The organism is Bradyrhizobium sp. SRL28 (assembly GCF_018596315.1).
Lineage (GTDB): Bacteria > Pseudomonadota > Alphaproteobacteria > Rhizobiales > Xanthobacteraceae > Bradyrhizobium.
The window spans coordinates 1-49498 of the sequence record NZ_JAHEAG010000041.1 but is presented as its reverse complement, the minus strand read 5'-3'; the positions used below and the strand labels follow the sequence as shown (position 1 = coordinate 49498).

Annotated in this window: 49 protein-coding genes, 1 tRNA gene and 2 pseudogenes; 32 read left to right on the top strand and 20 right to left on the bottom strand. The window is 59.3% G+C overall.

Annotated elements, in window-relative coordinates; genetic code table 11:
- Nucleotides 1–137: 137 nt before the first annotated feature.
- The 3 genes from KIP88_RS38520 to KIP88_RS38510 all read right to left on the bottom strand — a co-directional run bounded on the left by KIP88_RS38520 (nt 138) and on the right by KIP88_RS38510 (nt 1375).
- The gene (locus KIP88_RS38520; protein ID WP_308163736.1) at nt 138–365 is read right to left on the bottom strand and encodes a hypothetical protein; all 228 of its coding nucleotides are present in this window, start codon (nt 363–365) and stop codon (nt 138–140) included.
- Nucleotides 362–628 (bottom strand): hypothetical protein, encoded by a 267-nt coding sequence (locus KIP88_RS38515; RefSeq protein ID WP_214493395.1) that lies wholly within the window; start codon nt 626–628, stop codon nt 362–364. Before KIP88_RS38515 ends, KIP88_RS38520 begins: the two co-directional genes overlap by 4 nt.
- Nucleotides 629–868: 240 nt before the next feature.
- The gene (locus KIP88_RS38510) at nt 869–1375 is read right to left on the bottom strand and encodes a ferritin-like domain-containing protein (protein ID WP_214493394.1); all 507 of its coding nucleotides are present in this window, start codon (nt 1373–1375) and stop codon (nt 869–871) included.
- Nucleotides 1376–1766: 391 nt separating this feature from the next.
- Here KIP88_RS38510 and KIP88_RS38505 point away from each other — a divergent pair, with 391 nt between their 5' ends.
- Nucleotides 1767–2084: a hypothetical protein gene (locus KIP88_RS38505; protein ID WP_214493393.1), complete on the top strand. Its 318-nt coding sequence runs from the start codon at nt 1767–1769 to the stop codon at nt 2082–2084.
- Between the two features lie 12 nt (nt 2085–2096).
- Nucleotides 2097–2717, top strand: coding sequence for a hypothetical protein (locus KIP88_RS38500; protein WP_214493392.1), 621 nt, complete (start codon nt 2097–2099; stop codon nt 2715–2717).
- A 388-nt stretch (nt 2718–3105) separates the two neighbouring features.
- Here KIP88_RS38500 and panE read toward each other — a convergent pair whose 3' ends face one another.
- Nucleotides 3106–4041 carry a 2-dehydropantoate 2-reductase gene (gene panE / locus KIP88_RS38495; protein WP_214493391.1) on the bottom strand — a complete coding sequence of 312 codons (936 nt, stop codon included), beginning with the start codon at nt 4039–4041 and terminating at the stop codon, nt 3106–3108.
- A gap of 994 nt (nt 4042–5035) precedes the next feature.
- Between panE and KIP88_RS38490 the strand changes: the two genes are divergently transcribed.
- From KIP88_RS38490 to KIP88_RS38470, 5 genes are all read left to right on the top strand, one after another.
- Nucleotides 5036–6037: a TRAP transporter substrate-binding protein gene (locus tag KIP88_RS38490; RefSeq protein ID WP_214493390.1), complete on the top strand. Its 1002-nt coding sequence runs from the start codon at nt 5036–5038 to the stop codon at nt 6035–6037.
- Nucleotides 6038–6276: 239 nt separating this feature from the next.
- Nucleotides 6277–6852: a TRAP transporter small permease gene (locus KIP88_RS38485; RefSeq protein WP_214493389.1), complete on the top strand. Its 576-nt coding sequence runs from the start codon at nt 6277–6279 to the stop codon at nt 6850–6852.
- Nucleotides 6849–8174 (top strand): TRAP transporter large permease, encoded by a 1326-nt coding sequence (locus tag KIP88_RS38480; RefSeq protein ID WP_214493388.1) that lies wholly within the window; start codon nt 6849–6851, stop codon nt 8172–8174. Before KIP88_RS38485 ends, KIP88_RS38480 begins: the two co-directional genes overlap by 4 nt.
- Before the next feature lie 121 nt (nt 8175–8295).
- A complete protein-coding gene (locus KIP88_RS38475) occupies nt 8296–8883 on the top strand; it encodes a Spy/CpxP family protein refolding chaperone (RefSeq protein ID WP_214493387.1) in 588 nt (195 codons plus the stop codon).
- Nucleotides 8884–9058: 175 nt separating this feature from the next.
- Nucleotides 9059–9134 (top strand) — tRNA-Lys (locus tag KIP88_RS38470).
- Nucleotides 9135–9472: 338 nt separating this feature from the next.
- Here KIP88_RS38470 and KIP88_RS38465 read toward each other — a convergent pair.
- The 3 genes from KIP88_RS38465 to KIP88_RS38455 form a co-directional block, all read right to left on the bottom strand.
- On the bottom strand, nt 9473–10999 hold the full coding sequence (locus KIP88_RS38465; protein WP_214493386.1) for a hypothetical protein: 1527 nt from the start codon (nt 10997–10999) through the stop codon (nt 9473–9475).
- A gap of 61 nt (nt 11000–11060) precedes the next feature.
- On the bottom strand, nt 11061–11315 hold the full coding sequence (locus KIP88_RS38460; RefSeq protein WP_214493385.1) for a hypothetical protein: 255 nt from the start codon (nt 11313–11315) through the stop codon (nt 11061–11063).
- 398 nt (nt 11316–11713) lie between these two features.
- Nucleotides 11714–11917: a hypothetical protein gene (locus KIP88_RS38455; protein WP_214493384.1), complete on the bottom strand. Its 204-nt coding sequence runs from the start codon at nt 11915–11917 to the stop codon at nt 11714–11716.
- Between the two features lie 905 nt (nt 11918–12822).
- Between KIP88_RS38455 and KIP88_RS38450 the strand changes: the two genes are divergently transcribed.
- The 7 genes from KIP88_RS38450 to KIP88_RS38420 all read left to right on the top strand — a co-directional run bounded on the left by KIP88_RS38450 (nt 12823) and on the right by KIP88_RS38420 (nt 17672).
- Nucleotides 12823–13089, top strand: coding sequence for a hypothetical protein (locus KIP88_RS38450; RefSeq protein WP_214493383.1), 267 nt, complete (start codon nt 12823–12825; stop codon nt 13087–13089).
- Nucleotides 13086–13343, top strand: coding sequence for a hypothetical protein (locus KIP88_RS38445; RefSeq protein ID WP_214493382.1), 258 nt, complete (start codon nt 13086–13088; stop codon nt 13341–13343). The genes KIP88_RS38450 and KIP88_RS38445 overlap by 4 nt, the downstream gene beginning before the upstream one ends.
- Nucleotides 13344–13890: 547 nt before the next feature.
- Nucleotides 13891–14784: a non-homologous end-joining DNA ligase gene (gene ligD / locus KIP88_RS38440; RefSeq protein WP_308163735.1), complete on the top strand. Its 894-nt coding sequence runs from the start codon at nt 13891–13893 to the stop codon at nt 14782–14784.
- 57 nt (nt 14785–14841) lie between these two features.
- Nucleotides 14842–15477: a recombinase family protein gene (locus KIP88_RS38435; protein WP_214493381.1), complete on the top strand. Its 636-nt coding sequence runs from the start codon at nt 14842–14844 to the stop codon at nt 15475–15477.
- Nucleotides 15474–15611 (top strand): hypothetical protein, encoded by a 138-nt coding sequence (locus tag KIP88_RS38430; protein WP_214493380.1) that lies wholly within the window; start codon nt 15474–15476, stop codon nt 15609–15611. The genes KIP88_RS38435 and KIP88_RS38430 overlap by 4 nt, the downstream gene beginning before the upstream one ends.
- Before the next feature lie 35 nt (nt 15612–15646).
- Nucleotides 15647–16804: a lipocalin-like domain-containing protein gene (locus KIP88_RS48300; protein ID WP_308163734.1), complete on the top strand. Its 1158-nt coding sequence runs from the start codon at nt 15647–15649 to the stop codon at nt 16802–16804.
- A gap of 652 nt (nt 16805–17456) precedes the next feature.
- Nucleotides 17457–17672: a hypothetical protein gene (locus KIP88_RS38420; protein WP_214493378.1), complete on the top strand. Its 216-nt coding sequence runs from the start codon at nt 17457–17459 to the stop codon at nt 17670–17672.
- 360 nt (nt 17673–18032) lie between these two features.
- On the opposite strand, the pseudogene KIP88_RS38415 reads toward KIP88_RS38420, so the two are convergent.
- The 3 genes and pseudogenes from KIP88_RS38415 to KIP88_RS38405 form a co-directional block, all read right to left on the bottom strand.
- A pseudogene (locus tag KIP88_RS38415) lies at nt 18033–18763 on the bottom strand (hypothetical protein).
- Nucleotides 18760–19650, bottom strand: a complete 891-nt coding sequence (locus KIP88_RS38410; protein ID WP_214493376.1) for a hypothetical protein — start codon at nt 19648–19650, stop codon at nt 18760–18762. The pseudogene KIP88_RS38415 and the gene KIP88_RS38410 overlap by 4 nt, the downstream one beginning before the upstream one ends.
- A gap of 338 nt (nt 19651–19988) precedes the next feature.
- Entirely contained in the window at nt 19989–20780 is a 792-nt protein-coding gene (locus KIP88_RS38405; RefSeq protein WP_214493375.1) for a trypsin-like serine protease, read from the bottom strand.
- Between the two features lie 404 nt (nt 20781–21184).
- Here KIP88_RS38405 and KIP88_RS38400 point away from each other — a divergent pair, with 404 nt between their 5' ends.
- From KIP88_RS38400 to KIP88_RS38390, 3 genes are all read left to right on the top strand, one after another.
- A complete protein-coding gene (locus KIP88_RS38400) occupies nt 21185–21562 on the top strand; it encodes a DUF3597 domain-containing protein (RefSeq protein WP_214493399.1) in 378 nt (125 codons plus the stop codon).
- A gap of 81 nt (nt 21563–21643) precedes the next feature.
- Nucleotides 21644–22141 carry a hypothetical protein gene (locus tag KIP88_RS38395; RefSeq protein ID WP_214493374.1) on the top strand — a complete coding sequence of 166 codons (498 nt, stop codon included), beginning with the start codon at nt 21644–21646 and terminating at the stop codon, nt 22139–22141.
- Between the two features lie 254 nt (nt 22142–22395).
- Nucleotides 22396–22896, top strand: a complete 501-nt coding sequence (locus KIP88_RS38390; RefSeq protein ID WP_214493373.1) for a hypothetical protein — start codon at nt 22396–22398, stop codon at nt 22894–22896.
- 161 nt (nt 22897–23057) lie between these two features.
- Here KIP88_RS38390 and KIP88_RS38385 read toward each other — a convergent pair whose 3' ends face one another.
- On the bottom strand, nt 23058–23213 hold the full coding sequence (locus KIP88_RS38385; RefSeq protein WP_214493372.1) for a hypothetical protein: 156 nt from the start codon (nt 23211–23213) through the stop codon (nt 23058–23060).
- Between the two features lie 5 nt (nt 23214–23218).
- Complete coding sequence (locus KIP88_RS38380) at nt 23219–23443, bottom strand: hypothetical protein (protein ID WP_214493371.1); 225 nt, start codon at nt 23441–23443, stop codon at nt 23219–23221.
- 422 nt (nt 23444–23865) lie between these two features.
- Between KIP88_RS38380 and KIP88_RS38375 the strand changes: the two genes are divergently transcribed.
- On the top strand, nt 23866–24207 hold the full coding sequence (locus KIP88_RS38375) for a hypothetical protein (RefSeq protein WP_214493370.1): 342 nt from the start codon (nt 23866–23868) through the stop codon (nt 24205–24207).
- A 679-nt stretch (nt 24208–24886) separates the two neighbouring features.
- Here the strand turns inward: KIP88_RS38375 and KIP88_RS38370 are convergent.
- Nucleotides 24887–25354 carry a response regulator gene (locus KIP88_RS38370; protein ID WP_214493369.1) on the bottom strand — a complete coding sequence of 156 codons (468 nt, stop codon included), beginning with the start codon at nt 25352–25354 and terminating at the stop codon, nt 24887–24889.
- Nucleotides 25355–25941: 587 nt separating this feature from the next.
- On the opposite strand from KIP88_RS38370, the gene lpxD reads away from it, so the two are divergent.
- The 4 genes from lpxD (at nt 25942) to KIP88_RS38350 (ending at nt 30062) form a co-directional block, all read left to right on the top strand.
- Nucleotides 25942–26952, top strand: coding sequence for a UDP-3-O-(3-hydroxymyristoyl)glucosamine N-acyltransferase (lpxD, locus tag KIP88_RS38365; RefSeq protein ID WP_214493398.1), 1011 nt, complete (start codon nt 25942–25944; stop codon nt 26950–26952).
- Nucleotides 26953–27813: 861 nt separating this feature from the next.
- Complete coding sequence (locus KIP88_RS38360) at nt 27814–28326, top strand: DUF962 domain-containing protein (RefSeq protein ID WP_214493368.1); 513 nt, start codon at nt 27814–27816, stop codon at nt 28324–28326.
- Nucleotides 28327–28359: 33 nt separating this feature from the next.
- Entirely contained in the window at nt 28360–29409 is a 1050-nt protein-coding gene (locus KIP88_RS38355; protein WP_214493367.1) for an NAD-dependent epimerase/dehydratase family protein, read from the top strand.
- 26 nt (nt 29410–29435) lie between these two features.
- Entirely contained in the window at nt 29436–30062 is a 627-nt protein-coding gene (locus tag KIP88_RS38350; protein WP_214493397.1) for an isoprenylcysteine carboxylmethyltransferase family protein, read from the top strand.
- Nucleotides 30063–30083: 21 nt separating this feature from the next.
- On the opposite strand, the gene KIP88_RS38345 is transcribed toward KIP88_RS38350, so the two are convergent.
- Together KIP88_RS38345 and KIP88_RS38340 are read right to left on the bottom strand one after the other, a co-directional pair.
- On the bottom strand, nt 30084–31022 hold the full coding sequence (locus tag KIP88_RS38345; protein ID WP_214493366.1) for an alpha/beta fold hydrolase: 939 nt from the start codon (nt 31020–31022) through the stop codon (nt 30084–30086).
- A gap of 159 nt (nt 31023–31181) precedes the next feature.
- Complete coding sequence (locus KIP88_RS38340) at nt 31182–31913, bottom strand: hypothetical protein (RefSeq protein ID WP_249791337.1); 732 nt, start codon at nt 31911–31913, stop codon at nt 31182–31184.
- Nucleotides 31914–32258: 345 nt separating this feature from the next.
- Here KIP88_RS38340 and KIP88_RS38335 point away from each other — a divergent pair, with 345 nt between their 5' ends.
- The 4 genes from KIP88_RS38335 to KIP88_RS38320 all read left to right on the top strand — a co-directional run bounded on the left by KIP88_RS38335 (nt 32259) and on the right by KIP88_RS38320 (nt 34776).
- Nucleotides 32259–32426: a hypothetical protein gene (locus KIP88_RS38335; RefSeq protein WP_214493365.1), complete on the top strand. Its 168-nt coding sequence runs from the start codon at nt 32259–32261 to the stop codon at nt 32424–32426.
- Nucleotides 32427–33000: 574 nt separating this feature from the next.
- Nucleotides 33001–33216, top strand: a complete 216-nt coding sequence (locus KIP88_RS38330) for a hypothetical protein (protein WP_308163733.1) — start codon at nt 33001–33003, stop codon at nt 33214–33216.
- A gap of 313 nt (nt 33217–33529) precedes the next feature.
- Entirely contained in the window at nt 33530–34405 is an 876-nt protein-coding gene (gene ligD, locus KIP88_RS38325; protein ID WP_214493363.1) for a non-homologous end-joining DNA ligase, read from the top strand.
- 185 nt (nt 34406–34590) lie between these two features.
- The gene (locus KIP88_RS38320; protein WP_214493362.1) at nt 34591–34776 is read left to right on the top strand and encodes a hypothetical protein; all 186 of its coding nucleotides are present in this window, start codon (nt 34591–34593) and stop codon (nt 34774–34776) included.
- Between the two features lie 254 nt (nt 34777–35030).
- Here KIP88_RS38320 and KIP88_RS38315 read toward each other — a convergent pair whose 3' ends face one another.
- Nucleotides 35031–35378, bottom strand: a complete 348-nt coding sequence (locus tag KIP88_RS38315) for a response regulator (RefSeq protein ID WP_214493361.1) — start codon at nt 35376–35378, stop codon at nt 35031–35033.
- Nucleotides 35379–36217: 839 nt separating this feature from the next.
- Between KIP88_RS38315 and KIP88_RS48630 the strand changes: the two genes are divergently transcribed.
- Both KIP88_RS48630 and KIP88_RS38305 read left to right on the top strand, forming a co-directional pair.
- Entirely contained in the window at nt 36218–36622 is a 405-nt protein-coding gene (locus KIP88_RS48630; protein WP_374226559.1) for a nuclear transport factor 2 family protein, read from the top strand.
- Nucleotides 36582–36761, top strand: a complete 180-nt coding sequence (locus KIP88_RS38305; protein ID WP_214493359.1) for a hypothetical protein — start codon at nt 36582–36584, stop codon at nt 36759–36761. The genes KIP88_RS48630 and KIP88_RS38305 overlap by 41 nt, the downstream gene beginning before the upstream one ends.
- 435 nt (nt 36762–37196) lie before the next feature.
- On the opposite strand, the gene KIP88_RS38300 is transcribed toward KIP88_RS38305, so the two are convergent.
- A complete protein-coding gene (locus tag KIP88_RS38300) occupies nt 37197–37379 on the bottom strand; it encodes a hypothetical protein (protein WP_214493358.1) in 183 nt (60 codons plus the stop codon).
- Between the two features lie 695 nt (nt 37380–38074).
- Nucleotides 38075–38464, bottom strand: coding sequence for a helix-turn-helix domain-containing protein (locus tag KIP88_RS38295; protein ID WP_214493357.1), 390 nt, complete (start codon nt 38462–38464; stop codon nt 38075–38077).
- Nucleotides 38465–40162: 1698 nt separating this feature from the next.
- On the opposite strand from KIP88_RS38295, the gene KIP88_RS38290 reads away from it, so the two are divergent.
- Nucleotides 40163–40495 carry a hypothetical protein gene (locus KIP88_RS38290; protein ID WP_214493356.1) on the top strand — a complete coding sequence of 111 codons (333 nt, stop codon included), beginning with the start codon at nt 40163–40165 and terminating at the stop codon, nt 40493–40495.
- A 426-nt stretch (nt 40496–40921) separates the two neighbouring features.
- Nucleotides 40922–41056 (top strand): annotated as a pseudogene (gene rocD / locus KIP88_RS38285) (ornithine--oxo-acid transaminase); the annotation flags it as partial.
- A 734-nt stretch (nt 41057–41790) separates the two neighbouring features.
- Here rocD and KIP88_RS38280 read toward each other — a convergent pair.
- Entirely contained in the window at nt 41791–42759 is a 969-nt protein-coding gene (locus KIP88_RS38280) for a tripartite tricarboxylate transporter substrate binding protein (protein WP_214493355.1), read from the bottom strand.
- Nucleotides 42760–43023: 264 nt separating this feature from the next.
- On the bottom strand, nt 43024–43824 hold the full coding sequence (locus tag KIP88_RS38275; RefSeq protein ID WP_214493354.1) for a transporter substrate-binding domain-containing protein: 801 nt from the start codon (nt 43822–43824) through the stop codon (nt 43024–43026).
- Between the two features lie 593 nt (nt 43825–44417).
- On the opposite strand from KIP88_RS38275, the gene KIP88_RS38270 reads away from it, so the two are divergent.
- Together KIP88_RS38270 and KIP88_RS38265 are read left to right on the top strand one after the other, a co-directional pair.
- On the top strand, nt 44418–45542 hold the full coding sequence (locus tag KIP88_RS38270; protein WP_214493396.1) for an OpgC domain-containing protein: 1125 nt from the start codon (nt 44418–44420) through the stop codon (nt 45540–45542).
- Nucleotides 45543–45999: 457 nt separating this feature from the next.
- Nucleotides 46000–49140: an AAA family ATPase gene (locus KIP88_RS38265; RefSeq protein ID WP_214493353.1), complete on the top strand. Its 3141-nt coding sequence runs from the start codon at nt 46000–46002 to the stop codon at nt 49138–49140.
- The last annotated feature ends 358 nt before the right edge of the window (nt 49141–49498 follow it).

The following is a 49498-nucleotide window of genomic DNA, read 5'->3' as shown; positions in this document are numbered from 1 at the left end:
GGGGTGGCTGCGATGCTGCCGATCCCTGTCCGCTGGGCGCGTCGGCCTACGAAGCTCTTACCGACCTTCGGTGGCGCGCACTGAGCAAACGCGCTCGTCGCAAAGAGTAGCGACAAGTGCAATCAACGGCATCATCTTCATTTCTTTTTCGCCTTGGGCTTGGCTTTCGTGGGCGGTGTCGCTGCGGCCTCTCGTGCGAGCCGCTCGGCTTTCAGACGCTCGCGGTTCTTCGAGAATGCTGCCTGGTCAATCTCATGCTCGCTCATTGCCGTTTTGGCGTCTGCTTCGCGGAACGCCCTATGCGCCTCACGCTCGGCCCGGGTGATCTGCTTCGGTGGTTGATTTCCGCCAGGGGTCTTCATCATTTTCGTGCCTTTGGCCGATCGACGCGCGCCTCTCTGAACTCTTCCGGTCCCCTCAGCAGCCGGCTTTTGCGGCTAGCCCGATCGTCGGCGCTCGCAGCACCGTCGCCCAGGTTGTCGATTACGTTGGCAGCCAATTCCTTGGCTCGCGTTGCATTTACCTGTGTTGGCTTTACCCTGGCCGCCAGCCCAAGTTCTACAAGCCGGCAGATAGCGTCCGAACGGGTAACGTCATTGGCGGTCGCCCAAGCTTCAACCTCAGCCATCAGCGTTGCGGGCATCCGCGCTGTTGCAAAGGATCCCGTTCGGTAGGGGAACTACCGCGCGCTCTTTTCGATGTTACTGTTTTCATTTGAACATCACGCGCGGAGCCGGGATTTGTTCCTCGTGTCCGGGGGCGTAACCTGGCGGCAATTCCACGTGCCGAGCCTCGCGCCGACATTGAAGCCTGCCGGAGGCGCGCTTAATGACGCCGCCACATTCGGTCGGGGCGGCGCGCCCGGCAATTATGCTGCTTGGTCTTTTTCAGCGTCCAGATTAATGACGGACTTCGCAAGTTTGGTCAGAGCGGCGTCGGTCGCACGTTCCTCGTCAAGGGTCTGTTGGAGCAACTTTACCGACTTGTTGTAACCGAGTTCTTCGGCCCAGGTGCGAAGCGTGCCGTAACGGGTCATTTCGTAGTGTTCAACGGCCTGCGCTGCGGCGAGCAGCCCCGCGTCGTGGGCGGGCATGCCCTTGTACTCGTCCATAATCTCCTGGCCTTCCTTGGCGATGCCCACGATGGCGTCACACGTCTTGCTTTGAGGTTTCTTGTCAATTTCGGCAAACACCTGCTCTAAACGGTCGATCTGGCCTTCGGTCTCGCCGAGGTGTTTCTCGAAAGCAGCTTTGAGTCCGGCATGCTGCGCGGCTTTCGCCATTTTCGGCAGGCTCGCGAGAATCTTCTTTTCGGCGAAATAAACGTCCTTGAGCGTGTCGTGAAACAGGTCTTCGAGCTTCTTCATCTTTGCCATCATAGTCTCCGCGGTGAGGGGATTGCATGGGGCAATCTCCCGCGTCTGGTTAAGTTCCTATTCAAGCTCCAGTTGACACAAGGCATCGTGACACCGACGCCCGTCGTCGGAACGTGTTGGGATTCTACTAATCGCGTAGGAATGCAGCGGCCGGGCACAAGCCGTTTGCCTCATTACCGTGCCCTGAACCAGGGGCGCCCCTCCGCGATCGACGCAGGACACAACACTTCGTTGAGAGCGTCGAATAGCATTCGCGGTCTCCCGAACCGCGGTCAACGAGTCCACGGGCGGGCGAATTATTCGGCGATGAGCAATCCGCTCGCCACAGCGGTTTAGGAACTAAAGCTGCAACGGGAGATTACGCTCGCTCCTGAAGCTCTGGAGATAAACTATGAAACGATCACTTCTCTTCATTTGTATTGGATTATTGGTGGCTACCACGGCGTCGGCGCAAAATCCGCCCTCGCAGTCGGGACCGAACAACAACGCGGTCAACAGCCCCGGTCAAAACAATTCCAACGCTCCTGTCGCGGGTCGCAACAGTTTCACTGAAGGACAAGCCAAGTCGAAGATCGAGGATGCCGGCTACACCAACGTCACCGAATTGAAAAAGGACGACAATGGTGTCTGGCGCGGCAAGGCCAGCAAGAGCGGGTCCGCCACTGCGGTAACCGTCGATTTTCAAGGCAACGTCAATACTGCCAAGTAAGGAAGGTTTAGCATGACCGTTACAATTTCTCGTCTTTACGACAACCACAACGACGCTCAGCAGGCTGTTCGGCGCCTCGAATCCGCTGGCGTGCCGCACGCGGACATCAGCTTAGTCGCCAATAATTCAGACAGCTGGTTCAACACCGACAAGAAGGTTGATCGCGATCGCGATGGCGTCGACGATCGCGCCGAAGGTGCCGGCAAAGGCGCCGGCATTGGCGCGGGCGTAGGTGGCACCGCCGGCCTTCTTGCCGGGCTCGGCTTGCTGGCGATCCCCGGTCTCGGACCCGTTGTCGCGGCTGGTTGGCTGGCTGCGACGGCGGTTGGCGCGGCAGCAGGAGCCGCTACCGGCGGTATTGTCGGAGCACTCACGGAGGCTGGCGTTTCGGCAGAGGATGCTCACTCCTACGCCGAGGGCGTCCGTCGCGGAGGTACGCTGGTGTCGGCACGAGTGGCCGACACGGATCGGTCTCGCCTCGACTCAGTATTGAACGAGTCTGCCATCAACCTGCGTGACCGCAGTGCCGCCTGGCAAAAGGCTGGGTGGAAATCGTTCGATCCGGCCAGCAAACCCTATGGCGCGGAAGAGGTCCGCAAGGAGCGCCAGCTTTACGGCGGGGCACTTCGCTAAGGAACATCGAAACGGCCCGCTTCGGCGGGCCGTTTCTCTTTGTGCTCGTAATGAAACCCCTTGAGCCGAGAAAGCCAAGCTGGAAGCCCAAGTTGCTCAGCTAAAACCTGAGAAGGACGCACTGATTAGAAAGATCAGGCAACTTGATACCGCGGCCCATATCAGCGAATGGCTTTCCTCTCCCGGGCTTCAACCACCAGAACCAGCCTAACAGAAGTAAGGCCGGCCTCAGTTGGCGGCCTCTTTCCGTCAGCTTCCGGCACTTTTGAGACATGCCGACGGTCCGCGATTATGTCCGCTTGTGGGGGTAGACCGGAAGTGAGCTGCACGCGGTCAAAGCGACGCGAATGGCCCAACTCGGACATCGGCTCCACCGTTCGTTCACCCGTCATGACTTCGCGATGGTGCGCGAGCGGCCTATTTCATAAGCTGCGACATGTGTGCGTGCTAGATTGAGGACTGGCGCCGGGATACTCAGGGCATGGGCGCGGGCTACCATGTCACCCAGGATATGGTCCCCCTCGGTGGTTGAGCCCCGCTCGATGTCTCGCAGCATCGACGACTTCAGCGGGGATCCAACTGTGGTGATCAGGGTCGTGTCGAACTCGATAAAGGCGGGCCTCGGTTTGAAGCCCGAAGCGGTAGCGATCGCGCAGCACTCGCCGAAAATTTGAAACATCGCCTCTCGTCCGCCTGGTGCGGCGAGGATGTCGCCGAAACTGGCGCGCATTAAACAAGAGATCCCGGCGACGAGACCCAGTTGCACGAACTTCTCCCACATGTCCTGCATGACCGCATCGCTGGCTCGTCCATTGAAGCCCGCACCGTCGAAACAAGCCTCCAGCGCGCGCGTCCTGTCGCTGAAGCTGCCCGAGACTTCACCGAATACGAGATCATGGTTAGGAAAAAATTGGACAACACGACCTTCGGCATCCACACCGGCGCTGATATTTGCCATTCCGCCCAATACGTGCTCGGCGCCGAAGCGCGCGCTTAGCCGGTCGAGATGCCCCATGCCGTTGAGTACCGGCACGATCACGGTGGTTGGACCAACGGCCGCGGCGAAGTGATCCATGGCTTCATCGAGTGAATAGGACTTCACGCCAACCAGAATGAGGTCGAATGGCTCGCGTATGTCACCAACCAGAACGGTGGCCGCAGGAACGGTGAAGTCGCCATGAGGACTGAGGATCTGGAGGCCTTGACGGGCGAGTTGTTCGGCTCGGCGTGGGCGCACCAGGAACGTGACGTCGCGTCCGGCGCGAATGAGGCATCCGCCGAAATATCCGCCCAGTGCGCCGGCTCCGACCACTAAAATCCGCATCTAGCGGTTCCTCAGAGAGCTTCGCGACCCTATCAGTAACCCGACCACCCCGCCATTACTGGTCGATGCATTGCTGCGTGCGTAACGTCTGAACATGGCGCATCGGGGAATGACGATTGGTTGGGGCGCGCGGCTAGTTCTAAGACTCTGCGCGTTGAGACCGAATTTGCCTGACGTATCAACGTGATTTGCGTCCAGCCCCTCGCACAAAAATATTCCGCTTAACCCGCAGGGCAAATCACCGGCATAACTCCGCCCGTCTTACGGCAGATGAGGGACGCTCGCGATCGTCACGAACGTGCGGTGAGATGCGATGGACGCAAATGGCGCGATAGACGTACGCGCCTGACGCGTACGGCGAAGTCGTGTGGTTCTGGCGCCGCGGTGCTGGCGCTAAGTTGGCGGGAAGTGTCCCGCCGACGACGGTGGCAAGAAAGCCGTTCACCGGGGAGAGCACGAAGTAAGCCGTAAAGCCATTGCGCAGGGAAGGCCGGGATGCTCCCGCCGAACCTGTATGCTCGTGTGCGTGCTCTTTGTGTGCACTTGCACGCGAGACCGCGGGTGCGGCGCGCACCCGGTCTTCCCTGCGCCCTCTATTTCGAGAGGGCAAACGAAGATGCAAACCTCGGGCGATCAGCGTCGCGAGAACGCGAAACCGTTTTTCGTAGGATGGGTGGAGCGCAGCGATACCCATCGCTACAGGCACCAGCATTGATGGGTATCGCTGCGCTCCACCCATCCTACGGGACTGCGTGACGCGGAGAGATTTTGCCCCGTACCCGTCTCGAAGGGCGAGGCCACCAACAGCGAGGCGAACGGGATTGCCCACGAAACAGGCCGGAAAACCCGAGCGGTCATTTTGCGATGCAGCAAAGCCATCGGCATGGCCCCTGCTAACGGGCAATGGCAATTCGATCCGCTTCTCTGTATTGGTGCAACTGGCATACAAGCTTCGGAGCCACGGAATGCTTCGAAAAAATACCCGGGAGGAATCATGCGCAAACTGATTTTGGCTGCAGCATCGATCGCAGCATTGGCTCTGGTCGGACCCGCCGCGGCGCAGTCACCGATCGTCATCAAGTTCAGCCACGTCGTGGCGCCGAACACGCCGAAGGGGCTGGCCTCGGAGAAGTTCAAGGAACTCGCCGAGAAGTACACCGCCGGCAAGGTCAAGGTCGAAGTCTACCCGAACTCGCAGCTCTACAAGGACAAGGAAGAGCTGGAAGCGCTGCAACTCGGCGCGGTGCAGATGCTGGCACCCTCGAACGCCAAGTTCGGCCCGATCGGCGTCAAGGAATTCGAGGTGTTCGATCTCCCGTACATCCTCCCCGACCTGAAGACGCTGCGCAAAGTCACCGACGGACCGCTCGGCGCCAGGCTTTTGAAGCTGCTCGATTCGAAGGGAATGACCGGTCTCGCCTACTGGGATAACGGCTTCAAGGTGATGAGCGCCAACAAGAAGCTGCTGACGCCCGCCGACTACAAGGGGCTTAAATTCCGCATCCAGTCCTCAAAAGTGCTGGAAGCGCAGATGCGGGCACTGGGCGTGATCCCGCAGGTGATGGCGTTCTCCGAAGTCTATCAGGCGCTGCAGACCGGCGTCGTCGACGGGCAGGAGAATTCCTGGTCGAACATCTACACCCAGAAGATGAACGAGGTGCAGAAGTACTTCACGGTCACCAATCACGGTTACATCGGCTATGTCGTGGTGGTGAACAAGAAGTTCTGGGACGGCCTGCCGGAAGATATTCGCGGCCAGTTGGACAAGGCCATGAAGGAAGCCACCGCCTACGGCAACGGCCAGTCGCAGAAGGAAAACGACGACGCGCTTGAGGAGATCAAGAAGTCGGGCAAGGCCGAAATCGTGACCCTGACGCCCGAGCAGGATGCCGCCATGCGCAAGGCGATGGAGCCGGTCTACAAGGATGTCGCGGGCCGCGTCGGTCAGCCGCTGATCGACGAGTTCCTGAAGGAGACCAGGGGCGCGACCAACTGAGGCGACGTCAAGGGCTTCCGGGCTTCGGCTCGGAAGCCGCTTTATGTCTATAGCGTTTTCGAGCGAAGTGGATACCGGTTCGCGTAAAGGAAACGCGTCAAAACAAGAATCTAGAGCTTCGGTTCTGATTCAATCAGAACCGATAATGCTCTAGGGACTGCGGCTTCTATGGCCGTGGACAAGGGCGCGCAAGGTCATCCAGTTCGTCCGGGATTGGAATGATCGGCATGGGGGAGTTCATGTTTCTTCGCATCCTCGATCGGCTTGAGGAATTGCTGATTACTTTTCTGATTGCAGCGGCCACCGTGATCATTTTTGTCGCGGTGGCCCACCGCTATCTGGTCGGCATTCCGTTCCTCTATCCGCTGCTGTTTCCGATCAATCTGTCCTGGGCGCAGGAACTATGCATCATCATGTTCGTGTGGATGGCGAAGTTCGGCGCGGCCTATGGCGTGCGCACCGGCATCCATGTCGGCGTCGACGTGGTGGTGAACAAGCTCAATCCACCCTGGCGTAAGGCCACCGTCCTGTTCGGCCTGTTGTGCGGCGCGCTGTTCACGGCGGTGGTCGGCTCCATGGGCGCAAAATTCGTCTACGGGCTGATGCACACCGACCAGGTGACGCCGGATCTCGAACTGCCGAGCTGGATCATCTATCTCTGCGTTCCGCTCGGCTCCTATCTGATGTGTTTCCGCTTCCTGCAGGTGGCCCGTAATTTCTGGCTCACCGGCCATCTACCCCATCATGACGAAACCCAGGTCGAGGGTGTCGAAATCGACGCGCCCGGCGCCGGCGTTGGGGGGATCACCCGATGAGCGCCGCCATTATCTTCGGGCTGCTGATCCTGCTGATGCTGACGGGAATGCCGATCTCGATTTCGCTCGGCCTGACCGTGCTGTCATTCCTGTTCTTCATGACCACGGTGCCGATCGAGTCCGTGGCGCTGAAGCTCTTCACCGGTATCGAGAAGTTCGAGATCATGGCGATCCCGTTCTTCATCCTGGCCGGTAATTTCCTCACCCATGGCGGCGTCGCGCGGCGCATGATCGAATTCGCGCGAACGATGATCGGCCATTGGGCCGGCGGATTGGGCATCGCCGCCACCATGGCGGCGGCGCTGTTCTCGGCGGTGTCGGGATCGTCGCCGGCGACGGTCGTCGCAATCGGCTCGATCATGCTGCCGGCGATGCTGTCGGTCGGCTATCCCAGGCGCTTTGCCGCCGGCGTCATCGTCACCGGCGGCGCGCTCGGCAATCTGATTCCGCCTTCGATCATCATGGTGATCTATGCGGTGTCGACCAGCGGCGCGGTGTATTTCGGACCGGCCGGCGAGCGGGTCAGTTCCGCGTCGGTCGGGCAATTATTCATGGCCGGAATGGTGCCGGGCGTGATCCTGGCGATCATGCTGTCGGGGACCACCTGGTACCGCGCCTGGAAGAACAACTATCCGAAGATTCCGAAGGCGACGTGGGGCGAAGCCTGGCGCGCCTTCCGGGAATCGATCTGGGGCATCTCGCTGATCGTCGTGGTGCTGGGCGGCATCTATCTCGGCTGGTTCACGCCGACCGAAGCCGCCGCCATGAGCGCGGTGTACGCCTTCCTGATCGAGATGTTCATCTACAAGGACCTGCAGTGGAAGGACGTGCCCAAGGTTCTGCTGCAATCGGCGAACATGAGCGCGATGATCCTCTACATCGTCACCAACGCGGTGCTGTTCTCGTTCCTGATGACGAGCGAGCAGATCCCGCAGGCGATGTCCAACTGGATTACCGACAGCGGCATCAACTGGATCACCTTCCTGCTGGTGGTGAACCTGCTGCTGCTGCTCGCCGGCAACGTGATGGAGCCGTCCTCGATCGTCCTGATCATGGCGCCGATCCTCTATCCGATCGCGGTCAAGCTCGGCATCCATCCGGTGCATTTCGGCATCATCGTCGTGGTCAACATGGAAATCGGCATGTGCCATCCGCCTGTCGGACTCAACCTCTATGTCGCCTCCGGCATTGCCAAGATGGGCATCACCGAGTTGTCGATCGCGGTGCTGCCGTGGCTGATCACGCTGTTGGTTTTCCTCGGCCTCGTGACCTACATCCCGGAATTGTCGCTGTGGCTGCCGCGTACGCTCGGCATGCTCTGATGAAGGATTGCTGAACGGCCCGACATTACATCTTCGTAAGCCAGGCCGCTCTTGCCAATCTGTAAGTTGATTGCGCCTGCACACGGGCCCATCTTTTGGCAACCTTTCACAGGAGGTTCGCATGAGGAAGTTCGCCATCGCCGCGGTCGCGGTTCTTGCCATCGCCGGTTCGACCGCCGTCTATGCCCAGCACCGTCATTGGGGCTACGGCCATTCGCGGATGAGCCCGGAGGACCGGGCGGCCTATGCCGACGCGCGGATTGCGGCCGTGCATGCCGGCCTCAAATTGACGGCGGACCAGGAAAAGCTGTGGCCGCCGGTCGAGGCCGCGGTGCGGGAATTCGCCAAGCTCAGAATCGATCGCGCGAACGCGCGGATGAACCCGCCGAAGGACGATTCCAGCCAGCAGAAGCCGGACGATCCGGTGACGCGCCTGCGCGACCGGGCCGAGAATATGGCGGCCACCGCGGCGGCCATGAAGAAGATCGCCGAGGCGGCCGACCCGCTGTACAAGACGCTCGATGACGGCCAGAAGCGGCGGCTTGCCGTCCTGACCCGAATGGACCGCGGGTTCGGCGGCCGGGGAGGCTGGCGGCACCACGAGCACGGAATGGGCGGCGACCGCGATTTTGACCGCCATCGCGGCTACGACCGCAACCGGAATGACCGGGATGACGGGCCGAACCGGGGCGGCCCCGAGCGGCTCTGACGCGCCTGATCTCCGGGCCCGGCCCGAACACCGGCAGAAGCCGCTGAAATCCAGCGGCTTTTCGCCATTTCGGCTGCCAGCCAAAGCCCGGGAAAACTCGCTTCGGCTTGCTGGACATCCCCGAGTCGCTTTGCTAAACGACGCCCTCTTGCGAGGGCTTTCCGGACCAAGTTCCGGGCGCATAGCTCAGTTGGTAGAGCAGCTGACTCTTAATCAGCGGGTCCCAGGTTCGAGCCCTGGTGCGCCCACCAAGCCTAAAGCATTATTCCTCAATAAGTTAGAGGAAAGATCGCCGAGAACAGAACGGGTCTCGTGCGACGCTTTTTGTGATGGCACGTCGCACGCCGTGCGACGAGTTGACGGAGTTCTCTTAAGGTTCTTGTCGTACCTGGGAGGAAAGAAGCGGGGGACCTCGCACCTTCGAGTGTGCTTGGACCAGGTGCTCATCGGGCCGCGCTGCAAGGCGCTGGTTGGCGCTCGGTAATCGACGAAATGGCGTTCGCCATCACCGAAGATCCCTAATATTGCTACGCAGCGCAATTTTACGGCTGAAAGCCGCCGCCGAAATGTGAATTCGGCGGGGCGGCGATCAGCCCTTCATCCCTTCCTTGCGCACCTGCAATTCGAGCCGGTCGATACCGGCATCGGCACGATCGGCGTTGCGGGCGCGGTAGTGCTTCACGATCGTCTGCGCGCTTCGGTACGAGTGCCCGGTAATGTCGCAGATCGTCAACAGGTCGCAGCCGGCGCGATCGAGCAGCATGACACAGGTATCGCGCAGGTCCTGGTCGTGTTTTTGGTCGAGTTCGCCGGCGCCATTGATGAACATCAGCGACGGACACGGCTTCAGGCGCCATGCTCCGTCATCGCCATTGCTGTCGCGCGTCGCTTGGGCCTCCAGCCATTCCGCCAGCACACGGGCGCGCTGATCAACTGCGCGAGCGCGCTGCGCCTTGTTCTCTTCATTGAGCGGGAAAGACGCGAACAGCCCGTCGACAGTTCTGATCAGTTCGGTGGTCAACCGCTCAGCGCGAACGATCGCCTGGCGTACGGTATCGCGCGCGAGAAAGCCGAACACGGCAACGGTGCGCGCGGTCGACACCCAATGGCGATAGGTGCTCTCGTCATAAGGTTCGCCATTGTCCTCATTGACGACGAGTTCGAGCGGCATCGTCTCAAGCTGAAGCCGCAGCTTAAGCGCCTTTATCCGCGCGCGCGAGGCGATTAGTCGTGCGCTAAGTTGCGGCGCCTCCTTTATGTCGACGAGTTCACCAGTCTTGCTTTGCCGGAACGCATGGCGTCCCGCGACATCGCTCTCGTCGCGCATAACAAGACGGTCGGTTTGGCGTTGCCCGGTGAACAGCGCGAGATAGAAGCTGTCGCCGATCGAGGCCCGTTCGATCGCATCGGCTGCGGCGACCCACGCGGAAAATTCCCGCATCGCGACCAGCACGATGCGGCCGTCCGGATGATCGAACGCCATGCCCTCTCGCGGGTTGGGTCCGAGGCGCCACAGGATGCTTTCCTGGCCCCAGGTGAATGCCGCTGACAGCGTTGCGATCATTGCCAGCGCCATATGATGGCCGCGTACCGATTTCGCATAGTTGTAGAACGCTCGGAGTTCTGGCTTGCCGATCGACGATGGCGGCGCGGTCGCGATCGCCTCGAGCTCGCGCGCAGGCTCGGCCACGCCCAGCAATCTGGCGGCGCGGATCTCGGCACGCATCTTAGCAGCAACCTCCCGCGTTTGCGGCCGATAGAGGATGCCGGATATGCACTTGCGATAGGACGATTGCGAGGCGGCCGACAATGCCTTGAACTCGGCCGACTTGCTCCAATCGTCCAGAAGATCCTCAATCGTGGTACGCTTCCGTACAGTAATCTTTTTAAGCAATTTGCCAGCGCGCCGCGCCGCCTCGATTTCAGATCTTCGTTTGTCGGAAAAATCGGAGGCTTCCTGAAGATTGAACCACGCCCCAACCGGGTGGCCCTTTTCATCGTGGGGCGGATGGCGGAGGTCAGCGTCGACAAAGCCGAGCGCTCTTGTGTAAGCGCCATGTGATGAGCGCGGACGACCGTCACGCCACTTCACATAGGGAAATTTCGGATCTGCCATAGAAAGCCTTCGCGCCGAAGCAAGAGAAGGCACCTATTGGAATCTAGCGCGATCCTGATTGTCAAGCGCCATGATCCCCATACGCCGTTCTCAGCCGCTCGCGATGTTCTTCATTGCTTGCTGCCGGCGGTGGCGCGAATGTGTCATTAGAGATCGTCTTCGGACGCATGGGATGATGCCGTGTCAGCCAGGTGTCGAAGCCAGTACGTTCCCATTTGAGCGGCCCGCGTTCGCTGATCGGCGCCGGCAAACCGTCGCGCTCGTGCCGGATTTGGCGCGTGCGATAGAAAGTGTCCAGTGAGACGCCTATCGCCATCGCAACCTCGGTCGAAGAATAGGGTTGCACCATCCTCTCTGGACTATTAGGCAGGCGCAAATGCATAACTCCGTAACGCCGCGTCAATCTTGCCTCCTTTGACCAAAGTCGATGCAACATGGGAGCAGACAAGAACGAAGGTGAAAAGCGCACGCACCAGGCGTAGGGAATTCGGCTAATTTGGAGTGCAAATAGGATGCAAGCGGCGCTACCAAGTAGGCATTCGCGACGGCTTTATGCGTCCTGCAACCAGACCGTTATGAGCGGCTGAACAAAAGTCGCTGCCGTTGATTTTCTATGGTTTTGGTGAGTTCGGGTCCGTTCGTAGAGGCGTTGTGGACGCCCCAGAGGGGTCAACGAACCGTTTGAACCAGGCCATCAGCCACACCCGGATCATCTTATCGGATGTAAAACGCCAGCAAAGCTCCGAGCGAAAACAGCAGCATCGAAGCGCTCATTGATGTTGCAAGGACGGTAGCGTGGGTTGGTTCTGGATTGCGGAAGGCAAATCGCTGGATCAGGTATCCCGCAATTAGCCAAATTGCGGCGCCGGCACCGAGTGTTGCGCCGGCAATCGCCCCCTCTAAGACCCCGTCGTCCATACCCGATCCTCGATCAATGATTTCGCCGGATGAATCCGGTGATGAAAGCCCAATTGAACATCGGCAGGCAGATTCGTGTCGGTTCGATTTGTAACCGTCGTGCCAGGAATTTCGTAAAGTGATGCGTTGGCGCATCAATTTTGACAGCGATTAATGCCTTCCTGGCTGGCACCATCCGGCGGATCGGCGCGTGCAGGATCAGTTTTAGTCATGCGGCCGCCAGTCCGGCGGCATCCGCTCGCCGCGATCGAAGCGGCGAAATTTCTCATTGGTCCAGACCTGGTTATCTACGTGGTTCACACAGGCGGGCGCCGACCTCTTCGCCTAATTGGGACGCCGCGGTCGCCGTAACTCAAGCGGTCCTATCCAATCCGTAAAACTGTATTGGGTGCCCCACCACTGGTGCACCGTCGTGTTGCAGCTTTTGCAAGTGAAGCGACCGATAACAGCACTCGGCTTCCGTTTCTGTGACGCGTAGTAAACGGCCTTGCAAGACGGGCAACTGAAAAAGACGAGCAATGGAGTTCGGTCTGTCATCGCTTTGTATGAAAGGGGTGGCCGCCGTTTCACTCAAAAGATGAAACCGGCCGAGATACCTAAATAAAAATGCGAACCGTAACTTGTGACTTCGCGCCATTTACTTGTGAAAGTGCGCCAGCCATTCAGCCGGTCGCGCGTGCCAAAATGCCGGCCGCACCTCGGCGCTGCGTTTGCTACGGGCTTTGCAGGTGAACAGCGCTTCGATATCCGACAACCGAACACGATCGGCCATTGTTGGTGGCGCTGCTCCTCGGCCTAACAACGGCCGGAGTTCCTCGCCAGCGGCCGGCGGCAGAACGTCAGGCCGGAAGTATTTCTGACCGTCAACCAAGCGCGAATATCGCCGACGTCTCAACGGGGGCCGGATGACGGTTTCGATCGAGGTCTGTTGCGAGGTGATCGAGATGCTGATCGCCAGTCACTGGCTGCTCGAAGGCGAATGCGAGGACCACAGGAAGATCGCAATGGCGCTGAGCGGTAGCGGCGATCATTTTAATAAAATTGGTCGTTTAACGGTAGTTCAGGTTCCAGATTGTCACGACAACTACGAGCGATATTCTCAGCGTCGATTCCATGCTGCTCCTGCACGTATCAAAGCCAGCGCGGCCACGTACCGATGGGACTGCACATGATCAAACATTCCACCGATGGCCTGCTGTTCTTTGAAGGCGGCCGCGAATTGCGCGTTGTGGCTTACGACGTTTGCCGAACCAGCGCCATCGTGCATTCAGATGGACTGGGTCTCATTCCGATATACTTCTACATCACATTCGACGACTTTTTCACGGTTGGAAAGTGTCGGCTCGCGTGGCGGTGTCGGGACGACATCGGTGTCGTCTTTGAAAGATGGCTTGATGTCCGCCAGCGTATCAACCAATCAGGCTGACCTCTGCTGAAAATAATCCGTTATGCGTCTTCATCGGCCGCCGGGAAGCGGTGCCATCATGCGCGGTATGAGCACAGCAGCAGCACCCGGAATGGGAAGTCCACTTCGTCCTGATCCCGACGCCATCCGCCGCGCCGGTATCGCCACGTTGCTGCGCACCGCGAACGCGCGCCTCCACGGTGATCCATTTTCTTGTTTAACCGCGCCAAAAGCGGCACCGGTTAAACCGAGATCGTCCAGCAACGGTGAGCCGCGTTGCAGCCGCCCAACGGCAAAAGGGCCGCATTAGCGCGGCCCTCCGCCAGCCCAAATTTGTTCGGGATGAAAACACCGCGCTGGCAAGAGTGATGTTATCGCGTTCAGCAGGAATGAGGATTCCGTAGAATCACGGTATTTCGAGGCTGGAACCAGATCGGGAAAAACCGGCACAATGCCCTTTGGTGGTGGAGAGAGCGGTCACGTCCCCTGATTGTTCGAGCTTTTCGGGAAGTAAGTAAAATGCTCGCCATAGCCCCCAAGGTGCGGCGGGCGTTTGTGAGTTTCCCGAGTGCCAAAGCATATCGAGATGCCGGGGTTCATTAAACCCCAGCTCGCCACCCTGAAGACCAAAGCGCCCCAGGGCGATCAGTGGCTTCATGAGATCAAGTACGACGGCTACCGCGTGCAGGTCCATCTCAATCGGGGACGAAAGAAAGTCTTCACCCGCAACGGGCTGGATTGGACCAAGCGCTTTACCGAGATTGCCGGCGCGCTCGCCATACCAGGTGAAGCCATCATCGACGGGGAGGTGGTAGTTGTCCATGAAGGGCGCACCAACTTTTCCGAACTTCAGGCAGAGCTAGCCGCGGGCAGGCAGGGCCGGCTCGTCTACTACGCCTTCGATCTCCTCTGGCGTGACGGGGACCTTCGCAAGCGGCCGCAGATTGAGCGCAAGCAGGCGCTGCTGGATCTGCTCGGCGAAAACGACATCGAACTTCCGGTGCTTTTTTCCGAGCATCTCGTGGGCGACGGTCAGAAGATGTTTGAGCATGCGGCCAAGCTGAATTGGGAAGGCATCATATCCAAGCGGGCGGACGCACCGTATCGGTCGGAGCGCAATGAGAACTGGCTGAAGATCAAGGCCGTGCAGAAGGGGAAATTCCCTGTTGTCGGTTTTGTCAAAGACCCATCGGGCGTTGCCGCTCTCTATCTCGGCAAGCGGGAAGGAAAAGAGCTGGTCTCTATGGGGAAGGTTGGCGCCGGCTGGTCGCGCACGGTCTCCAGTCAAATTCGCAAGCAGCTGGACAACGTGGTGAGCCCGAAGTCCAAGCTCACCAAGCCCATCAAGAAGCCGAAGGCCACATGGGTTGAGCCAAAGTTCTATGCCGATGTTGAGTACCGGGACATCACCGCAGAAGGTCTTCTAAGGGCCAGCTCGTTTAAGGGACTGTCTCGGAAATAGGCCTCTGATCACGCCGCGGCCTTATCTTCATAAGCATTACAGCGGGGCGTCATAATCATGGGAATTATCTCCTACATCCGCGTTTCCACCGGCAAGCAGGCCAAGTCCGGCCTCGGCCTCGAAGCACAGCGCGCCGCCATTGCCCGGTTTGCTGAGGGCGAGGGCCACGAAATCATGGGTGAGTTCGTCGAGGTCGAGACTGGCAAGGGAGCTGATGCGCTCGACAAGCGCGCGCAGCTGGCGGCGGCGCTGGCCGAGGCCAGAAAGCGCAAGTGCCCGGTAGCGGTCGCCAAGCTCGATCGGCTTTCCCGCGACGTTCACTTCATCAGCGGCTTGATGGCGCAAAAGGTGCCGTTCGTCGTCACCGAGCTGGGTGCCGATGTCGATCCGTTCCTGCTGCATCTGTACGCCGCGCTGGCCGAGAAAGAGCGGGCCTTGATTTCTCGCCGCACCCGCGATGCGCTCGCTGCCAAGAAGGCGCAGGGCAAGCAGCTCGGCAATCCGCAGCTACTGGCCGCCGCCGCCGAGCGTGACGTGCTGATCGAGCCGATCCTGCGGGAGCTGGCGGGCTTGAGCTTACGGGCCATTGCCGCCGAGCTGGATCGCCGTGGCATCAAGAGCTGGAGCGGCAAGCCTTGGAATGCACCGTCGGTCCAGGCCGCACTGGTTCGTCTCGGGCTGCTGTCATCATGAGGTTGACATTCTGCGTCGCCTGCGGGGCAATCAGCGATCTGCACCATCATCACATCGTTCCGCGCGTGAACGGTGATGACGAAACCAACCTGATTACCCTGCGCGTGCAGCGCAGGCTGGAGGGGTTGTCATGAAGGCGCTCACGCGCGTCGGCGAGGCCGTGTGATCCATGACCAACGTCGCCAGCCGGGGGTGGGTGACCACCGGGGGGATATGTCGGGATTTGTTCGGTCTGGGACTCCTGTACCAGTTATGGGCCTATATCTCCGAGATCCCGCCGACGTTCTGCCCCTTTCTTCGAGATTTCGGCGTCCTCTCGCCGCAGGATTATCAGGCCCGGGGCAAACCGATCATCCAGCACATCAACGACATGATCGAGCGCACGCATCGCCTGACCGGCATACCGCGCGAGGAGATCGTGCGTCGCGGGCTGATCCAAGGAAACACCGATGTACGGCCTCCGTGGCGCGGCGGTGATGGGCGGCCTCGCCGCGCAGGACGATTATCGTTACCAGTGATTGACCGCAGACATTCCGCCATGTCGTACTCCTGCATGAGCAGGCCGCCGAGTTGCCCAGTGTCCTGTAGCTCTGCGCTTCCGGCGTGCTGGACGGTTCCCTGTGCCTTCGGCTGCGGTCCCGGTCGCGCCGGTGTCGCCCATCTCCCGGCTTGTTCGGTGCCAGTGCGGGTTGCCATTGCCGCCGCTAGGCGGCTCATCCCCCGATCCTGCAAGGCGCGACGCTGCCATGAATGCGAAACTGGTCTGGCCACCAGCTTTTGTTGTATCGTGGTTGGACCAACTTTAGGGGGTCTCATGAACAGGCGTTGCGTATTTGGCCTTTGTGCAATCGCGTTGGTCACAATTCCTGCTTTCCCAAGCAACAGCGTGGCGCAAGGGAAGTCACTCAAGGATCAACTCGTCGGCACGTGGATTTACGTGTCCAGCACAGGTAAGCGTGAGGATGGCAGCGCCGTGCCGCGGCCAAGCGCCCAGGGCGCGGTGACCTACACGGCCGACGGCCGCTTCCACTTCATCACGGTGCGCACCGAGGTGCCGAAGTATGCGTCGGGCGATCCAGCACGACCGTCCCCCGAGGAAGCCATGGCCGTTGCGTCGGGCGTGGTTGCCTACACCGGAACCTACACGCTGGACGAAAGCACGAAGACGGCTCACCTCAACATCGAGACGAGTTCGGTTCCGAATCTCGTCGGAGCGCCCAATCAGCGCCGGATCGTCACGTCGATTACCGACGAGGAATTGAAGCTCACGAACCCGCGCACACCCGCGGGTGTGACGCTGGAGTTGGTGTTTAAGCGGGCGAAGTGACCAGCTTGCCATGCCATCGTCCGCGTCGGAGACGATGACGCGATGCCGTCCGCTATCGGTCGCCTGTCCGCGTGTGGTGATGACGTTCGCTTCGACTGCCTCCCGCGTCCGCGACGCTGGAGCTGTGGTCATCCCACTCGCGTATGAAGGCCTCCAACTGAGGCGGCCCTACTTCTGCGCGCGTCTTGGTGTCTCAGCGGGCATCGTTGTTACGGTGCCGCAGGCTGGGCAGCGGTAGGCGCGCGTGCCCGTTTGTGGCTTATTTTCATCCGTTATCTTGAGCCACATTTCGGTAGTGCAATGCGGACAAGAGGGCGGAAGTGCCGGCGGCACCGTAGTCTTACGGGGCCTCAGTGTCACAAAGCGAACCGACGCTAGGCCCGCACTTGATGTTTAATTCTCGCGCTTCATGACGTGACCATACCTCCGATCGCCCGGCATGCTCGCCGGGCTTTTCGTTGGGCGACCAGTCACGTCGAGGCCGCGCAGTGATGCCAGGGTCGGAAGACGCCGGGCAGTCACTCAATCGGCAGCGATGTCGAGATGGCTCCCGGAGTTGATCTCAGGCGTTCCGACAACCAATGCCGCTGCAAGTGTCACCACCGCCTATGACGCGGTCGTCCGGGTCATCGAACGAAAGCTATAACTGACGATGTTCAACACAGACACGGTCGTCCACCTGATCGGCGACCCCTGCCTGAAGCTGTACCACAAAGGCAAAGGCTGTTGGTGTTTCGAATTTGATGACCACGAGCAGGCCGGTACCAAGATGATGCTGGTAGAACGGCTCAACGATCTGCCGCTCGATACATGGTTGAACGAGGGCAAGGCATTCGTCGCCGCGATGCGGGCGCAGCGCGAGCGGTGACGATCGCAACGCAACCCGGAAAATCGTCCGGGCAAACATCTTGAATGTGTGCCGTCTCGCGGTCCCGGCGCGCGCGGCCCGGCCCGAAGGACCCCAAATTCAATGGGGCCTAACCGCGGCATGTCCGCGCCTTCGGCAGCAAGTGTCTAGGGCTGCGTATTTAGCAGCAGGATCAGCTCGGGTCGAAGTTCTTGAGCCATCATTTGCGATTTGCGCCAGTGCCGATGCGCTGACAGTTGCGGGCTTTCCGGCCGAGCTGGCCGCCAAGCACGGCACGTCGAGCGGTATCCTAGGAGACCATTGGCTCGAAGTCATTTGACTATTGCAGCCGAGAACAGAGCAGCCGGGATTTCGAAATCATCAGCCTACGGCCGCGCCGGCACAAGCTCCATCGTTGTAGTTGTCGTCGGCGCTTTCCGCGACAGCTGTAAACACCATTGTACCATCGGGAAGAGCCGCCGCGTCGGTGAAGCAAAGCGGAATTCCCTCGATCTGCCCAAGATCAAACGTGTTGATGGCTAAGGGCGCGAGCGGCGCAGTCTGCTCTGAACTCAATGCCTCAAGGAATGTCGAAAGCTGAAATCGGAATTCCGCTGATTTCCGCGCTGGAACAATCGCAACTCGGTGCCGCTAACGACCGCGCCTTCAATATTTAGCCCAGCAACTTCTCGGTCGAGGGAAGCAAGAATAGGCGAACAATCGACGACCCGGGGGAACCCGCGCACGGCACCCTGTGCGTCCAGTCCGAGCAGAGCGCCCAAACGACGATTGGGCCTTGAGCCCGAACCGAACGCCAAGAGTGCGCCATAGGGGTAATTTCCGAAACTGGGAAGGAGTGTGAGTGCTTCAAAGTCGGCCTTTTGCTTCTTGCGATCCGCACTGCAAGAAGGCAATTCACCTTCGAAAAGCCTAACCAGGTCACCAGGTTCATGGGAGTTCGCGCGAAACACGCCGAGGTGAAGTTCGTCATCGGCGACGACGTAATTGAAAGAATTAAGGCACACGAGTCCGCTCGCGGCACTCAAATGTAAGGGGCGCCCCGAGGTAGTAGCTGAAAGGTCGAGTTGGCGGACTTTGGTCAGGGTGATCATTCGTTTAGCTTGGTTGGCGCCCAGTGACGGGGCCGCGACTGCGCAATCGCCGGCTCAAGCAGGACGAGATTTCGGCGCGCCTTGCGCCTATCAAGCCCGACGATGGGACGCCCCTGCGGGGTGAATGCGAGGCCTTCCGGCTTGCCATCTAGATCACCGAGATGCCATGCATCGATTAGCGAGGCAGTTCCGCCGCCTGCCAGGAGATTATCGAGCCGGGCAATCGTGAATGACTTGTCGCTGAGCAGATAGAGATGGCCATCCGGACCTATCTCTAGGTCACTGAAGTCCGCACAAGTTCTGGCAAGTGCCTTGTCTGGACGCCAGATTGCCACGGCCACGAACCGATGACGGCCTTTTCTGATCGGCCACTGTGCGCCGTCCGGCAGTGCGCCGCCGCGGGCGAGGCCTCGCGAGTGGGAGTCGGGCGGGCCAAACTCGAGGAGGGCCGCTGGCTTCTTCTCCTTGGCGACGAGCAAATGCCCGCCGGGCAACATCACCACTCCTTCGCCTCGAGATCCGTTCGGATCGGACCATGCTCGCGCGAATTCGCCACGCCCTTCCACCACGAGATCAATCGAAGCAACTGTCTCCAGCGCCAGGGTGTCGATGAGTTCGACACGCGGAGGTGTTTCCTGGAGCAGCAAGACGCGCCCTCCGCCGTCGGCACAGACAGCCTCGATCTGAGGGTCATGCTTAGGAAGCTCCGAACCCGAGAGCTTCGCAATGCTCTTCGTATGCCAGTCGATCCGGGAGCCATCGCTGCGCGAAAGTGAAAACCAGGCGATCTTCGCTATCCGGTCGCCGACCGCGATCAATGACATCCGGCCGGCGCGGCTGCGGCGTAGGCAAATGCCCGACACCTCACGAAGCGGCACGTCGATCACACGCCGCACCTGCAGTTCATTCTGGTCCGACCTGCCGTTTCTGCCCATGTTATGATGTACTCTGCGCAAAAAGTAGCGAAGGCAAAAACCAAGCCTGCGTGCGCGAAGGGCCTCTTGATCTGGATCAATAGGGTGACAGATCCGTGATGGTCGCGGTCAGCCCCGATGGAAGCGCAACACTGACCGCCCGGAACATGGTGTGGTTTGAAGCAGGACGTCCTCGCAGCCAGGGGCGAACGCAGCTCGGACGGCTGGTCCGCCCATGCCAACCCCAAGGAATTCGCGTTTGTCACCTCGTTCTTTGGGAACCTGTGTCCCATGTCCGCTTCCCTTCTCCGCTACTTTCGACGTCGCGAGGATGCTCTACCTGGGAGTGACGACCCGACCTGCGGGTACCGAGCGACAAGCGTTTGAACTCCCTTGATCAGGAACTCAAGATTTTCGGTTACCCTCTCAGAGGTATAATACTCACCGCAGTAGCGCGCGTAGTCCGGCAGCTCTTTGCCTCGGATGAGCGGAATGATCCAAGAGAAGCGATGACGCATATCAGGCATTACACGTGATGTGACGCCAACGACGTACCAATCTCCGTTTTCGAGGCCGAGCGTCGGACCGCCCGAATCTCCAGGACAAGTGCGATTTACGGGCTGTGCGAATTTTAACTTGCCTTTCTCGCTGGGGTTCTTGTCCCAGAAAACAACTTCATCAACTTTGAGGATTCCGATAGCGTCGTCATGAATCCATCCATCCCGCCCGGCGCGGAAGCCATAACCTAAGCGCACGTATTTTTCGAATTGTTGGCCGCGACTGGCGAGCGGCACTATCGGAACATCCGCAGGAAGAGATTTTTCGAGGTAGAGCAGAGCGACATCATGGGTTACGTCGATTTTCGTTTCGCGCGCCAGTGGTGAAATCACGTGATCAGCGACCTTGATCTTAACGCCGCCGCCGCTCGCCCACTTTGGAATCCTGTTTCCAAGGCAGTGGTAGGCAGTAAGGACGATTTTGTCGGCGATCCGAGTGCCGGTACAAAACTCCAGAAAGATAGCGGTGCGTTCGAGTTCTTTTGCTGGGGCCGACGGCATTTGCAATGTGGTAAGCGCGAGAATTATTCCGACAATCGACCTCACTGAACTCTCCACAGGAGCTTCGACAGCTATTGAGCTGATCCGATCAATACTGAACTCAATATAAATTCGGCGCCATTGTCCTAAGGTGCCGCTGACCTTCGGATTGGGAGGCCTGCGGCGGCGACGACCTCCGGCGATAGTGTCGGCTCGAACGCCCAGCTGTTTTCGGTGAACGCCGAATCGTACGGGTGCCAAGGTCAGAAGCCTTGCCCTATATGCATTCTTTCGAGGTCAGCTTTCCGCTTGAGAACCGTGTGGGTACCAACTTTCCTTGATGTTTCAATCATTGCTGGAAGTGGTGCGGCGATAATTCGCGGAACGCGGTTCATTGACACACGTCAACACTGCAGAAATGTACTTCCCGCCCTCATTGGCGAACAGGCGCGTTGAATGGAGAGGTTCTCATGAGCATATTTGACAAAATCAAGGGCGCAATTTTCGGCACGAAGGCGGAAGCAGCATCGGCGGATGCTACCACAAGCGCTCCGAGTTCGGGCGGCGCAAATCCTTCAGCGCCGGCGCAAGCGATCGATATCGCACCCATTCTCGATAGCGCGGTGGCCGCCAAGAAGGAAAAATTGCAATGGCGAACGTCAATCGTCGATTTGATGAAAGCTCTCGACCTCGACTCCAGCCTGAGCGCGCGTAAGGACCTTGCCAAGGAGCTGGGGTACACAGGCGACACGAACGATTCCGCAACGATGAACGTCTGGCTGCACAAACAGGTCATGACCAAAATTGCGGCGAATGGCGGGAAAGTGCCTGCGGATCTGAAGCATTGACCGAAGAATTTGGGACCGCTCCGCTCCCAAGGGCGGTCGAGAATCCAACGCTGCTTTCAAATGTTATGAGGTGAGTTAGTCATGGCAGACAAATCAAGCTTTACAAAGGATGAGTGGACGCTGCTGCTCGAGAGTCCGATGATGGCGGGCATGGCAATCACCGCTGCCGATCCAAGTGGCCTGTGGGGTTTGTTGAAGGAATCATTCGCAAGCGGCAATGCGCTAGCGAAAGCCATGGCCGATCCCGGTAGCAATTCGTTGGTGAAGGCTCTCGCGACGGATTTTTCCACGAGCGAGGCCCGAAGCGCTGCGCGCGATAGCCTTAAGACCAAGCTCGCCAGCAGCAAACCTGCAGAGGTCAAAACGAAGTCTATCGAAGCTCTACGCCAGGTTTCGGCGATGTTGGCGACAAAGGCACCGAGCGACGCTGCAGCCTTCAAAAGCTGGCTTCGTCAGATTAGCCAAAGTACCGCCGAAGCGGCGAGCGAGGGAGGCGGCTTGCTCGGCCTTGGCGGCGTTCAGGTAAGTGAAGCCGAGAAGGCGACCTTAGTCGAAATTTCCAGCGCCCTCGGTGCTTGATAGGCTGCTAAATCTGCCGCTGATTCAGGACAATGGTGGCGCAGCACCGCGTTTTCACCATCCAGGGCCGCGAGCCCTGTCTGGGACCTAGTCGAGCAGATGTGGGAAACAGACATTGATCGAGATCAACGAATCTCTTCGGCGCGGTCTAAAACTAAGGCGCCTCTCCCTTGATGCTGCGGCATCCTGGGCGCTAGCTTGAAATATAAACTGCAAGCGCATGTCGGCAATCGATGTTCAAAGGAGTATTGCACATGGGAATGCTTGACGAATTACTCGCCGGTGGGCAACGCCAGAAAGAGTACAGCGATTTCGTTGATCGATACGAACAAGGAGATCCGTCGGAGGGTTATTCCGATCAAGAGGTTCTCAATCGGTATGGTGATGTCTCACACGCCGTGCCGCCTGACCAGTACGCGCAGGCAGCGATAGAAGCGTTGGGCAAGCTTTCGCCGGAAGAGCGGGCGGCGTTCGTGAAGATGCTGCAGCAGCGAGCCGCGGCGCGCGGCGTGGCGCTTCCGGGACAAGTGGCCCCCGAACCGAAGGAACTGGGCGAGGTGCTCACCGATCTGCATGGGAAGCCCGGTCAGCTCCGGGATATCCTCGCCAGTGGCGACGCCCAGCCTCAAGAGCAAGCCCAACCGTCGAACCCGATTATCGACATACTTGCGTCCCCGCAGGCAAAGGCCGTGCTCGCGGGCATCGCGGCCATGGTGGTCAAGCGCGTCATGCAGGGTTCATCCCGAACCGCGTAGCGCATGCGTGCGGCCCGCAAGAGCCCGCTGTATCCGCGTTGGGCAGAGATTAGGCCAAGGTCCGGTTGGGGTCAAAACCCAAACAAATCGCTTTGAGCACAATTGGTCTGCCACGCTCCCGGAAGCGGACTTCACATCGGGTTTCGTGGCAGTCCACATCGTCAGACCTGTTGCTCCAACGGCGGCTCGCCGTTCTTGTCGGCCATCTCAAGGCAGGTGTTGGCGATCTCGGTCCGCACCTCGAACACGACGCGCTCGATGCTGCGCCGGATCGCCAGATCGCCACGCGGCGCACACCGCGCAGGCAGGCTCGACAAGGCGGTCAGAGTGACACCGGCATGCTGTCGATCAACGCATCGGCATCGTCCCGGCGCACCAGTTCGCACCGCTTCTCCATCAGCCGCAGTTGCAGCATCTCGGTCTTGACCTTGACGTGATCAGCGTCTGCCTCACTGCGTGGCGATTGCCACCGCTCACGCCGCAAGTATCGCAGGTAGGCAACGCGGCTGTGGTCGAGCGCAAAGCCGTCGCCTTGCCGCTGGATCACGCCTTCGGCTTCGAGCTTGCCGATGTAGGTCCGGCTGCAATCGAGGTGCAGCGCGAGTGCGGATGCACTGACGGTGCGCGCTTCCTGACCCTGCGGTCGAAAGACAGGCTTGGCGACTCAATGGAGACGGTCTCAGCCATCTTGTTTCGCTCCTATTGTGTCGCAGTAGGACGCCTCGGACTGTAGCGTCAGTGTGAAGGCTGTTTCCAGTACTGTGTTACCGAGTGCCGCGTTCAGCGTTGGATCAAGCTTCAAGTTACTGGAAGCATTCCGCGATGGAACGGGCGTTCACGTAGATGAACGCGAGATTTGTTTGATCCAAGTCAAGGGCGCGAAGCTCCCGCGAGCGAGGCTTCGGACAGCGCGCGGTTCGTTGCGATGTGCAGGTGTCCGCGGCTTTCCTCTCGAAGAAGGAGAACGCTATGTTGCGTCGAATTCTCATCGCTTCGGCAGCCGCAACCCTGCTGCTGGTTACGTTCACTCCCAATGACGCGTCCGCCCGACGCGGCGGCGGTATGCGCGCTGGAGGCTTCCACGGCAGCGGCGCTGTCGCAGTTCGAGGACCCCGCGGCGGCGCTGTCGCTGCTCGAGGATATCGGGGTGGTGCGGTCGCTGTGCGCGGCGGACGCTACGGCTATCGCGGCTACGGTGTCGGTGCCGCGGCAGTCGGTGCGGCTGCAGTCGGCGCAGCTGCGACGGGGGCCTACTACCGCAGCGGTTGCGGCTACGACGCCTACGGCAACTGGGTTTGCCCGAACTACTGAGCAACGCGACGCCGCTGGCCTATGAGTGCTCGAAGCCGAGGGTGAAGTCATCGGCATGGTTTTCTGTAACAACTGGAGAGGACGCAAATGATCAGACCCACCGTCATTGCACTCGCGCTGTGCGTTGCGTCCTCAGCACAAAGTATGCCGTACGTCCCACTTCAGCAGCCAGACAATTCGGTCATTCTGATTCGCCAAGGATGTGGTCTGGGACGTCAACTAGTCGATGGCATCTGCGTATCTAACACCAAGGTGCGTGCCGCGGTCCGCAAATGCAGCGCTCGAAAAATGCGCATGGTGAACGGTCGCTGTGAGCCACGCGCGCGACCTGCTGTCGCCCCTGGCACGGCGCGACCTGCTGCGGCCCCGGCTCTGGCGCCTCCAACGACCCAGCAACCTGCGACTGCTCCAGCCGCGCCCCGGTGACCGATAGCGAACCGTGGAGGCTGATCGCAAAAATATCCCGCAGAGCATTCACGCTCTGCGGGCCGCGCCCGGCTTCTCGAAATAGATTGCTTACTGAATGACCACGCCCCGGTCTTCGACAGCCTTGCATTGAGCGAGGCGCAGGACGAGCCCAGAGTTTCGTTCCCTTGGACGGAACAATAGAGATGTTGCCCCGAGAACACGGTGGCGCTGGCTGCAACTGCACCCATGGATTTACTCAAACCAAATATTCTCAGTAGGTGCGGTCGCGCGGTCCCCCCATTTCTTCACGCGCTGAGAAGGACCCCAACCAATCGGAACCCCATCGCGTCAGATTGACCGAGCCTATAGCGACTGTCGATGCTTTCTTTAGCATCTCAATCAGTTCCTGCGTGGAGAAGGGTTTGTTGAGAAATGCGATACATCCAGAGTTCAACGCAGCTCTGCGAACGGCAAGATCTTCATTGCCGCTAATGTAAATAACCGGCACAGCAACCCCTGCGTCATTGAGGTGATGCCTCAACTCTATCCCCGACCCATCGTTCAGATTGATGTCAAGGATGACGCAAGCCGCCTTCTCGAACTCGGTATAGCTTTTGAAAGCCTGCGCGGATGAAAACAGGATGGGTTCGTAATCGAGCTGCCGTAGCAGTCTCTGTACTGCCCTCAGCATCCCGAGGTCATCATCGACAACTAAAACGCGGTTGCGATCTTTTGACATCCCTGACCTGTCACCGACACGTCTTGGAGGCCCTTAAAAAGTGAACCCGATCCGAATTGTCAACTTGTCCTGATGGCCAATGGCTCGCCGTTCCAGATCGGGAACCCTTGGGTCCGCACAACCGCAAGAGGTTCTTTGGCTTGGTTGAGTATTACTAGGAAATGGCTGTTCAGCAGCCAGCGCGCATGGCGTCATCATCTTGATCGAAGAACGTCAGCATCGCTGATGGAGCGGCGTCCGATCTATCGCGTCCATCGGGAAAAATAGGTACGGCCGGCAAAAGGGCGTAGCATGTTGCCCTCGGACACGGAAGGCAGCAAATGCCCACAGTCGAACAATGCAGAGCCTACGCTGCAGAACAGAAGCTCTTGGGAGCGGATCAGCGGAGTTCAGCCCGCCGATCCGCCGTGCATAACAACATTTCCCGTAGCTGGACCGCGCTCGCGAACCAACTTGAGAGCCTTGCGATCATTGCGAAGTCGGAAGGAATGTAATTGGGCTGTTACACTGCTGCCTTCTGGCTGAAAGCTTGGGAAGCGGTGCGATTTCGGCTCGCGAGCGGGGAACGTGATATGGTTGAAGCAATTATGGGCAACGCAAGGTTCTTTCGCCGTAGTGGGCCATATCCACTTGGGGTGGTCACAGACACGGCACGGGGGACTGCGGATGACCTCGAACTACTCCTCGAAGGTGTGGCCCCTTTGCAAACGGCTGGCCCGAATGAAGTGAGTTTTCTGGACAACCAGCGTTACGCTTCGGCACTGGATCAGACGTTGGCCGGTGCTGTGATCGTGCATCCCGATATGGCAGCGCGAGTGCCGACGGGAACCGTGGCCATCCGAACAATTGAACCATACGCTGCTTGGGCACGCGTTGCTGCACTGTTCTATCCGGTGCCGTCGGTTTCTCCCGGTATCCATCCGTCCGCAATTGTGGCGGAGGGGGCGCTCGTCGATCCGTCGACGGAGGTCGGGCCGCTGTCTGTGATTGAGACCGGGGCAGAGATAGGACCCGGCTGTCGGATCGGACCCTGCGCGGTTATCGGAAGCGGCGTGATTGTCGGTCGGGACTGCCGGATTGGCGCACATGCGAGTCTAAGCCATGCGCTTTTGGGAGCACGCGTTTACGTCTATCCCGGCGCTCGGATCGGACAAGAAGGGTTCGGATTCGCCTCCGTCAAAGGTGGATTTCTCACTGTCCCCCAGCTTGGGCGGGTCATTCTTGAAGACGACGTCGAAGTTGGCGCTAATACGACGATTGATCGAGGATCATCGCGAGACACCGTGATTGGCGCCGGCTCGCGTCTCGATAACCTCGTGCAGATCGGCCACAATGTTTTGCTCGGCCGGTGTTGTGTCATCGTCGCACAGGTCGGTATTTCGGGTTCAACCGTGCTTGAGGATTTCGTCCGAGTCGGAGGGCAGGCGGCCATGGCCGGGCATCTTCGGATTGGTGAAGGTGCGGAGGTCGGAGCGCAGGCTGGCGTCATTTCGGATATTGCTCCAGGCGCAAGAGTGCTTGGAAGCCCTGCTCAGCCAATAAAGGACTTTTTCCGACAGATTGCCACGCTCAAGAAGATGGCAAAGAAAGAAGGATAAGACGGTTTGTATTGAAAAGCGGCATGTGATTGGGCGCCGAGGGCAAATCATGCGCATCACGCCATGTATGTTGATCCGCCCCCGATGACCGGCGAACGGGCAGCGGCGAGTTACCAATTCCTCGCCGTCATGCGAAGGCATAGCATAGAACTGACCCTCGTCGTGCTGATGCTAGTGCAGGCTCTCGAACTCGGATCTGCCGTACAGCCCGAGCATCCGTCGCGGCTATTGTCCTAAGGGGCAATTCACGAGATCACGGTCGCGTGTCACAGTCGGCGAAAGCGCTACTTAAAGTTCTTGGACCAAATGCAGCGCCAATTCGTCGTACTGAATGCCGCCGGCCTGACCGAATTAGACGAATCTCATGGGGCACACAGATAGGTCGAGTGCAGGCGACCTTTGATGTCGGGGAAGGATTGCATGGCTTCAATTACACCGGCTGCGCGGTGCTCCTAAGTCCCGGCGTTCTTTGGTAGTGCCGCATCAGCTTGTGGGTCTGGAATGACGGCACGAAGACCTCGTGGCGTGATCGCAGATAGGGCAGGGCGTTCCCGAACTTCCTCCGCAGCGACGTCTCGGTGAAAAGGTGAATTGCGATCGGGGTGGATTACGCAATCCGTTTGCTGGAAGAATTGTCGCAAGGTGTGTTGGTTCCGGGGACCTCACGTACCATGGTAGTTGCCTGAATTACCGCATGATTTGTGTGTAGGGTAGGCCCTAGGCGGTCAATGGTCCGCAAATACCGCCTCGCTTTGACTTGACGATGATTTCCAAGTTTAACTCAAGGCATCGAAGCAAGGGTGTCAGGTTCCTGGTTGACTCAGTCTAGCGGCGGGTGCCGACAGAACAGGGGATCATCGAATGAGTTCATATTTTCGGCGGCAGCTTGCGGACTACGTTGAATATCATCGCGACCCCTGGAATTGCGCGATGCATGTCTTCGGCATCGTGTTCTTGTTCCTGGCCGCCGTTCTCCCGCTCAGCCTGTGGTCGATCACCGTATTTGGGTTCCAGACCAGCGTGGCGACCATCGCTGTCGTACCGGTGCTCATCTACTGGTTCCTGCTCGACTTCGCGCTCGGAGCCGCGATCCTTGGGGCTGCGATCGTGTTGCTCTCAGCCGCCGCCGTGATCGTTGGTCATGCGACAACAGCCGGCATGTGGTCACTTACGGCCATCCTGATTGTCGTTGGCGTCGCATCGCAGATTATTGGCCACCGCGTGTTCGAGCGACGGCAGCCGGCACTCGTCGACAATCCGACCCATCTTTTGCTCGGACCAATGTTTGTCATGGCAAAGTTGCTTATCGCGCTGGGCTTTCGGCGCGATCTCGCCATCATCATTCACGGGCATCCGCAAGGTGCTACATCGTGATCTCAAATAGCTCAGCTTGAGTATACCCGCAGCATGACGCGCATATTGGTCACAGGCGGCAGTGGGTTCATCGGAAAGCACCTCGTCGCGGCGCTGATCGCGCGAGATGGGCAGGTGAGGGTACTCGATCTTCAGCCACCACCCGGCGCCCTGACGCAGGTTCAGTATGTCAGTGGATCAGTACTTGATCGCGACCTGGTAGACCGAGCAATGGACGGGGTCGACGAGGTCTATCACCTGGCTGGCCTTCCGGGGATGTGGCTGCCGCGAAAAGCTGATTTCCACACCGTCAATTACGGTGGCACCGAAATCGTCATTGAGACGGCGCGAAAGCGCGGCATAAAGCGCCTCCTGCACTGCTCGACGGAATCCATTCTGTTCCGTGCCTCACCATCGATGGTTCCTGTCGCTGACGATGCGCTCCTGCCAGACGACATGCCGGGTCCATACACGCGCTCGAAAATGCTCGCCGACCGGTTCGCCATGCGGGCGGCCGCATCCGGGTACCCGGTGGTGATCGGCTGTCCAACCATGCCGGTGGGGCCTTACGATCACAACGTTACGCCGCCGACGGCAATGCTCCGGTATTTTCTCAAGCGACGCCTTCAATTGCATCTTGATTTTGTCGTGAACCTCGTCGATGTGCGCGACGCCGCCGAAGGGCTGATCCTTGCCATGGAACGCGGACACGCTGGACATCGCTACGTTCTCGGCGGCGAAAGCATGCCGCTGAGACAGGTTCTCGAACTCATGGCTGATATCAGCGGACGTCGTGTCCGGTGCATTCACGTGAACGGCAAGGTCGCCGAAATGGTCACTGCAACGCTGGAGTTCATCGCCGATCACGTGACGCGCCGGCCTCCGTCCGGGACGGCCGAGGGCGTTCGTATCGCATTGCGGGCAGGGGCCTTGTCGATCGAAAAAGCGCAACGAGAGCTCGGCTATTCGCCTGGCCCCGTCGAACCGGTATTGCGTGAAACCATTGCGCATCTGCTTGATGCCGGCCACCATCAGCCTGAATGGAGCTCAACGCCGAGGAGTCGCGCTCGATCGTTTCACATCGAGCGCCGGTTTGGCGGCTGATCCAATCGCTCACTAAGGTCCGCAACATGCTGCACGATCCTGGTCATTGGTTTGCTTTCGCCTTGAGTGGCTGGACTGCGACCTGGCCCACGCAGTTGCTCGCCATCATCTGGATTTTGTGGGTCATCAGTTGGGTTTTGGCCTCGTTCTGGTCCGGTCAAACCAAGAAACACGTGATGACCAGCGACTCGCTCAAATACCGCTTCCCGATTCTCGCAGGGGCCGTTCTTTTCTTGCCATTGACCGGCAAGATTCTGGGGGAAAAGCCGTTCTGGCAGTTCGGCGACCTAGGCATTTACGTGCTGGCCGGTCTTGTCCTTGCCGGAATCTCGTTCACATGGTGGGCGAGAATTCATCTCGGACGTTTCTGGTCGAACGCGATCACGCACAAGGAAGGCCATCAGGTTATTGATACCGGCCCATACGGGCTGGTGCGCCACCCGATCTATACGGGGCTTATCTTCGGGATGCTGGTGACTGGTGTTGCTGTCGGAACAGTGACCGCGATGCTGGGTGCGGCGCTGATCTCGCTCGGGATGTCGTTGAAGGCCCGCATGGAGGAAGGCTTCCTCACGGCTGAACTCGGTGCGGATGCCTATGGATCGTATTGCCGTCGCGTTCCGATGCTGATTCCGTTCCTGCCGCGCACCTAACGCCCGTAGAACACCCAGCAGCTACCGCCTCGTTCGCGCCGCCGCTGATGTCGAGGCAGGCGGAGCGAGACGGCGCGGAACAAACACGCGCTGGCCAACTAACAGCGGTGCACTCTCCGAGTACCGATTGAGCTGGGTAAGCGACCACAGCGGCACATGGTTAAGTGCGGCAAGCCTCTGCAACGTATCGCCCGAACGGGCGAGTTGCTGGGTGCCGCTGTCCCACAGCTCGAGCGAGGCATCGGGAGGAACAACGTAGCGCAGCGGCACCGCCTCTCCCTTGGTTGGCAGAGGCGTGGTCGCAAGTTGCGCACTTGCCGTCACCAACTGCTCGTGGATGGAATCCATTTTGTCGATGTTGATGTGGCTGACCTCCTCGTGCTGCTTCAAATCGAAGCTCGCGTAGTGACCCTGGTAACCCTGCTCCGCCACCACATCGCCGCCGCCCAACACGCTGTCGGACAGGAAAATGTTGATGTAACGCTCGACGTTCAGCGGCACCTTCGGACTTGCGTGAGCCGGATCAATGGTGACCACTAAGCTTACCGGGATGTTTTCGGCCTTCAGTATCCCGGCGAACGTCAGGGCACAAAGTCCGCCCATCGAATGACCGATCAGGACGATCGGAGCGGCATTGTCACGGTAATCGCGGATCGCCTGATCCGCAATCAGTCGGCAAATGGTGAATTCGTAGACGTCAGCCCGGATGCCGGCTTTTTCGAGACGTTTTGTCAGGTGGTCCATCCCGCGTGAAAAGATCGGCCCGAGCGCGCCGCGGAACAGGTAGACGCGCGCCTGCGGCTGGGTCACGGCTGGCGGTGCGACGGGGGCGGTCGTCGCGGCAGCAGCGGTCGAGCGTGCGACCGGAGCGGCGAGCGCCAGATTACTACCGCACGAGAAGATGCAGGCGGAAAGAGCCGCCCAGATCACCACAGCCGCAACCTGCGTCGGATTGCTCATGCGCGTTCCTTCCGCAATTTTAGACGTAAAGGCACGCCCCAGCGCCATCCGGCGCCCTGCGGCTGATCTATCGTGGAGGAATTGGCAGAATTTGCGGCATTCGTCGCTTCGGCGCCAGCCCTGGAACCAAGCCGGCCGAGCTGCCGGCGGACCGCCGCGTTAACGTGCCGTGCCGTGCGTCACCGCGCTTGCCGCTTCAGGGTGCCGCGGCTTCTTCGCACCTAAAGCGGGTACCGATCGGCCGAACACGACGGCGTCGATCTCGCTGATCACCTTCCGCTGCATGATCTGGTTCTTTTCGATGGACATGTGCCCGACGCCAGGCACGTTCTGCACATTGATATTCTCGAGCTTGCCCTGGAATTGCCCGGTCGTCGCAACCGGCTCGCCATTGCCGTTGGCGATGTAGAAATTTATGTAGCGTCCCACGCGCCCCGAGAGCTTGGTGCGAAACACCGAATCCAGGCCGATTGCCAGCTTAACGGGAGCGCCAAGTTGATCCAGCCTGGCGACCATGTCGGGCAGGGCGGTCGCTCCCGAGGAATGCCCGACCAGAATGATCGTCTTGATCCTGCCGCTCTTGTATCCGGCGGCGGCTTCGTCGGCGAGCGACGACCAGGAGGCGAAGTTCGCGACGGTGACCGGAATGCCCTGCGCCCGCAGTTGTGCCGCAATGTCATCGAGACCCAGCGAAAAGATGTTGAGCACGCCGCGGAGCAGATAGACATGAGCGGTCGAAGCCGCCGACGCGGAATCCTTCATTGCTCGCGCCGGACTTGCGCCGATCGGCAGCAGTAGCAGGAGCGCGATTGCTTGCAGCCGCCACCACGTTGGCCGGCTGAGAAAGTATGACCAGCGGACAAACCCGCTGTCGCCGCGATATGGCGTCATTGTTCTCCTCGAAGACCTGCGAAGCATTTTAGCTGGTGACAGTAGCGCCCGCTTGATCGGAACTGCAACAAGGGTGGCGGTGAGCAGTCGCAACTTGTTGATGCGACGTGTCTCCGGCGCAACACCAATCCCAACTCTTCACTGGAACTCGCTACCGTACCCTGGTGACTTCTGGTCTATCCCGATGAACGCACATTGTCAGGATACGCGAGCACTCACAAAGGTCCCAATAGCTGCCCAGCACAAAGTAGCTGCACCTGCTGCACTCCCCTTGCTCCACCGGAAAATATGCCCAGTTGGAGCAGCAGATTGATCGAGTGAAAACACCATCGAAACGGGGACGGCATGGCCAGCAGCAACCTCACGGATGACCAGATCGAGGCATTGATCCGCGACCTTATCGAGCACGCTCCCTTGTCGCAGAACGACCGCGAAGCTGCGCTCGCGTGGCTCGACAAAGTGGTCACGACCCGCAAGGCGGTGCGCCATATACTGGAAGGCAAGAGCGAGTAGCGAGGCTGTCCGGATGCCACTTTGAAGGCGAAAGAGGCTGCACGCCCTTGCGGCTATCGATCGGGCGCAGAGCGCCGCGGACGCCCAGACGACTGCCCTAAAGGACGCGCTGTCCATCAGTGCGGAAGCCGGCAAACTTTGCGCCGATGCTGACGAGCCTGTCCCGCTTTGTTTCATCACACGCGAAGCAGAGCGACGTCTGGCCGGTTGGCTTGTGTAGCGGCTTGCCAACTCGTTCATGTTTTGTACTATCGTGAAATGACGACTTCCCGTGAATCGAGATCCTGTTCAGGTGGCTTCGTCTCTACGACCAGCTTGGGCGCAGGGCGGAGGGGCTCGTCCGAAGCGCTATGGACCTAGATCGCATCCGTTCGGAGATTGAACACATGCGCCTGCAGGTCGGGGGGCAGCGAAAGGAAATCCTGCAGCTACAGCGGGCGGGCATCTCAACCGCGTCGGCGGATGCGCTATTGCAGCGGATGCTGGACAAGGTGGACAGCCTCTGTACGGAACGTGACAGGCTGAAGGCCGAACTTCCCCGACCGAAGGGCAGGGTGTTGGGAGGGAGGAGTTGGTGAAACACTACCAAGACGATCACAGTCCGCCGCCGTTCATCAAGGCGCTTGCGGAGGTCCGTCAGTTGGCAACGCGGGAAGGCTGGTGCTACCCGCATGTCCAAGCCATCGCGGTGGCAATCGACCAGTACGCCGCGAAAGCCTATGGCAACCGTGAATACTTCCTCAACAAGCCCTACAGCATCGGTGGTCGCCGGAACGGAGACGTGCCGTAGGCGCTCGCTCCCCACGTCTTGATGTAGATCAAGTCTCCACCAGATGGTGGCCACACCTTCAAGCATTGGGTGCCCAATGCAAAGGCTAGAATGGCTGGAGATAGTGTGCGGTGCATGGGCCGTCGTGGTCGCGGCGGTAATGGTGTACATATTGTTCTTTGCGATGTGAGCGAAACCTTGGTGGTGACAGGCAGGATCACGTCCCTTAGATTGTTCGAGTTTCCTGCGAAGTCGGTAAGAATGCTCGCCGTGGCCCTCCAAGCGCGGCGGGCATTTTCTTTTATGAGTTTGCGTTGTGTCGAAGCCTATTTCCATGCCGGGGTTCATTAAGCCCCAACTCGCCACGCTCAAGTCCAAGGCACCGATTGGCGATCAATGGCTGCATGAGATCAAGTACGACGGCTACCGCGTCCAGGTTCATGCCAACCGTGGTCGGAAGAAGGTCTACACCCGCAACGGGCTGGACTGGACCAAACGGTTCTCCACCATCGCAGGTGCATTGGACATTCCTGGCGAAGCAATCATCGACGGGGAAGTGGTGGTAGTCCACGAAGGCCGGACGAACTTCTCAGAATTGCAGGCAGAGCTAGCAGCAGGCAGACAGGATCGGATGGTCTACTACGCCTTCGATCTCCTCTGGCGAGATGGCGACCTCCGCAAACGTCCTCAGATCGAACGCAAGCAGGCGCTGCTCGACCTGCTCGGTGAAAGCGACACACCGTACCCAGTGCTGTTCTCGGAACACCTGATCGGCGATGGCCAACAGATGTTCGAACATGCTGCCAAGCTGAAGTGGGAAGGGATCATCTCAAAGCGGGCTGACGCTCCCTACCGTTCAGAGCGCAATGAGAACTGGCTGAAGATCAAGGCCGTCCACAAGGGCAAGTTTCCGGTCGTGGGGTTCATCAAGGACCCGAGCGGTGTCGCGGCGCTTTATCTGGGCAAGCAGGAAGGCAAAGATCTTGTCTACATGGGCAAGGTCGGTACCGGCTGGTCTCGTACTGTGTCCAGCAAGATCAGGAAACAATTGGATGCTGTGGTCAGCCCGAAGTCCAAACTGACGCGGCCTCTCAAAAAGCCGAAAGCAACGTGGGTCGAGCCGCAGTTCTATGCCGATATCGAGTACCGCGACATCACATCGGAGGGCTTGCTGCGGGCTAGCTCGTTCAAGGGGCTATCTCGGAGGTAGGCGGCAAAATCGTCACAAATCGGTGAAGCTGTTTCATTCGCAGCTTCTCGCGAAACCTGCGCCGACATTCCCGGTTCCGACGAAACAAGCGAAATCTGCACGACACCACTTATCAAGGCAACGGCAAAATCCTGAAACACGGCTGGTCCATGATCGCTGCATTCACGAACACGAAGGATGCAGTCATGCGCAAGCAGCTTTTCTTCTCAACAGGCACCATCGGAATCGGGCTTGCTGTTGCAGCGTTAATTGCGTGGTCGCAAGCTGTTACGCCATTGCAGGCGACCACTGCGTCATCGTCATTCAACCCCACCGAAATGATGGCAACCCACAAGGCTCAGCTACCGGTTGAGCAGTGGGACGCCATCTGAAGTTCTCGCGCTTCCTCCCTGTTCCTCCCAGACTTGGCCCCGGTCCTGTGCCGGGGCTTTTTTTGCGACGTGGAATACCGCGATATCAGGCGGAAGGTCTGCCTCGGGCCAGTTCCTTCAAGCGGCTTTCTCGGGAGAGATAGGCTCGGCTAGTGGACTGTCCGCCCACCGCCGCCGTCCGCAAGGAATTGGCGGTGTGACTGAATGCGTGGGGTATGCTCGCGATCCATGGAGCGAGGCCCCCACGCTTTGTGTTACTCACGAACCATATCGAGCAGCCGCTCGGGAGGAAAAGGCTTTCGCAAGAACGCTGTACCGACCGGCATAGGATCATCCACGTCTTTGCCGGACATGATGACAATGTTCATATGCGGGTGTCGGCGGCGGGCGTAGTGGGCAAGTTCAGCCCCTGACATCTTGCCCGCTAGGTTGTGGTCAGTGATCAGCGCCTGCAATTCGGTTCCAGTTGACGCGATGATCAGTTCGGCAGATTCGGCGGTCGTGCATTCGATCACCTCGAACCCTTCATCCTTCAGTACGTCGGCCAGTACCTCGCGCTGAAACACATCGTCCTCGACCAACAGGGTCACGAAGTTCGACATGCGCACCTCCAATTCACGTCAATTCGGAAGGACGAACTTGGTTCACTGGCCACCCGAGATGTGCCGGTCCAACCATTTTGTTCCTCTGTTACTTTGTGCGCAGACGGCGCGGGCGGATGCTGATCTACTATCCGCATTATAGATCCTAGAAGTATATTTGCGATCAGCCCGACATTGCGTGTCGGGTTTTTCGTTATCCCAGTTCGTGCTTTCGTCATCGACACGCGGATCAACTTCCTTGTCTGGTCGCCCCTCGCTCTAGGAACATGGCAACTGCGGAGCCGTTCTCCCCGCATGACCGACACCGAACTGATAGAGCAGTCCTTCCAGATTGCCTGGAGTGTCCTTGAGAGAACTGGTGAACTCGGGGAGCCGAACTGGTCTGCCAATTTCTTGCTCGATGAAATCATCAAAAGGGTCAGGTGCGGCGAACGGCACAGGCTCGTTCTTTCAAACTGCGCAATCGATGCGTACCGACACCAGCCGGTCAAACTCGTCCCATGATCGACCCTGACTGCAAGGTTTGTTTCGGCATCGGGTGGGTGTGCGAGAATCATCCGACCCGTGCATGGACAACAGAACTGGGTTGTCAGTGCGGAGCGGGAATGCCTTGCGAATGTGTTCGCGCTGACGGCACCGAAGAGCCTGACGTTAGTCAGGTACTTAACGCGACCGTCAGCACGACGTTAGCGCCGCACAGACTGCTGACGAAATCCTAACATTTGTTATGTTGCAAGCAATCAACTACCCGCAGCCAACATCATCGGCGGCCTTGTTTCCATGTGTACTTCATCGCCGGGATGACCCACCTTTGCCTTGATGGCAAGTAGGTAGGGCAAATGAATCCCTGTGACCCGATGGCCGTCGCGGTAGATTGGATTGACGCTTACCGCGACGCTTCACTCGATCAGATTGTCGCCATGTACAGCGCAGACGGAGTGATCGAGTGCGCCTGCGGAGGCCGGAAGATCATCCAGGGTGCGGAAGGCATATCGGCCTACTGGCGACACCGTTTCCTTCAAATACCCGCGCTTGAACTCGAAGAGTTGCAGATGGACGGCGGAGCCGTGGTGGTCTCCTACCGGACCAGCAGCGGGATCGTTCAGGCGCTGCTGCACATCGCTGACGATGGGCTAATCACTCATTGTCGCTGCGGGCCTGTGACCCGCGACTTTGCGAACATGTCGAGAGGAGTAAGCGAAGATGCAGGACACGTTAGCCCAGTTGGAGAAACTTCGCCGTGACGCGGCAGAATGCGAACTAATCCGAAACTTGGCGACCGATCCGAAGAAGCGCGAGCTATTCGACCGGCTGGCGGCACACCTGACGGTGCTGGCGTCTGAGGTCGAACAGGTAATGCTGGAGAGCGGGAAAAAGCGATAGGCTTCGCGAGCCGTGATTGGTTCCACCCGGAAGACACGGTGGTGTAGCTGAATGGCTGTCGGGAAAATTTAGCATACCTCGCGCGATACACGTCGTGTACCGTTCCGCAGGTGGTGCGGGAAATCCTTTTCATTATGGCAGTGGCGGCGGCGGGTACGATCCCGGTCCTTGTGATCGCGTTTCTGCTCTTCTCGCGATGAGGTCGTACAGCCTAGATGACCTCGACTGCCGGTTCTTTGCCCGGTCCAACCGCACTGGCACTCGAGAATATTTCCGGTAACATTCCGGCGCGGCATGGGGCCGACTGGAACTTGCGCTCGTGCATTACTGGGAATGGGTCAAGTTAATCGGGACCGCGTTTCTGATTTCAAGCGCCACCACCGCTATGGGCCTGGCTATGTGGTGGCTCATAAAATAAGGCCTCCAGTTGACGGTCTAAACAATCTCGACTGCCGGTTCTTTGCCCGGACCAGCCACATCCGAATTGATCGGCGTAATACGGCGCTCGACTACTCCAGACACGAATAACCAACTCTCTTGCTCAACGCCTTCGCCAACGACGCTCGCGTTTTGGTCGGGAAGCGCTTGCAGGATGGTCACCAACTCTTGGACCGTCATCACGCCCACCGTGGTTTCGGGTGGTCACATGAGCAAGGCGAGTACAGCCAGCACGACCGGCACTAAGCCGAGGACAACTACACCGACGCGGAAAAGCACCTCGTTGATCATGGACCGATCCTAGTCCGGCCGTGACGGGGGTGCACGTGCAGTCTGTGCCAAACTAGCAGACCCTGCCTTGCTTTCCGTTGATCTAGGTCAATCTTGGGACGGGGCGCAGGGAAAGCCTTCAGTCATGCCGACGCACGACTGGACGTACATTCTCAGCGAGGGAGCTATGATGTCCTCTGGACGTCGCGCTGATATCATTGTGCGCCTCTCTCACTCCTATGAGCTATTCGAGATAAAAACGGCGCTCGCTCCGCGCGATTGCGTACGTGAGGCGCTGAGCCAGCTACTCGAGTACGCGTATTGGCCTGGTTCGCCTGACTTCTACGCGCTTTGGATCGTCGGTCCATCACCGATAGACAGTGAGACGCAAGAATATCTCGATGGTCTACGAGAGCGTTTTGGAATGCCGGTGGGCTACCGGCATCAACCAGTTGCGGCACCATCGTCTTGAGGCACGAGGTGAGGGGCATCTGCTAGGACACCGGAACTGGTGGCGTAGTACACGACCGGTTCCAGGCGGACACGATGGGGGGCACGATCGGTGGGCGAACCCGTGAGACTGGGACAGGCACACCATCGTCTTTCTAAGTGTCGAGTTCGGAGGCTTTCAAATCTTTCTCTGCAATACGGAAAATGCGCATCGCTTCGGTTACGTACTTCGTCTGATTGTGGGCGCGTTCTATCGACAACAGATACACGTTGCCGTGGCGAGCGATCACGCCGGCCTTTAGGAACTGGTTCAGCTTGCGAATTACAGTCGATCGCGGGAGACCGATGTACTGTGCGATCTTAGTTGCACTCATCGGTTTGTCTTCTGCGTGACCTACCATGATTGCCGAGCCGATCAACAGCAGCGAGTGGTCGGCAGGTTTCTTGCCGAACACAGAATCGACCATCACACGGGTGAGCGCGATGTACGCCTTTGCCAACGCCAGTCGCTCCAAACGGTGCATGATCGAGTATGTCTCAGGCATGCGACCCTCCCTTGTCCCGTCGTCCGACGCGCAGCGCAATGGGGCGGGTGTCCAAAATGGACGCTTGCGTAGTTGTACTCGCTCAAGGCGACGGCTAATAGGCGCTCTCATGCGGGATGCCTCGCATTTTTAGTGAAGCCATTTCCCCGCAGTCGCTGATCGAGCCCCCAAGAAAGCATCAGCGGCGCGTTCATAAGGGTCGCAGCAGTCTAGTGCTGCCGCGAAATGGGTGCGGTAAGACGAGTAAAATAACGAGGGCGCGATGCAGGACATATTGGCTCATCTAGTAAGGCTAAGGGACGTTGCCGAGCGCGAGCAAACTCTGGCGAAGAAGCGCGAACTGTTCGACCGGCTAGCGGCCCATCTGACGCAGCTAGCGTCTGAGGTCGATCAGACGATGCTAGGGTACGGGAGAAGGGATCGGTCTTGATCCGGCAGGAACCTTGTCAGCAACCTTTGGCCGCTCCGAACGTTTCTATGTATCACCGCTCGGTCCGTGGCATTTATCGGTGATGAGAACGCCGGTTGCGCGAAGAAGGAGCGCGACATGATGCGTCGTCGTTTCAAACACACCCAGCCTCTCGAGGAACGGCTCGCGGAAGAAGCTAGGCGCTTGCGTGAAGCAGCAAAGTTGCTTCCTCCAGGCGCTGACCGCGATGTCCTAGAAAGAAAGGCGCGTCACGCAGAGACAGCGTCCCATGTCAACGATTGGCTCACATCGCGGGGATTGCGGCCACCAACAGGTTGACGTTCGACCACTCCAGTCACGACTAACCAAGTCTCTCTCTCAACTCTTTGGCCAATGACGACGGTGGCATCTTGGTCAGGAAGCGCTTGCAGGATGGACACCAACTCTTGGACCGTCATCGCGCCCACCGTGGTTTTGGGTGGTCACATGAGCAAGGCGAGTACAGTCAGCACCCGCACTAAGCCAAGGACAATTACACCGACGCGGAAAAGCACCTCGTTGATCATGGACCGATCCCTGGTCCGGTCCCATGACGGCGGCGCATGTGCCGTTTGTTACCAATCGCTTTGCCTGCCGTTGATCTAGATCAATCAGCGGGAGGGAGGCGGGGAGAGCCTTCGGTCATGCCGACGCATGACTGGACTTACATCCTCAGCATTGCTGGGACGCTGATCTTAGCTGGCGTCGAGATAGGTGTGCTGTGGTTCGGCTTCTAAGGCGGGCCGTCTGACTGCCTCATTGGCTTGCAAAAACAACAATCTGGCGACATCGGTTCGTTGAAAGCCCTGCGCTTGAACTGGAAGAGTTGCAGATGGACGGCGGCGCTGCTCGATGTAACGAGCGATGGTCTGAATCAGCCGGTGTCGCTGTGGTCCGAAAGAATGCGGAACATTGCCGCTTTTTCCCAGTTAGACCCACCCCGGCTCTGCGAGGTTCACATGAGAACAATCCTGCTTATCGCGACGGTATCCCTCTCGACGGTATTCGCTCTGCCCACACACGCTCTGCCTATTGCGCCAGTTGGTTCGCAAGTGATCAGCGGGTCGGACCTGATCGAAGTGAAGGGCGGGCACGGCCATGGTCGTGGTCATGGTTGGGGACGAGGTCACGGCCATCGTCATTGGGGCTGGAGCCGTGGTCGGAAGGTCGGGTGGAGAGGTCACCACTGTCCGCCAGGTCATTGGAAAAAGGGTTGGTGCTAACCCAATGCTCACCGGGTGGACAAAGCCATGAAGTGGATGCTCGTTGTCCTTATCGGTGGGATGACCCCGGTCAACACCAACTTGGTGTTCGACAAGTTCAGCGAGTGTATGGCCGCAGAAGAGCAAATGCGCCAGCACTATGCCGACGCATTCGATGCATGGGATCGCTCTGCTGCGGCCAACGTGGATCGGCGGCGGGATTACAGGAGGGCGAGGGACATGCAAGCCAAGCGGCTGCTCGGCAATGTAGGCACTTGCATACCCCATGCTGACGGCAGTCAGCCCCAGATCGTGACGCCCCAACAGCCCGCCGCGCCGCAGACTTCGCAGCCAACACCGCAGCCCAGTCCGCGAACATGATGCAACTGCGAACTGTTTCATATTCCAGATCGGGTTCACATTGTATCGTCAGCCATGCGCAGCCTTGTCCTTGCCATCGCTTTCCTCGCAGCACTGTCGGCGATGTCGCAGTGTCAGGAGCGCAGGCTCGTCTTGAGGCCGTCTGCGCCAATGCCAGCCGTGCTGATCCCGTGAGGCGAGATGTGTGGGTACAGGTCAGCCCCAGACCAGATGTGGCCCGACGCATGACATTGTGAGAGACACACATCGGGCCTTGCCACAACGGGTTCAGCCCCCAGTATGACCATTAGCCGCGCTGGCTGAATAAAGCCTCTGCTCTTCAACGCGATTCGAGAACTCCGTGGGACTACGGAAGGGCTGCTGACTGCCGCCGTCGAATGGCCCACAGGTGCGCGTATGGAGTCCGTACAGGAGTCTGGTGGCTCGCAGGCGCGAGGCATCCTCGCCAAGGACACACATGGGCACACGATTCGCATCGCCCCGCCGCTTGTTATCTCCAGCGATCAGATCGACTGGGCGCTGGAACAGATCGACGCCACTTTGAGGCAGGATTTTTCGTGACTACTGGCCAGCGCCGCCGACTGCCGTCCTGATGTGCCGCTGATGCCATCGGATTGCGAGAGAACGGGCATCCCATCTCATAAGGGAGATATAGGAACTCTCGAGGGCCTTGGTAAGGCGCTTTCAGCTAGCGCTTTGACTAGCGTTCGACGGTGCCGCATAATTACCGTTGTCTTGAGCGCATTCGAAGTAATTTGCCAGCCGCACGCCAGAATGCCTCAAGGCATCGACGGCAGCGGTGACCAAGCCGCTAAAGAAGCGCCAGGGCCGCCAACTGAGGCGGCCTTACTCTTAGCTGGTTTCTGGCGTGTCCGGGGCCGCTCAACGTCGTCCAACAGTTGGCCCCCAGATGCTTGGCTAGCCGATCGAACGTTTCGCGTTTAGCCCCGTCCGTTGCAAGGTCGCGCATCAGCGCCGCTTCAGCCGCATCGGTCCGAAGGTTCTCCAGAGAGAATTGATAGTCCTTCACTTGCGGTCGGTCTGATCACTGAAAACGGATTAACCTCGGCCGGCCTCGAGCTGTTCATTGCTGCTCTACAAAGCGCAACGAGATGCCCGTCCAAGAACGGGGTGATCGAAGGCGGCTTCAGAAGGATAAGCGGACTTAGAAGGGCCGTGGGCCGGGTGCGCAATTGACCTAACAGGCGGGGTGGGGGCGAGACTTCACACGCGGAGGACTTCACCCGCTCGGAGAGTCGTCCACCCTGCCCCTGAGGGGGTGGAATCGGGCCTCACTACTCCATCTTAATTCCAGCGTCCGTGATCACCGTTCTCCATCGCGAGATCTCCTCGGCGACGAAGGCGCGGAATTCTTCCGGGGTGCTGCCCATCGGCACAATACCCTGTTCGACTAGCTTTGCCTGCAATGCCGGATCGGCGAGTGCCTTCTTGGCCTCCGCCGAGACGCGGTCGACGATCTCCTTAGGTGTGCCTGCCGGCGCTATGATTCCGGCCCAGGTGCCGGACACGAAATCCGGCACTCCCTGCTCCGCCATCGTCGGTACGTCGGATGCCGCCGGGATGCGCTCTTTCGCGGTGACAACGATCGCCTTGGCGTTTCCGGAGCGCACCTGCGGCATCAGCGGACCAACAATGTCGAACATCACATTGATTTGCCCGCCGACGGTATCCTGCAGCGCGCCGGCCGTGCCTTTGTAGGGTATGTGCTGCATTTTGATGCCTGTGCGGCTCATGAACATTTCCATCGTGAGATGTGCCGCAGCGCCGATGCCGCTCGAGGCAAAATTGAGCTCACCTGGCTTGGCCTTCGCGAGCGCGATCAGCTCTTTCACGTTGTTCGCCGGCACTGAGGGATGCGCGATCATGATCAGCGGTGCGACGCTCATCAGCGAGACGTATGTGAAGTCCTTGAGCGTGTCGTAGGGCAGCTTCGGATTGAGCGTGGCGTTTGCCGCATGCGCCGCGATCACGGTGCCGAACGTGTAGCCGTCGGGCGCGGCCTTGGCGACGGCGTCGGTGCCGATGATGGCGTTGGCGCCTGGCTTGTTCTCGAAGACGATGGGCTGGCCCAGCGCGTCCGAGATCTTTTGACCGACGAGCCGAGCCATCAGATCGGTGTAGCCACCCGGGGTGTAGGGTACGACCATACGGATCGGACGGTTCGGCCAACCTTGCGCAAGTGCGGCGTCTGTGCCGGCGAGCACGAGGGCAAACGCTGCAAGAGCGCGGTATAAGTATTTCATGATACTGCCTCCAAATTGGCCCATCAGCTTTACCCACGAGACGTTTGGCGTGAGACGCGTTTCCTCGCGGGCAGGCTACAGCATATGCAAGTGGATGGGAAAGTAGTCGAAGCGAAGTCCGTTTGGCACTTTTCGGACCTGCCAGTTCCGCCAGACGATGTCGGTTCTTGAGCGAAAAGCGGACTTCTCGGTTGCGTGCCCTGACTTCTGAGTTTGACCCAGAACGGACTACGTGGCCCAAGCTCCGCTAAACGACTTGGGCGACTAATTCGGAACCCGAACTCCCCGCAGCCCGGCTTCAGCAATCGCTTTATCCACCGTGCCATCGGCCCGCATTCCGTTCACGAGTTCATCAACGGTGGGAAGAGCCGAGGCGGCTCGCTTGCGCACCCCGATTGCCATTTGCACGACATTGAAACGTCCGGGCAATACGTGTGCTCCAGGCAAGGCGTCAGCTATACGATGGGCGAGGTGCAGGTTCTCACCGTAAACGTCGGCTTTGCCCGTTGCCAACGCCTCGCGAGCCGGTTCGAACCCGCCGGGCACCTGTATGATTTCTGCATTCTTAATAAGGCGTGTCAAAACGGTGTGTGGCGCGCTTCCTTGGGCGACAGCGACCTTCACGCCTGCACGGTCAACCTCATCTGCGGTGGTCGGTGTTGCTCCTGCGCGCGCGACATAGCCGTTGTCAACTTCCATGAATGTTACGCTAAAAGCGAGGTATTCTGCGCGAGACGGATCTCGTGCAGCAAGCCCGATGTCCCAGTCATCGCTGGCGAGACTTTCGTTGTAACGCAGGGGATTGTCGTAGGGCTTGAGCTCGACCGGTACCCCGAGACGTGCAGCGAGCGTGCGGGCAACGGAGACGGAAACACCGCCGAGGGAGCCGTCGGTACTGCGGGTCACCAGAACAGGATTGGAGGCAATAAGAGCAACGCGCAGTTTGCCGGTCGGAGAGAGTGTGGCGGGCGCGGATGGGGCTTGAGCCCATGCGAACTGCGATGCAGCGGGCAGCGCGGCAGCGCCCACCGCCAGATGAAGGAAACGTCTGCGAGATAGTTTCATTTGCGGTCCCTCTCTCAAATGTTGAGAACAGACCCGGCTGCTCTGCCTTCGAGAGCGAGTGACACCAGTTTAACCTACACTTTTTGAGACTTTTGCGCCAGCGTCGAAGGGGTGAGAGAGCGCAGTGATCGATGTCGCCTTGTGGCACTTTTGAGACATGCCGCCGCACGGTATCGATGTCTGTTTATAGGGGTAGAGCGGAAATCGTCGGTACACGGCCAAACCGACGCGAATGACCGATAGCGACCAAGCTCCGCAGCGCAGCGAAATGACGCGTTGGGGCACATCCAGGCTCGCACCTCAGCATCTTTCTTCGATGACCTCGACGGCATGCAGTCTTGGCGAGACCGTCAAGTGCCTTGCACAGGCGAATTGGACACGAGCTCTGGCGCGTCAAACATCGAATCCGCAATCTCCGGAGCCTCAGCAAGGATTTGGCTGATTTCGTAACTTTTTCGGCAACGCTTTAGGACTTCGAACGATGGCTCTTTCATACTGACTTGCAATTTCAGCGCAATCATAAGTCTCGGAGTGTGACCCCCTCACGCCAAAAACTGCAACATCGGCCCATCTTTCCAGTCTGGAGGAACGAGATGCGCGACCGAAAAACCACCTCTAAGCTAATGGTCGGCGAGCTTCCGGAGCTGAGATGCCACGCTCGCGACCTACGAATAGACGCCTGCCGAGGCATCGCGCTGTGGTGGATATTTCTTGATCATATCCCCAACAACATCGGAGGTTGGCTGACGCTGCGGAACTACGGCTTCAGCGATGCCGCGGAAATATTCATGTTCGCATCGGGCGTAACCTGCGCGCTCTCCTACGGTAAGGCACGGCGCTGCGAGGGCTGGACCACAGTGATCCGCCGGACACTGCGGCGAAGCTGGGACATCTATGTCGCGTTTCTGCTGCTCACGCTCGCCTGCGCCATACTGGCTTACCTCGCAGGCGGCGGCCGTCTTGCTGACGAAAGCAATACGCGCATTCTATTGGACCATCTGGGCGCGACGCTCGCGCGCGCGGCGATCCTGCAATACCGTCCGGTCAATACCGACGTGTTGCCGATCTTCGTGCTTCTTCATCTCTTGTTCGCGCCGTTGCTGTGGCTGCTGCTGCGACTGCCGAACGTAACGCTTGGCGCGTCGCTGGCGCTTTATGTGCTGGTGTACGTCTTCGGCTGGACCGTCCCGGCGTGGCCGAACGGCCACTGGGCCTTCAATCCGCTGGCCTGGCAGCTGTTGGTTGTTCTTGGCGCGTGGTGCACGCTTGAGGAAAAGAGGGTCCGGCCGTGGCTCACCTCACGCACGGTGCTTGGACTTGCCGTCCTGTATCTGCTCTTCAGCCTGGTCATCGCATTGAGCTGGCGCATCAAACCGGTGGAAGCAGTGATCCCGGAGACGCTGGCGAAGCTGCACCAATTGGATAAATCGAATCTCGATCCATTGCGATTGCTGCATTTTTTGGCCATAGCGGTTTTGGCAGCATGGTTCGTGCCTCGCAATTGGAGAGGGCTGATGACGCCGGTGATGCGCGGCGCGATCTGCTGTGGCCAGAACTCGCTGCCAATCTATTGCCTCGGCGTTCTGCTGGCGTTCGCCGGCCACATGGTGCTGTTCGACATCTCGGACGGGTTGGCGATGCAGATAGCGGTGAGTCTCGTTGGCATCGCGGCGATGATCACGACCGCAATCAGCAATAGACAGCACGCTCCCGAGTGAAAACTCGCGAACGATCATGTCTCACTCCATAGGCCGAATAGGCCGAGACTTGGCGGACGGTCGGCAACGTGTTCAGTTAAGCCACGTTAAGGTAGAGGCAAGAATAGCCGCGTTTGAGACGGCGCAAGCTGACGAAGCCGAAAAGGCGGGTAGCCTTTTATAGCTCCGGGTCGCCCAAACAAACGCCCCAGCGTGGCGAGATCCTCCGGGGCTCCCATTCAAAAAAGTTCGGCCCGCGCGGGATTATCCTCGCGTCCGCATAGATCAACTCGATCACACCGCGGCCTGCCAGGGTCGCGGGGGCCAAAGCACTGCCCGCAACTCCTGTGACCTCCTTCACAGAGGAAACGGAATTCTGTGCTATAAGAAATGCCAATACCGTCGTCCATGGCAAGCTAGGCACGGTACGGGGGTATTCCCTTCAGCCGATGCAGAATGGCATCGCGGGAGGCTCGCCGTGTTAAACGACTCCCTGTCCGTTCTTGACAATGGCAACCAGCGCGCGACGCTTGCAATCGGACCGTTCCGATTGGATGTCGATACCTCAACTCTCTATCGAGGCAACGATCCGCTACCCGTCGGCCGCCGCGCCGTCGCATTGCTTAGCGCGCTGGCGAAACGTCAAGGCTTGGTGGTTTCCAAAGACGAATTGATCCAGGCTGCTTGGTCAGGCTTGGCCGTCGAAGAAAGCAATCTGTCGGTTCAGATTGCGGCGCTGCGCAAAGCGCTTTCAGCCGAGCCGGGCGGGGAGAGTTGGATCGAAACTCTGCCGCGCCGTGGATATCGGTTTGTCGGCCCGACCACGACGAGTTCGCACCGCAGCGCGATCGATGAAGAGAAGGTGCCACCTGCCCTGGGAGTCAGGCTCGCTATCCCGTCCCCCGGTGCGGCCAGCGACAGAAGTCAGGAGGGATCAATCGCCCGCAGGTCCCGCTGGCTCGTCGGGCGAAACGGTCCGCTGGCGACGCTGGACAAGGTCACGCAGCGAATGCTCGCCGGCGACAGACAAGTCGTCTTCATCACCGGCGAGGCTGGTATCGGCAAGACCTCGTTCATCGAGATGGCGATGGAGCAGCTTTCCCGATATCGCGTCGAGACCCTGTGCGGATTCTGCACCGAGCGTTTCAGCACCAACGAGGCATTTCTCCCGCTGATCGATTCGCTGACGACGCGTTGTCGCGGCCCGGACGGTTCGGCTGTCCTGGAGGCCGTGCGCACCCATGCGCCGACCTGGCTGCTCCAGATGCCAGGTTTTCTCGATGTGGCGGACCACGCCGCGTTCCGGAATGAGGTATTCGGGGCGACACGAGAACGGATGTTGCGTGAGTTCTGCGATTTGCTCGAAGCGTTGAGTGTGGATCGCCCGTGGGTCCTCGTTGTCGAGGATATGCATTGGAGCGACTTCCAGACGGTCGACGTCCTGTCGCGCTTCGCACACGGAGACCGCAAGGCTAAAGTGCTCGTTCTTGCCACCTATCGTGTTGGCGACAGCATCATAAGCGGACATCCGGTTCGCCGTCTGCATCAGGATTTGGAGATCCACGGGAGGTGCAGCGATCTGCAACTCGATGGATTGTCCAAAACCGAGGTGGAGCACCACCTCGCCTTGCGTTTCCAGGACGAGAAGCTCGCTTCGGCGCTCTCCGGGCCGATGTTCGGGCGCACCCAGGGGCAACCGTTGTTCATCGCCTCGCTTGTGGACTACCTGGTCAATCACGAGTCGATCGTAGAGATCGACGGCGCCTGGCGCCTCGGATCCAGAACCGCCCTATCCGAGGATGTCGTGCCAAAAGATCTGATCAATATGATCACACATCGGATCGATCGTTTGAGTGAGGGCGAACAGCAGCTGCTCGAGGCGGTCAGCGTAGCGGGGAGCGAATGTTCAGCAGCCCTCGTGGCCGCCGGACTGTCACGTGACGCCGTGGAGACCGAGGAAGTCCTGGAGCATCTTGCACGCAAGGATCATATGCTGGTGTCGTCCGGCGTTTCTGAATGGCCCGACGGGACCTATTCCGGATCCTACGCATTCCACCACATTCTCTATCAGAACGTGCTCTATCGACGGCTCAGCCCGGCATGGCGCCTCCAGATCCATCACCGCATGGGCGAGCGCCTCGAGCAGGGATATGCGGGCCGGACGGAAAACATTGCGGCTGCGCTCGCGCTGCATTTCGAGCAGAGCCGAGATTTCCCGCGTGCTCTGCGCTACCTCAGCCAGGCCGCGGAAAATTCCGCGAAACGCTTCGGTCACGAGGAGGCAATCAATTATCTGTCCCGCGCGCTCGGCATTCTCGATCGTCTGGGAACGGCGACCGATCTGTATGGGCCGCGCACCAGCCTGCTGCGACAGCGGAGCTGGGCGCGGCGCTCGGCGGGGGACCTCGCCGGCTCGGTTCGCGATCTCGAGGAGATGATCGCTTGCGCCGCGGACGCAGGTCAGCTTCGCCATGAGGTCAACGGGCTCCTGGCGGTGAGCCGGTTCTGCCTTCATGCCGACCGCCGCATGTGCCTTCACGCTTCCAGCGAAGCGCTTGCCAAGAGTGAAGCGCTTGAGGATGACGCCTTCAAGGCTCTGGTGCAGGGCAGCAGCGCCAGCATCAATCTCTGGCTGAAAGGCTGGCAGGAGCAGGATGCTGCACTTTGCGAGAAAGCGTTGCACGTAACGGCTGACGCGCGCGATCATGGCACGCTGATCCGGCGATACGGGATAGAGGGAATCCTCGAATGCTTACGGTCGCGCTACGAGGAATGCCGTCGTTCGGGAACCGATGGCAAGAAGCTCGCGCAGGAGGTCGGCGACGTCTACATCTTTGCGCTGTTCAACGTGATGGAGTCGACCGCGCTGATCCATCTCGGCCAATGGCGGCGACTGCAGCGAGAGACCATCGCTGCGTTGGCGCTGGCGGAAAGAAACGCTAACAGCCCGGCGATCGCCCTGTGCCGCCTCACGTTGGCGTGGCTCCACGTCGAGGCGATGGATTTTCATGGTGCCCGCGACCTCTGCGAGAGCGTCGACCAAGCGGTGCTAGAAGAAAACCCCTTTGCCTTCTTTTTTCAGCGAGCCGTTCTTGCGAAGGCCTTCGTCGGCTTGAACGAGCCCCAGCATGCGCGCCAGCAGTTCGATGGCGTCATGCAACGGCTGAATTCCGACGGCATCATGATGGATTACACGATCTACGCGCAGCTCCATCATTGTCTCTGCGAATACAGTCTACAGGTCGGCGATATCGCAGAGGCGCGGCGATCGGCGACAAAGCTGTACGAGTACGTCGCGCCGGCACCCGATCGCAATCATCTGGCGCAGGCGCACGGGCTGCTCACCCGGGTTGCGCTCGCTGCGGGCGATTTGGAGGAGGCAAGGGCGGAGCTCTCGCGTGCCCTCTCAACTCTCGAAGATGCCGACATGCCGCTCGCCGCTTGGCGGGTCTATCGGGCGGGGGTGGAGGTCTGCGAGAGCCTCGGCGAGCCGGCCGAGGCGGCTAGGTACAGAGCTCGCTTCGAGGACGTCATACGAACCCTTGCCGGGAATTTAGAGCCTGATGACCGATTGCGGTCGTCATTGCTTGCTGCTCTCGATGCGCAGGGGGCGCGCTGAGCCAGCCGGCGCCGCTCCTGGCGGATTATGTTGTAAAAGTCGAAAAATCGAACGACGCCGAACATCTCGCAGAAGTTGATTTTTAGCCGACTCCGCCACGGCAAAGCTCCGTAGCACCGATACAAAGCTGCATAGTCGTTTTTGTGTGAAACGATGTGGTCATACACTCAAACACCGCGTTGGCCCAATGACGGAGCCTTCAGCTCGATCACGTGGCGCCCAGAGTCGGCAAAGTGACTTAACAGCGTCTACGTGTCGCACGGCTGCATTGGGCACGAAACGGACCTGAGCGGTCGGCGTACCGATGTCTGCTGTCGGGGGTAGAACGGACGTGCCGCGCCGGCGGAGGCACTTCCGG

Coding starts and splice junctions, on each gene's coding strand:
- KIP88_RS38520 (WP_308163736.1), bottom strand. CDS start 365: ATGATGAAGACCCCTGGCGGAAATCAACCACCGAAGCAGATCACCCGG.
- KIP88_RS38515 (WP_214493395.1), bottom strand. CDS start 628: ATGGCTGAGGTTGAAGCTTGGGCGACCGCCAATGACGTTACCCGTTCG.
- KIP88_RS38510 (WP_214493394.1), bottom strand. CDS start 1,375: ATGGCAAAGATGAAGAAGCTCGAAGACCTGTTTCACGACACGCTCAAG.
- KIP88_RS38505 (WP_214493393.1), top strand. CDS start 1,767: ATGAAACGATCACTTCTCTTCATTTGTATTGGATTATTGGTGGCTACC.
- KIP88_RS38500 (WP_214493392.1), top strand. CDS start 2,097: ATGACCGTTACAATTTCTCGTCTTTACGACAACCACAACGACGCTCAG.
- panE (WP_214493391.1), bottom strand. CDS start 4,041: ATGCGGATTTTAGTGGTCGGAGCCGGCGCACTGGGCGGATATTTCGGC.
- KIP88_RS38490 (WP_214493390.1), top strand. CDS start 5,036: ATGCGCAAACTGATTTTGGCTGCAGCATCGATCGCAGCATTGGCTCTG.
- KIP88_RS38485 (WP_214493389.1), top strand. CDS start 6,277: ATGTTTCTTCGCATCCTCGATCGGCTTGAGGAATTGCTGATTACTTTT.
- KIP88_RS38480 (WP_214493388.1), top strand. CDS start 6,849: ATGAGCGCCGCCATTATCTTCGGGCTGCTGATCCTGCTGATGCTGACG.
- KIP88_RS38475 (WP_214493387.1), top strand. CDS start 8,296: ATGAGGAAGTTCGCCATCGCCGCGGTCGCGGTTCTTGCCATCGCCGGT.
- KIP88_RS38465 (WP_214493386.1), bottom strand. CDS start 10,999: ATGGCAGATCCGAAATTTCCCTATGTGAAGTGGCGTGACGGTCGTCCG.
- KIP88_RS38460 (WP_214493385.1), bottom strand. CDS start 11,315: ATGGCGATAGGCGTCTCACTGGACACTTTCTATCGCACGCGCCAAATC.
- KIP88_RS38455 (WP_214493384.1), bottom strand. CDS start 11,917: ATGGACGACGGGGTCTTAGAGGGGGCGATTGCCGGCGCAACACTCGGT.
- KIP88_RS38450 (WP_214493383.1), top strand. CDS start 12,823: ATGACGGTTTCGATCGAGGTCTGTTGCGAGGTGATCGAGATGCTGATC.
- KIP88_RS38445 (WP_214493382.1), top strand. CDS start 13,086: ATGATCAAACATTCCACCGATGGCCTGCTGTTCTTTGAAGGCGGCCGC.
- KIP88_RS38435 (WP_214493381.1), top strand. CDS start 14,842: ATGGGAATTATCTCCTACATCCGCGTTTCCACCGGCAAGCAGGCCAAG.
- KIP88_RS38430 (WP_214493380.1), top strand. CDS start 15,474: ATGAGGTTGACATTCTGCGTCGCCTGCGGGGCAATCAGCGATCTGCAC.
- KIP88_RS48300 (WP_308163734.1), top strand. CDS start 15,647: ATGACCAACGTCGCCAGCCGGGGGTGGGTGACCACCGGGGGGATATGT.
- KIP88_RS38420 (WP_214493378.1), top strand. CDS start 17,457: ATGTTCAACACAGACACGGTCGTCCACCTGATCGGCGACCCCTGCCTG.
- KIP88_RS38400 (WP_214493399.1), top strand. CDS start 21,185: ATGAGCATATTTGACAAAATCAAGGGCGCAATTTTCGGCACGAAGGCG.
- KIP88_RS38395 (WP_214493374.1), top strand. CDS start 21,644: ATGGCAGACAAATCAAGCTTTACAAAGGATGAGTGGACGCTGCTGCTC.
- KIP88_RS38390 (WP_214493373.1), top strand. CDS start 22,396: ATGGGAATGCTTGACGAATTACTCGCCGGTGGGCAACGCCAGAAAGAG.
- KIP88_RS38375 (WP_214493370.1), top strand. CDS start 23,866: ATGTTGCGTCGAATTCTCATCGCTTCGGCAGCCGCAACCCTGCTGCTG.
- KIP88_RS38370 (WP_214493369.1), bottom strand. CDS start 25,354: ATGTCAAAAGATCGCAACCGCGTTTTAGTTGTCGATGATGACCTCGGG.
- lpxD (WP_214493398.1), top strand. CDS start 25,942: ATGGGCAACGCAAGGTTCTTTCGCCGTAGTGGGCCATATCCACTTGGG.
- KIP88_RS38360 (WP_214493368.1), top strand. CDS start 27,814: ATGAGTTCATATTTTCGGCGGCAGCTTGCGGACTACGTTGAATATCAT.
- KIP88_RS38355 (WP_214493367.1), top strand. CDS start 28,360: ATGACGCGCATATTGGTCACAGGCGGCAGTGGGTTCATCGGAAAGCAC.
- KIP88_RS38350 (WP_214493397.1), top strand. CDS start 29,436: ATGCTGCACGATCCTGGTCATTGGTTTGCTTTCGCCTTGAGTGGCTGG.
- KIP88_RS38345 (WP_214493366.1), bottom strand. CDS start 31,022: ATGAGCAATCCGACGCAGGTTGCGGCTGTGGTGATCTGGGCGGCTCTT.
- KIP88_RS38340 (WP_249791337.1), bottom strand. CDS start 31,913: ATGACGCCATATCGCGGCGACAGCGGGTTTGTCCGCTGGTCATACTTT.
- KIP88_RS38335 (WP_214493365.1), top strand. CDS start 32,259: ATGGCCAGCAGCAACCTCACGGATGACCAGATCGAGGCATTGATCCGC.
- ligD (WP_214493363.1), top strand. CDS start 33,530: ATGCCGGGGTTCATTAAGCCCCAACTCGCCACGCTCAAGTCCAAGGCA.
- KIP88_RS38320 (WP_214493362.1), top strand. CDS start 34,591: ATGCGCAAGCAGCTTTTCTTCTCAACAGGCACCATCGGAATCGGGCTT.
- KIP88_RS38315 (WP_214493361.1), bottom strand. CDS start 35,378: ATGTCGAACTTCGTGACCCTGTTGGTCGAGGACGATGTGTTTCAGCGC.
- KIP88_RS48630 (WP_374226559.1), top strand. CDS start 36,218: ATGAATCCCTGTGACCCGATGGCCGTCGCGGTAGATTGGATTGACGCT.
- KIP88_RS38305 (WP_214493359.1), top strand. CDS start 36,582: ATGCAGGACACGTTAGCCCAGTTGGAGAAACTTCGCCGTGACGCGGCA.
- KIP88_RS38300 (WP_214493358.1), bottom strand. CDS start 37,379: ATGACGGTCCAAGAGTTGGTGACCATCCTGCAAGCGCTTCCCGACCAA.
- KIP88_RS38295 (WP_214493357.1), bottom strand. CDS start 38,464: ATGCCTGAGACATACTCGATCATGCACCGTTTGGAGCGACTGGCGTTG.
- KIP88_RS38290 (WP_214493356.1), top strand. CDS start 40,163: ATGAAGTGGATGCTCGTTGTCCTTATCGGTGGGATGACCCCGGTCAAC.
- KIP88_RS38280 (WP_214493355.1), bottom strand. CDS start 42,759: ATGAAATACTTATACCGCGCTCTTGCAGCGTTTGCCCTCGTGCTCGCC.
- KIP88_RS38275 (WP_214493354.1), bottom strand. CDS start 43,824: ATGAAACTATCTCGCAGACGTTTCCTTCATCTGGCGGTGGGCGCTGCC.
- KIP88_RS38270 (WP_214493396.1), top strand. CDS start 44,418: ATGCGCGACCGAAAAACCACCTCTAAGCTAATGGTCGGCGAGCTTCCG.